54 protein-coding genes, 1 pseudogene and 1 riboswitch (2 of these 56 running past the window's edge) are annotated in these 55,584 nt (G+C 59.0%); of the genes and pseudogenes, 32 read left to right on the top strand and 23 right to left on the bottom strand.

The features are described 5' to 3' along the window. The 4 genes from ACTNA2_RS02570 to ACTNA2_RS02555 all read left to right on the top strand — a co-directional run. Positions 1–417 carry the final stretch of a tyrosine-type recombinase/integrase gene (locus ACTNA2_RS02570; protein WP_441048527.1) on the top strand. Its footprint begins 702 nt before the window's first position, so only the last 417 of its 1,119 coding nucleotides appear in the window; its start codon lies beyond the left edge, outside the window; its stop codon occupies positions 415–417. Between the two features lie 115 nt (positions 418–532). Next, the gene (locus tag ACTNA2_RS02565; protein WP_427719358.1) at positions 533–2,146 is read left to right on the top strand and encodes a peptide chain release factor 3; all 1,614 of its coding nucleotides are present in this window, start codon (positions 533–535) and stop codon (positions 2,144–2,146) included. A 156-nt stretch (positions 2,147–2,302) separates the two neighbouring features. Beyond that, positions 2,303–3,025, top strand: a complete 723-nt coding sequence (locus ACTNA2_RS02560; RefSeq protein WP_229770709.1) for a VUT family protein — start codon at positions 2,303–2,305, stop codon at positions 3,023–3,025. Positions 3,026–3,034: 9 nt separating this feature from the next. Next, positions 3,035–3,715, top strand: coding sequence for an SDR family NAD(P)-dependent oxidoreductase (locus tag ACTNA2_RS02555; RefSeq protein WP_441048526.1), 681 nt, complete (start codon positions 3,035–3,037; stop codon positions 3,713–3,715). Between the two features lie 50 nt (positions 3,716–3,765). Here ACTNA2_RS02555 and ACTNA2_RS02550 read toward each other — a convergent pair whose 3' ends face one another. Continuing rightward, a complete protein-coding gene (locus ACTNA2_RS02550) occupies positions 3,766–4,491 on the bottom strand; it encodes a uracil-DNA glycosylase (RefSeq protein ID WP_441048525.1) in 726 nt (241 codons plus the stop codon). An 11-nt stretch (positions 4,492–4,502) separates the two neighbouring features. Between ACTNA2_RS02550 and ACTNA2_RS02545 the strand changes: the two genes are divergently transcribed. Next, entirely contained in the window at positions 4,503–4,796 is a 294-nt protein-coding gene (locus ACTNA2_RS02545) for a LysR family transcriptional regulator substrate-binding protein (RefSeq protein ID WP_441048524.1), read from the top strand. Between the two features lie 27 nt (positions 4,797–4,823). Here the strand turns inward: ACTNA2_RS02545 and ACTNA2_RS02540 are convergent, their stop codons facing one another. Further along, a complete protein-coding gene (locus ACTNA2_RS02540; RefSeq protein WP_441048523.1) occupies positions 4,824–6,206 on the bottom strand; it encodes an MATE family efflux transporter in 1,383 nt (460 codons plus the stop codon). Between the two features lie 178 nt (positions 6,207–6,384). Between ACTNA2_RS02540 and ACTNA2_RS02535 the strand changes: the two genes are divergently transcribed. Beyond that, positions 6,385–7,200 (top strand): putative RNA methyltransferase, encoded by an 816-nt coding sequence (locus ACTNA2_RS02535; protein WP_441048522.1) that lies wholly within the window; start codon positions 6,385–6,387, stop codon positions 7,198–7,200. Between the two features lie 129 nt (positions 7,201–7,329). Here the strand turns inward: ACTNA2_RS02535 and ACTNA2_RS02530 are convergent, their stop codons facing one another. Beyond that, positions 7,330–7,731: a hypothetical protein gene (locus ACTNA2_RS02530; RefSeq protein ID WP_427719347.1), complete on the bottom strand. Its 402-nt coding sequence runs from the start codon at positions 7,729–7,731 to the stop codon at positions 7,330–7,332. Between the two features lie 440 nt (positions 7,732–8,171). Between ACTNA2_RS02530 and ACTNA2_RS02525 the strand changes: the two genes are divergently transcribed. Continuing rightward, on the top strand, positions 8,172–8,876 hold the full coding sequence (locus tag ACTNA2_RS02525) for a class I SAM-dependent methyltransferase (RefSeq protein WP_441048521.1): 705 nt from the start codon (positions 8,172–8,174) through the stop codon (positions 8,874–8,876). A 48-nt stretch (positions 8,877–8,924) separates the two neighbouring features. On the opposite strand, the gene ACTNA2_RS02520 is transcribed toward ACTNA2_RS02525, so the two are convergent. Further along, on the bottom strand, positions 8,925–9,221 hold the full coding sequence (locus tag ACTNA2_RS02520) for a hypothetical protein (protein ID WP_441048520.1): 297 nt from the start codon (positions 9,219–9,221) through the stop codon (positions 8,925–8,927). A gap of 77 nt (positions 9,222–9,298) precedes the next feature. Between ACTNA2_RS02520 and ACTNA2_RS02515 the strand changes: the two genes are divergently transcribed. Beyond that, positions 9,299–9,787: an N-acetyltransferase gene (locus tag ACTNA2_RS02515; protein ID WP_441048519.1), complete on the top strand. Its 489-nt coding sequence runs from the start codon at positions 9,299–9,301 to the stop codon at positions 9,785–9,787. A gap of 118 nt (positions 9,788–9,905) precedes the next feature. Here ACTNA2_RS02515 and mscL read toward each other — a convergent pair whose 3' ends face one another. After that, positions 9,906–10,331, bottom strand: a complete 426-nt coding sequence (gene mscL, locus ACTNA2_RS02510) for a large conductance mechanosensitive channel protein MscL (RefSeq protein WP_154517006.1) — start codon at positions 10,329–10,331, stop codon at positions 9,906–9,908. Positions 10,332–10,576: 245 nt separating this feature from the next. On the opposite strand from mscL, the gene ACTNA2_RS02505 reads away from it, so the two are divergent. The 3 genes from ACTNA2_RS02505 (at position 10,577) to ACTNA2_RS02495 (ending at position 16,298) form a co-directional block, all read left to right on the top strand. Continuing rightward, positions 10,577–12,580, top strand: a complete 2,004-nt coding sequence (locus ACTNA2_RS02505) for a GTP-binding protein (RefSeq protein ID WP_441048518.1) — start codon at positions 10,577–10,579, stop codon at positions 12,578–12,580. Positions 12,581–12,673: 93 nt separating this feature from the next. Next, positions 12,674–13,792, top strand: coding sequence for an AAA family ATPase (locus tag ACTNA2_RS02500; protein WP_441048517.1), 1,119 nt, complete (start codon positions 12,674–12,676; stop codon positions 13,790–13,792). A 25-nt stretch (positions 13,793–13,817) separates the two neighbouring features. After that, a complete protein-coding gene (locus ACTNA2_RS02495) occupies positions 13,818–16,298 on the top strand; it encodes an excinuclease ABC subunit UvrA (protein ID WP_441048560.1) in 2,481 nt (826 codons plus the stop codon). A 111-nt stretch (positions 16,299–16,409) separates the two neighbouring features. On the opposite strand, the gene ACTNA2_RS02490 is transcribed toward ACTNA2_RS02495, so the two are convergent. From ACTNA2_RS02490 to ACTNA2_RS02465, 6 genes are all read right to left on the bottom strand, one after another. Further along, positions 16,410–17,009: a tRNA (cytidine(34)-2'-O)-methyltransferase gene (locus ACTNA2_RS02490; RefSeq protein ID WP_441016550.1), complete on the bottom strand. Its 600-nt coding sequence runs from the start codon at positions 17,007–17,009 to the stop codon at positions 16,410–16,412. Between the two features lie 93 nt (positions 17,010–17,102). Next, on the bottom strand, positions 17,103–18,233 hold the full coding sequence (locus ACTNA2_RS02485) for a GTP-binding protein (RefSeq protein ID WP_427719863.1): 1,131 nt from the start codon (positions 18,231–18,233) through the stop codon (positions 17,103–17,105). 86 nt (positions 18,234–18,319) lie between these two features. After that, on the bottom strand, positions 18,320–18,661 hold the full coding sequence (locus ACTNA2_RS02480) for an arsenate reductase family protein (protein ID WP_055252194.1): 342 nt from the start codon (positions 18,659–18,661) through the stop codon (positions 18,320–18,322). 185 nt (positions 18,662–18,846) lie between these two features. Further along, entirely contained in the window at positions 18,847–19,470 is a 624-nt protein-coding gene (locus ACTNA2_RS02475; RefSeq protein WP_427728306.1) for a flavodoxin family protein, read from the bottom strand. A gap of 111 nt (positions 19,471–19,581) precedes the next feature. After that, positions 19,582–21,111, bottom strand: coding sequence for a diguanylate cyclase domain-containing protein (locus tag ACTNA2_RS02470; protein ID WP_441048516.1), 1,530 nt, complete (start codon positions 21,109–21,111; stop codon positions 19,582–19,584). A 126-nt stretch (positions 21,112–21,237) separates the two neighbouring features. After that, the gene (locus ACTNA2_RS02465) at positions 21,238–23,955 is read right to left on the bottom strand and encodes an EAL domain-containing protein (RefSeq protein WP_441048515.1); all 2,718 of its coding nucleotides are present in this window, start codon (positions 23,953–23,955) and stop codon (positions 21,238–21,240) included. Positions 23,956–24,277: 322 nt separating this feature from the next. On the opposite strand from ACTNA2_RS02465, the gene ACTNA2_RS02460 reads away from it, so the two are divergent. Then, entirely contained in the window at positions 24,278–25,147 is an 870-nt protein-coding gene (locus tag ACTNA2_RS02460; RefSeq protein ID WP_441048514.1) for a patatin-like phospholipase family protein, read from the top strand. A gap of 174 nt (positions 25,148–25,321) precedes the next feature. Here the strand turns inward: ACTNA2_RS02460 and ACTNA2_RS02455 are convergent, their stop codons facing one another. From ACTNA2_RS02455 to thiM, 3 genes are read right to left on the bottom strand one after another with little or no spacing between them, the layout of a single operon-like run. Next, a complete protein-coding gene (locus ACTNA2_RS02455; RefSeq protein WP_441048513.1) occupies positions 25,322–26,017 on the bottom strand; it encodes a thiamine phosphate synthase in 696 nt (231 codons plus the stop codon). Continuing rightward, complete coding sequence (locus ACTNA2_RS02450) at positions 26,014–26,355, bottom strand: thiamine-binding protein (RefSeq protein ID WP_427719764.1); 342 nt, start codon at positions 26,353–26,355, stop codon at positions 26,014–26,016. The genes ACTNA2_RS02455 and ACTNA2_RS02450 overlap by 4 nt, the downstream gene beginning before the upstream one ends. A gap of 3 nt (positions 26,356–26,358) precedes the next feature. Continuing rightward, complete coding sequence (gene thiM / locus ACTNA2_RS02445; RefSeq protein WP_370450622.1) at positions 26,359–27,198, bottom strand: hydroxyethylthiazole kinase; 840 nt, start codon at positions 27,196–27,198, stop codon at positions 26,359–26,361. 51 nt (positions 27,199–27,249) lie between these two features. Then, positions 27,250–27,360, bottom strand: a riboswitch (TPP riboswitch). A gap of 161 nt (positions 27,361–27,521) precedes the next feature. Between thiM and ACTNA2_RS02440 the strand changes: the two genes are divergently transcribed. The 4 genes from ACTNA2_RS02440 to ACTNA2_RS02425 all read left to right on the top strand — a co-directional run bounded on the left by ACTNA2_RS02440 (position 27,522) and on the right by ACTNA2_RS02425 (position 32,076). Beyond that, positions 27,522–28,430 (top strand): HAD-IIB family hydrolase, encoded by a 909-nt coding sequence (locus ACTNA2_RS02440; protein ID WP_441048512.1) that lies wholly within the window; start codon positions 27,522–27,524, stop codon positions 28,428–28,430. A gap of 10 nt (positions 28,431–28,440) precedes the next feature. Further along, a complete protein-coding gene (locus tag ACTNA2_RS02435) occupies positions 28,441–29,337 on the top strand; it encodes a LysR family transcriptional regulator (RefSeq protein WP_427796141.1) in 897 nt (298 codons plus the stop codon). 148 nt (positions 29,338–29,485) lie between these two features. Next, the gene (locus ACTNA2_RS02430) at positions 29,486–30,619 is read left to right on the top strand and encodes a 5-methyltetrahydropteroyltriglutamate--homocysteine S-methyltransferase (protein WP_441017185.1); all 1,134 of its coding nucleotides are present in this window, start codon (positions 29,486–29,488) and stop codon (positions 30,617–30,619) included. 122 nt (positions 30,620–30,741) lie between these two features. Further along, positions 30,742–32,076 carry a uracil-xanthine permease family protein gene (locus ACTNA2_RS02425; RefSeq protein ID WP_441048511.1) on the top strand — a complete coding sequence of 445 codons (1,335 nt, stop codon included), beginning with the start codon at positions 30,742–30,744 and terminating at the stop codon, positions 32,074–32,076. Between the two features lie 57 nt (positions 32,077–32,133). Here ACTNA2_RS02425 and ACTNA2_RS02420 read toward each other — a convergent pair whose 3' ends face one another. Further along, entirely contained in the window at positions 32,134–32,799 is a 666-nt protein-coding gene (locus tag ACTNA2_RS02420; protein ID WP_441048510.1) for an alpha/beta hydrolase, read from the bottom strand. Positions 32,800–32,935: 136 nt separating this feature from the next. Further along, complete coding sequence (locus tag ACTNA2_RS02415) at positions 32,936–34,246, bottom strand: NCS2 family permease (protein ID WP_441048509.1); 1,311 nt, start codon at positions 34,244–34,246, stop codon at positions 32,936–32,938. A 193-nt stretch (positions 34,247–34,439) separates the two neighbouring features. Between ACTNA2_RS02415 and ACTNA2_RS02410 the strand changes: the two genes are divergently transcribed. Then, on the top strand, positions 34,440–34,859 hold the full coding sequence (locus tag ACTNA2_RS02410; RefSeq protein ID WP_154517060.1) for a peptide deformylase: 420 nt from the start codon (positions 34,440–34,442) through the stop codon (positions 34,857–34,859). A 243-nt stretch (positions 34,860–35,102) separates the two neighbouring features. Next, positions 35,103–36,068 (top strand): choloylglycine hydrolase, encoded by a 966-nt coding sequence (gene bsh, locus ACTNA2_RS02405; RefSeq protein ID WP_441048508.1) that lies wholly within the window; start codon positions 35,103–35,105, stop codon positions 36,066–36,068. 79 nt (positions 36,069–36,147) lie between these two features. Here bsh and ACTNA2_RS02400 read toward each other — a convergent pair whose 3' ends face one another. The 3 genes and pseudogenes from ACTNA2_RS02400 to ACTNA2_RS02390 form a co-directional block, all read right to left on the bottom strand. Then, positions 36,148–36,309 carry a hypothetical protein gene (locus ACTNA2_RS02400; protein WP_441048562.1) on the bottom strand — a complete coding sequence of 54 codons (162 nt, stop codon included), beginning with the start codon at positions 36,307–36,309 and terminating at the stop codon, positions 36,148–36,150. A 38-nt stretch (positions 36,310–36,347) separates the two neighbouring features. Continuing rightward, a pseudogene (locus ACTNA2_RS02395) lies at positions 36,348–36,491 on the bottom strand (KUP/HAK/KT family potassium transporter); the annotation flags it as partial. Between the two features lie 267 nt (positions 36,492–36,758). Next, complete coding sequence (locus tag ACTNA2_RS02390; RefSeq protein ID WP_441048507.1) at positions 36,759–37,670, bottom strand: DMT family transporter; 912 nt, start codon at positions 37,668–37,670, stop codon at positions 36,759–36,761. Between the two features lie 118 nt (positions 37,671–37,788). Here ACTNA2_RS02390 and ACTNA2_RS02385 point away from each other — a divergent pair, with 118 nt between their 5' ends. Next, positions 37,789–38,646, top strand: coding sequence for a LysR family transcriptional regulator (locus ACTNA2_RS02385; RefSeq protein WP_441048506.1), 858 nt, complete (start codon positions 37,789–37,791; stop codon positions 38,644–38,646). A gap of 202 nt (positions 38,647–38,848) precedes the next feature. Next, on the top strand, positions 38,849–40,330 hold the full coding sequence (locus tag ACTNA2_RS02380; protein ID WP_441048559.1) for an aminotransferase class I/II-fold pyridoxal phosphate-dependent enzyme: 1,482 nt from the start codon (positions 38,849–38,851) through the stop codon (positions 40,328–40,330). Between the two features lie 226 nt (positions 40,331–40,556). Here ACTNA2_RS02380 and ACTNA2_RS02375 read toward each other — a convergent pair whose 3' ends face one another. Beyond that, positions 40,557–40,967, bottom strand: a complete 411-nt coding sequence (locus tag ACTNA2_RS02375) for a peptide deformylase (RefSeq protein ID WP_154517072.1) — start codon at positions 40,965–40,967, stop codon at positions 40,557–40,559. Between the two features lie 214 nt (positions 40,968–41,181). Here ACTNA2_RS02375 and ACTNA2_RS02370 point away from each other — a divergent pair, with 214 nt between their 5' ends. Next, positions 41,182–42,081 (top strand): hypothetical protein, encoded by a 900-nt coding sequence (locus ACTNA2_RS02370; protein ID WP_441048505.1) that lies wholly within the window; start codon positions 41,182–41,184, stop codon positions 42,079–42,081. Between the two features lie 389 nt (positions 42,082–42,470). On the opposite strand, the gene pdxT is transcribed toward ACTNA2_RS02370, so the two are convergent. Next, positions 42,471–43,058, bottom strand: a complete 588-nt coding sequence (gene pdxT / locus ACTNA2_RS02365; RefSeq protein WP_441048504.1) for a pyridoxal 5'-phosphate synthase glutaminase subunit PdxT — start codon at positions 43,056–43,058, stop codon at positions 42,471–42,473. Positions 43,059–43,078: 20 nt separating this feature from the next. After that, complete coding sequence (pdxS, locus tag ACTNA2_RS02360) at positions 43,079–43,969, bottom strand: pyridoxal 5'-phosphate synthase lyase subunit PdxS (RefSeq protein WP_441048503.1); 891 nt, start codon at positions 43,967–43,969, stop codon at positions 43,079–43,081. 145 nt (positions 43,970–44,114) lie between these two features. Here pdxS and pdxR point away from each other — a divergent pair, with 145 nt between their 5' ends. Together pdxR and ACTNA2_RS02350 are read left to right on the top strand one after the other, a co-directional pair. Continuing rightward, positions 44,115–45,545: a MocR-like pyridoxine biosynthesis transcription factor PdxR gene (gene pdxR, locus ACTNA2_RS02355; RefSeq protein ID WP_441048502.1), complete on the top strand. Its 1,431-nt coding sequence runs from the start codon at positions 44,115–44,117 to the stop codon at positions 45,543–45,545. Between the two features lie 547 nt (positions 45,546–46,092). Then, positions 46,093–46,965, top strand: coding sequence for a hypothetical protein (locus ACTNA2_RS02350; protein WP_441048501.1), 873 nt, complete (start codon positions 46,093–46,095; stop codon positions 46,963–46,965). Positions 46,966–47,214: 249 nt separating this feature from the next. Here the strand turns inward: ACTNA2_RS02350 and ACTNA2_RS02345 are convergent, their stop codons facing one another. Next, the gene (locus tag ACTNA2_RS02345; protein WP_154517090.1) at positions 47,215–47,775 is read right to left on the bottom strand and encodes a ferritin family protein; all 561 of its coding nucleotides are present in this window, start codon (positions 47,773–47,775) and stop codon (positions 47,215–47,217) included. A gap of 405 nt (positions 47,776–48,180) precedes the next feature. On the opposite strand from ACTNA2_RS02345, the gene ACTNA2_RS02340 reads away from it, so the two are divergent. The 9 genes from ACTNA2_RS02340 to ACTNA2_RS02300 all read left to right on the top strand — a co-directional run. Then, positions 48,181–48,717: an iron-containing alcohol dehydrogenase gene (locus ACTNA2_RS02340; RefSeq protein ID WP_441048500.1), complete on the top strand. Its 537-nt coding sequence runs from the start codon at positions 48,181–48,183 to the stop codon at positions 48,715–48,717. Between the two features lie 8 nt (positions 48,718–48,725). Further along, a complete protein-coding gene (locus ACTNA2_RS02335) occupies positions 48,726–50,105 on the top strand; it encodes an aldehyde dehydrogenase (protein WP_441048499.1) in 1,380 nt (459 codons plus the stop codon). Positions 50,106–50,228: 123 nt separating this feature from the next. Beyond that, entirely contained in the window at positions 50,229–50,555 is a 327-nt protein-coding gene (locus ACTNA2_RS02330; RefSeq protein ID WP_195233157.1) for an HIRAN domain-containing protein, read from the top strand. A gap of 18 nt (positions 50,556–50,573) precedes the next feature. Continuing rightward, on the top strand, positions 50,574–50,753 hold the full coding sequence (locus tag ACTNA2_RS02325) for a hypothetical protein (protein ID WP_154517096.1): 180 nt from the start codon (positions 50,574–50,576) through the stop codon (positions 50,751–50,753). A 66-nt stretch (positions 50,754–50,819) separates the two neighbouring features. Continuing rightward, positions 50,820–51,365 carry a metallophosphoesterase gene (locus ACTNA2_RS02320; protein ID WP_441048498.1) on the top strand — a complete coding sequence of 182 codons (546 nt, stop codon included), beginning with the start codon at positions 50,820–50,822 and terminating at the stop codon, positions 51,363–51,365. A 73-nt stretch (positions 51,366–51,438) separates the two neighbouring features. Further along, positions 51,439–52,275 carry a PRD domain-containing protein gene (locus ACTNA2_RS02315; protein ID WP_441048497.1) on the top strand — a complete coding sequence of 279 codons (837 nt, stop codon included), beginning with the start codon at positions 51,439–51,441 and terminating at the stop codon, positions 52,273–52,275. Positions 52,276–52,616: 341 nt separating this feature from the next. After that, complete coding sequence (locus ACTNA2_RS02310) at positions 52,617–54,065, top strand: PTS transporter subunit EIIC (RefSeq protein ID WP_441048496.1); 1,449 nt, start codon at positions 52,617–52,619, stop codon at positions 54,063–54,065. 77 nt (positions 54,066–54,142) lie between these two features. Next, positions 54,143–54,907, top strand: coding sequence for a ChbG/HpnK family deacetylase (locus ACTNA2_RS02305; RefSeq protein ID WP_441048495.1), 765 nt, complete (start codon positions 54,143–54,145; stop codon positions 54,905–54,907). A 138-nt stretch (positions 54,908–55,045) separates the two neighbouring features. Next, positions 55,046–55,584, top strand: partial view of a DUF2130 domain-containing protein gene (locus ACTNA2_RS02300; RefSeq protein WP_441048494.1) — the 5' portion only. Its footprint extends 1,219 nt past the window's final position; only the first 539 of its 1,758 coding nucleotides appear in the window; it begins with the start codon at positions 55,046–55,048; its stop codon lies beyond the right edge, outside the window.

Below are 55,584 nucleotides of genomic sequence, written 5' to 3'. Positions count from 1 at the left end.
CGCGTTATCGCGCTCGACTCCGTCACGGTCGGGTGGTTGGAGCGCTGGCACGATGTGCAGGCGGCGAACATATCGAGCGAGTTTGTTTTGAGCTGGTGCGGCAACCCGCTGAACAAGCATACTGTCAAGCATATTATCGAGCGCCACGCCTGCGCCGCTGGCGTTCACCGTATCCGCGTCCACGCGCTGCGCCACTCGCACGCGGCGTACCTGATTAGTCTAGGTGTCAACGCCTTGGCTATTCGCGATAGACTGGGTCATGAAAAGGTTGAGACTACTTTGGGAACCTATGGGCACCTGTACGCGACCGCGAACAGGGATGTTGCTGATGCCCTTGATGCTACCTGCGAGTGCGGCTCGGCTGTCGAGCACGGGCAACCTTTTTGCAACCCTTCCAAGGTTTCCGACCCGAATTGAACAAGCTGAAACGAGCCGAAAGGCGGTTAAACCCGCAGGTTGCGGGCTACCCGATTAGGCTTCATAATAGTGCGGTTACAACGACGTAATGCACTCAATGCAAGAAAGGATCCGCATGGCAAGCCTGTCGGATGAAATTTCGTCGCGCCGCACATTCGCGATCATCAGCCACCCGGATGCCGGTAAGACCACGCTTACCGAGAAGCTGCTGCTCTATACCGGCAGCATCCAGACCGCCGGCTCGGTCAAGGGCAAGAGCTCGGCCAAGCATGCCGTCTCGGACTGGATGGACATCGAGAAGGAGCGCGGCATTTCCGTCACCTCCTCGGTGCTGCAGTTCACTTACAACGGCGCCTGCGTCAACATCCTCGATACCCCCGGTCACCAGGACTTTTCGGAGGATACCTACCGTACCCTTATGGCCGCTGACGCCGCAGTCATGGTCATCGACGGCGCCAAGGGCGTCGAGGCCCAGACCAAGAAGCTCTTTAAGGTCTGTACGCTGCGCCACATTCCCATCTTCACCTTTGTGAACAAGCTCGACCACGAGGCTCGCGATCCGTTTGAGCTCATGGAAGAGATCGAGAATGTCCTGGGCATCAATACGTATCCCATGAACTGGCCGATCGGCAGCGGCCGCAATTTCCGCGGCGTGTTCGATCGTCAGACCCGTCGCGTCATTGCCTTTGAGGGCGACGGTCACGCCAACGCCACCAAGAAGGTCGCCGAGGTCGAGGCCGAGCTGGGCGATTCTTCCATGGATGAGCTCATCGGCGAGGAGAACCATAAGAACCTGATGGACGACATCGAGTTGCTCGATGGTGCCGGCGACGAGCTCGACTTGGATGCCGTGGCCTGCGGCAAGCTGAGCCCGGCGTTCTTTGGCTCGGCGCTTACCAACTTTGGCGTGGAACCCTTCCTTAAGGAGTTCCTGCGTCTGGCCCCGACACCGCGTGCCTATACCGATACGCTTACCAGTGAACCGGTCGATCCCTGCCGCGACGACTTTAGCGGCTTTGTGTTTAAGATCCAGGCCAACATGGACAAGAACCACCGCGACCGCATCGCCTTTGTGCGCATTTGCTCGGGTAAGTTCGAGCGCGGCATGGATGCCTTCCACGTGCAGGGCAACCGCAAGCTCAAGCTTGCCACGGGCACGTCGATGATGGCCGACGACCGCGCCATCGTGGACGAGGCGTACGCGGGCGATATCGTGGGCCTGTTCGACCCGGGTATCTTTAGCGTCGGCGACACCGTGTGCTCCGGCAAGCGCCATGTGCAGTATCCACAGATTCCGACGTTTGCCCCCGAGATGTTCGCTCGCATTACGCAGGTCGACACGCTCAAGCGCAAGCAGTTCGTCAAGGGCATGGAGGAGCTTGCCCAGGAGGGCGCCATCCAGATCTTCCGCGAGCTGGGTGCCGGCATGGAGAGCGTCATCGTGGGCGTGGTCGGCGTGCTACAGTTTGAGGTACTCGAGCGCCGCCTCAAGGCCGAATATCGTGTTGAGGTTCGTCGCCAGCCGTTGCCCTATACGGACATTCGCTGGATCCAGAACGACCCCGACACCATCGATATCCCAGGCCTTTCGCTCACGCGCGACACGCTGCGCGTCGAGGACATGCGCGGTGGCAAGCTGTTGCTGTTTACGAGCCCGTGGAACGTGGATTGGGCAACCGACCACAACCCCGACCTTATCCTGTCGGAGTTTGGCAACGTAGTCTTTTAACGCATCGGCGCGGTGGCCCTGCGGGGCTGCCGCGCTGCCTGCTTGCCTGATGCCGCATGAGCGGCTATCATGCCCACCGTCGCCTCAAGACCGGGGCGTCCGAGCAGTTCGGGTCCGATATCCTGCTCGTTAAACCTAAAACCAAAGGAGTACATAATGATCAAGAAGGTCATGGAGGACTACAAGGTCCTGTTGCGGAGCATTCCCGCGGCAACGGTTTCGCTGTTTTTCGTGAGCGTTATCATGATGAACCTGCTGGCCAACAAAGAGCTCATCAGCCTGCCGTATCTGGCACTCGATTGCGGTTTTGTGGTGAGCTGGGTCTCGTTTTTGTGCCAGGACATGATCTGCAAGCGCTTTGGCGCCAAGGCATCCATCAAAATCTCTATCCTCGCACTGGCGGTCAACCTTGCCGTGAGCCTGTGCTTTTGGGCGTGCTCGCTCACACCCGGTATGTGGGGCGCCTACTACGACACGGGCATGATCGAGGTCAACACCGCCCTTAACGCCACCATCGGCGGCACCTGGTACGTGGTGCTGGGCTCTTCGCTGGCAATGTTCGTTTCTGCCGTGGTTAACTCCACGCTCAACCAGTCGCTCGGCCGTATGCTCAAAAAGAATAACTTTGCGAGCTTCGCCTTCCGCTCCTATGTGTCCACGGGTGTTGGCCAGTTTATCGACAACCTGGTCTTTGCCATTGTGGTGAGCCACACGTTCTTTGGTTGGACCTGGGTGCAGGTCCTTATGTGCTCGCTGACCGGCGCTGTCGCCGAGCTGCTGTGCGAGGTCTTCCTGAGCCCCGTGGGCTACAAGGTCGTGCGCGGCTGGGAGCGTGAGAATGTGGGCGCCGAGTACCTCAAGCGCCACGCAACCGCCTAAGGAGCAAGTATGCGGGTTTTGATTACGGGCGCTTCGGGCGGTATCGGAGCCGCGTGCGTGCGGCGCTTTTTGGACGAGGGCCACGAGGTCGTGGGCTTTGATCTGCTGCCGGCGGTGATCGAACACGAGCGCTACCGCCATCTGATTGTTGATGTCCGCGAGCCGGGCTCGTTTCCAGGCGACCTTGAACCCCAAGTGATCGTGAACGTTGCGGGTACGCAGGATTCGGTCGACGATATCGCCGCCAACCTGTGTGGCACCATCAACGTGACCGAGCGCTACGCCTTTGTGGGGGAGGGGCTTGCTGCCAAGCCGGCGTCGGCTATCAAATCCGTGGTCAATGTGGGGTCGGCGAGCGGGCATACGGGATCGGAGTTTCCCGCCTATGCTGCCAGCAAGGGCGGCGTTATCGCCTACACCAAGAACCTTGCAAACCGCCTGGCACCGCAGGCCATCGCCAACAGTGTGGACCCGGGTGGCGTTATCACGCCGCTCAACCGTTGCGTGATGGAAGACGAACACCTGTGGAACCAGATTATGGAGCTTACGCCGCTTAAACGCTGGGCAACCGCCCAAGAGATCGCCGAGTGGATCTACTTTGTGGGCGTGACCAACCGGTTTATGACCGGGCAGAGCTTGCTCATTGATGGTGGCGAGGCCGGCCGCACACAATTTATTTGGCCCGAATAGGAAACGCGCCCGATGGAAAGCCGTCGGGCGCGTTTTTGATGTATCGATTTTTAGCCGAGACAAGTCCAGTTGACGGGGGTCGAGCCGTGCTGTTCGAGTAGCCGATTGGCTGCCGAGAAGGGTCGCGACCCCATAAAAGCGGGGAGTTCTGCCGTGGCACGGTTGGCCGAAAGCGGCGAGGGGTGCGTGGAGGCAAGGCAGAACTTGCCGGTTGTTTTGCCCGCGTCGATTGCGGCGAGCTTGCCCTCAACCATCTGCTGGGCAAAGCGGCCCCATGCCAAAAAGACTACCGGTTGGGGTAGCTGGCAGCAGCGTTCGATAACGTAGTCGGTGAGCGTACTCCAGCCCAGCTTGGCGTGTGAGTTCGCGGCATGCTCGCGCACGGTAAGCGTAGTGTTGAGGAGCAGGACGCCCTGTTGTGCCCATGGCGTCAGATCTCCCGTGGCGGGAATGGGACAACTCAGATCGGCTTTGAGTTCCTTATAGATGTTGCGCAGGCTTGGCGGCAACTTGGTTTGCATCGCGGGGACCGAGAACGATAACCCCATGGCCTGGTTGGGCCCGTGATAGGGATCTTGGCCCAAGATGACAACTTTGACCTGGTCGGCCGGCGTGTAGGCGAGGGCATTGAGGATGTCGTCTTGTGCCGGGTAGATGGTCTGCTCGGCACGCAAAAGGGCGATGCGCTCGAGCAGCTGGTTCGTAGTGTCACGTACCGGCTGCGGCGCATCGCCCAACCAAGTTGCTATGTTGCGGTCACGAGTTGCGGTGTCCATGGAGCTCCTTTATGGCAAATGCTATGTTGGCATCTATTGTAAAGGCGCACCGGTTGCCTTTATGCCGCGGCTGTATGAGGGGCGAGTCCACCGCCGACTACACCATCATGGCGATGGCGGAGGAGGGTCTAGGCGTGAGTATGCTCTACCGTCGTACTGTGGAGGGCATGCGGGCCGATATTCGCGTACGTCCCATCGTGCACGCCCCCTCACGCGACGTAGTGGCGGCCTGGCGCAGCTGGGACACCATGCCTATCGCCACGAGGCGCTTTATCGACTATATGAGCTCGCATATTGTCAATTAATGACTGGCGTGGCGTTGAGTGCGGTGTTTAGCAGGCTGTCGCTTTGGCTTGGGTAGCGCGATGGGTGCGTGCCGGGTGGCAGAGTAGTACCGCCACGACCATAAAGAACGCCGTGGTGCCCAGGCTGATGGGGTAGACCATCATGATGTTCGCAAAGGTGCGGAAGTGCGGGAACACGCAGAATACCCAATAGAAGCGGATGCCGCAGACGCAGATCATGGTGATAAGGGCGGGCATGAGCGAGATGCCAAAGCCGCGCAGGTAGCCGGACATGTTCTCGTAGAGCATGATAAAGGCGTATGCAGGGAAGATAGAGCACACGCGGATATAGCCGATTGAGACGATGTTGGGATCGCTGTTGAACAACGACAGGATCTCGCGCCCCAGGCCGACAATAACAATAATCGTGGTGAGCGCGACGACACCGCCTTCGACCAGGCAGACCTTAAGGGTCTTGGTGCAGCGGTCGATCTGACGGGCACCGTGGTTTTGTCCCACAAAGGTGGTGCAAGCCTGGCTAAAGCTGTTGAGCAGGTTGTAGCACACGCACTCCAGGCTCATGGCGGCGCTCGAGGCCGCCATGACCTCGGTGCCCAGGCTGTTGATGGCGGACTGGATGATGATGTTGGCGACGGCAAAGACGGCGCTTTGGATGCCGGCGGGCAGGCCGATCTTGACGATGCGCTTGAGGGCGACGGGGTCGATAGCAAGGTCGCGCGGGGTGACGCGGACGACGGAGTCGGTCTTGAGCAGGCGGATAAAGAGTGTAGCGGCGCTGACGGTGTAGGCGATGGCGGTGGCGATGGCGACACCCGCGACGCCCCAGTGGAGTACGGGGACAAAGATGAGGTCCAGGCCAATGTTGAGGACGGTGGACACGGCAAGCGCTTGCAGCGGCATGCGGGTGATGCCGACGGAGCGGAAGATCGCGGCCTCAAAGTTGTAGAGCAAGATTGAGGGCATGCTGAGCAAAAAGACGCGTAGATAGAGCGAAGCGAGCGGCATGGTCTCGGCGGGAACGTTGAGCGCGGCGAGCATGGGCTCGGCAAAGATCTCGCCCAGAGCGATGACGACAAAGCCCACGAGCGCCATTAAAATCGAGGTATGGACGGCGCGTTTGACCATATTCTGATCGTTGCGGCCGATAGCGTTGGCGATGACCACGTTGGAGCCAAGCGACATGCCAATAAACAGGTTGAGCATAAGGCTGGTAAGCGGAACATTGGAGCCGACTGCCGCCATGGCGAGGGTTCCCTGGTCGCCCGAGAAGTTACCGATAATGACCGTGGCGATGAGGTTTGACAGCTGCTCCAAGATGCTCGTGGCGGCCACGGGCAAGGCGAACAGGGGGATATTGCGCCACAGTGAGCCGGTGGTCATGTCGATGTGCTTAGATGCGGTATCAGCCATACGCTCTCAATCTCTAACGTGCTATTTCGTGCTTATTTGCGCAGACGATGATACTCCTAATCACCTAGTCATTGGGGGCGTTCTTAAACGACTAGTCATTCAAGAACGTCCCCAATGACTAGGTGGGGAAGGCGTGCGACAATGGTATACGTTGTGTTGTTCGCGCTAAGGAGTTGCCATGTTGTTGTGTCCCGTTTGCCATGAGCCGTTGGTGGACGACGAGCGCGGTGCTGCATGCGCGGGCGGACATCGGTTTGACCGTGCGCGCGAGGGTTATCTATATCTGCTACGTTCGTCCAAGAGCGGCGACTCCATGGGCGATCCCAAGTCGCAGGCACGCAGCCGTCGTGACTTTTTGAACCGTGGCTACTATGCGCCGCTGCGCGATGCAATGGTCGAGCTGGTGCGCAAACGGGTTTCTGGGCGTGCTGCGTCTACAGGCGGCCCCATGACGCTGCTCGATATTTGCTGCGGTGAGGGTTACTACACCAGCGCCATGGGCGCGGTGCCGGGCGTGGACGCTTATGGCTTTGACCTGGGCAAAGAAATGGTACGCCTGGCCGCCAAGCGCGGCGATGCGACCTATTTTGTGGCCAACATGAAAGACATCCCAGTGGCCGATGGCGCCTTCGATATGGTGACCGAGCTCTTTGCTCCCTTTAACGAGCGCGAGTTTGCCCGCGTGTTGGCGCCGGAGGGTTCGCTCTACACCGTGGTGCCGGGTGCCCGTCATCTCTTTGGGCTCAAGGAGGTGCTCTACGACACGCCGTACCTCAACGACGAAAAGCTTCCGAAGACGATGGAGCTTAAACTGGTCGGCACACAGCGGGTGTCCGCGAATATTACGCTCCAGACCCAGGCCGACATCGAGGCGGTGTTCCAGATGACGCCGTACTACTACCGCACACGCCCTACCGACAAAGAGCGCCTGGCAAACCTGGACACCCTTAAAACCGACATCGACTTCATCATTGCCGAGTACCACCACAGCTAACCAACCTGCCAAAAAGGGACAGGTTTATTTTGGCAGGTTTTATCTGGGCAAATGTAAAGGGCCGACCGCGTTACTGCGCGATCGGCCCATGTTAGTTGCTTGGCTGCGGGGGTTATGAGAAGCGAGTGCCTACAGGCGGTCCTTGTTCTCGGCCTTAACGGCGTGCGCCTGCTGAACAAAGAACAGGTCGTAGACCACGATGACAAAGGCACCGATATTGACGGCGCTGCCGCCGAGTGCGGGAAGCGTGAGCACGGCCTGCGCAATCGTGGCGATTGCGGCAACGATGCCGAGCTTAAACGCGCTATCCACCTGCGAGGGCTTGTTGGCGCCCTTGATGCCCGCAACACCTGCGGAAAGATCGACAATGCCCTTGACGACAAGCACGACCGCGGCGAGCATGGCGTTCGACCCGTACGTGGAATCGAGGCTGCCCCTGGCGATACCGATACCGGCGATGACGAGGTTGGCGATGCCCAAAACAAAGTAGATGAGGGCAAGGATTTTGAGAGTCTTGCGAGCGGAGCTCATGGCTGGTCCTTTCGATACGAGTACGCCGATCTGGCGTAGCCCATGTGTTGCACATATGGTGAAGCACATTGTAGTTCAACGCAGCGATGCGTGCGCCTGAAAGCGCTTTGAGCCCGCGCAGCCCAATTCGACCTTTCAAAAAGGAAAGCTGGACGTAAGCCAAATCGATGGCAGCTCATGTGCGGCACTGCGATGATGAGACCGTAACAAGGAGCTGTTCTTAAGGAGGAGCCATGATGTACGGAGCAGGGCGAGTGCATGAGCCGCGGTCGTTGGGAAGGCGCATGGGCGATTCTGTGATCGCTGCCGTGTGCACGGGATTGATGGCGGTGCTTTGCATTGGGATGCTGTGGGCCATGTCGCATGTGGGACAATAGCGGACGGTTGGGTGCTGGCATAAACGGCGCTCACGTATTCATTTTGCTTGTTAAGGAGTACCCATGGGCGTCGTCGATCCCTTTTCTGTTGCTCGGGCCGCGGGGCTTGAGCTGACCGGGAAGTCCGCGGGCCTCACGCTCATCGACGGCACGATGGAGTTGCGTGCCGATTTTGTCCGCATGCTGCCACGGCTCAAACAGGGTCGTCTGCAGCAAGAGCTGTTGGTAAAGGCTGCGCGCGCAAAAGGCGTCGAGTGCCCATGGGCGATTGATGCCACGGCAGGCTTTGGCGAGGATTCGCTGCTGCTGGCGGCTGCGGGCTTTACCGTCGATCTGTATGAGCAGGATTGCGTGATCGCGGCGCTCCTCAAGGATGCCTTGGATCGCGCGGCAGATAATCCGGCGCTTGCGACTGCCGTGGCACGCATGCGCTTACATGCGGGCGAGGACAGCATTGCCGGCCTTCACCATATAACTGAGTTGATCGGGCAGGGCGAGCTCACCGCTCCCGACGTGGTGTATCTGGACCCCATGTTTCCCGAGCGCACAAAGAGCGCGGCGGTTAAAAAGAAGTTCCAACTCTTGCATCATCTGGAACAGCCGTGTGCCGATGAGGAGACGCTGGTCGAAGCTGCGCTTGCGGTGCGCCCGCGCAAGGTCGTTATCAAGCGGCCGGTGAAGGGGCCGCTGCTTGCTGGCGTTAAGCCGAGCTATCAACTTGCGGGCAAGGCCGTTCGTTACGATGTTCTGGTGCCGCCGCGCCCGTAGCTTGCGGGCGATGGTTGGCGCTCCGTCAGTGCCGTGCCGATGCGGGGCCTATTTCCAAGGGTGCGACGTCAGGTGCCAGCCGCCGCAGTATTCGCATTTGTAGCAGGCCAAACCACGCCGCCCGCGGTTTTCGCAGTCGGCCATAACGGCCTCGGCCTCGGCGCGTGTGCCGTAACGGTTTTTGCGCTCGCACGACTTGTAGCGCCAGGCTTCATCGCGCTCGGCGTTCAGGGCGTCGCGGCGCTCGTCCTCGCGCGCAAACAGGTCGCTCATAGCGCCACCGGTGGCAGCGCCCAAAAACTCGCTTTTGGCCTTTGACCAGGCGGCTCGCTTTTTGCTTCCCATCTGCTTCTCGCCCCTCTTCAAACGCTGGTATCATTGCTCAATCAAAGTGATACCAATAAACGTGAGGTCGCCGCGTGATGATCAGAAAAACCCTCGATACCGACATTCCCGCCGTCATGGCTATCTATGACGCGGCCCGTGCCTTTATGCGCGCGCATGGCAACGCCACGCAGTGGCCCGAGGGCACGCCTTCTGCCGAGCAGCTGGCTGCCGATATCGCCGCCGGTGGTAGCTATGTGTTCGAAGTCGACGGCCGCGTGGTGGCGACGTTTGCCTTTTTACCGGGCCCGGACGAGTGCTATGACGTAATTGAGGACGGGCAATGGCGTAGCGACACTCCGTACGCCGTGCTGCACCGTGTGGCGTCCGACGGCACCGTGCACGGTATCGCGGCTGCGATGTTCGCCTTTGCCAAAGAGCGTGCCGACCATCTGCGTATCGATACGCATCGGGACAACCTGCCCATGCAGGGCGCGAGTATTAAAGCGGGGTTTGAGCGTGCCGGCGTCGTGTGTGTGTCGGACGGCACGCCGCGTGTTGCGTTTGACTGGCTGCGCGAGGCATAAGAGCGGGGGCGCGTATCTACGCTCCAAGTAAGCGAAAATGGCCCCGGGTGGGGCCATTTTTAATCGCTGCGCTGTTTTGTAAGGTGGTAGATGCCGCTCGCTGTCGGCTCTAAGGCACCTACGCTCGGGGCAGCTCGCTTCCGCAGTGGCAACACTTGGTCGCGCCTTCGTGCACCTCTTCCAGGCAATACGGACAGACGGGCGCCGGTGCGGCTTCCTCGGCGGTGGCACCGGCGAGCCTGTCGCCGATTTCCTGCGCCTTGTTGAATGCCTTGACGATGGCAAAGACGATTGCCGCCACAATCAAAAAATTGATGCACGAGCCGATAAAGGCGCCAAAGTCGATATTAGTGCCCGGCACCACCAGCCCCGAGATCTCGGTAGCGCTACCGCCGGCAATCACGGAGATAAGTGGGTTGATGATGTTATCGGTAAGTGAGGTCACGATGGCGGTGAATGCGCCGCCGATAATCACGCCGACGGCCATGTCCATCACGTTGCCGCGATTGATGAATTCCTTGAACTCGTTGAGCAATGTCTTCATGGTGACTCCTCGCTGTTGTGGGGTTCGCGTTGTTGCCGCCCCGGATGAGCCCGGGCAGGCAAAAAGGGGAGGTGCCGGCTTTCGCAAGGCGCGAACCTACGAAAATCGCCGCACGGCAACGCGGGGCGATGAGCTCTGTCGGGGGATAGGGCCCGCTTCGCCCGCCGGCCCGTAAATTGTATCATCCAGTGTGGAACGAGAGCGCCCGTTTCCGCGTGCGACGGGCTTGCAATAAGAGGAGAGCCATGTCGAAGCAAGCGGTCGTTGGAATCTTGGCGCATGTCGATGCTGGCAAGACCACGCTGGCCGAGGCCATGCTGTTCAATGCGGGTCGCATTCGTAAGCGCGGCCGCGTGGACGATGGCGATTCGCATCTGGACACTAACGCGATCGAGCGCGAGCGCGGCATTACGATTTTCTCGTCGCAGGCCGTGCTCGACCGCGGTGATACCCGCGTCATGCTCGTGGATGCACCGGGGCATGTCGATTTTTCTGCCGAGGCGGAGCGCACGCTGCGCGCACTCGACTACGCGATTTTAGTTGTGGGCGCCAACGACGGCGTGCAGGGGCACACCGAAACCCTGTGGCGCCTGCTTGCACGCTATGACATTCCGACGTTCATCTATATCAACAAAATCGATTTGGAGAATCCCGGCCGCGATGTTTTGCTGGCACAACTTGGGCGGCGTCTTTCCGAAGGCTGCCTGGATGCCAACGAACTGCTGGAGGGCGGCGCCGTTCAGGAGGACGCTGCTGCGTTGGACGAGGCGGCGCTCGAGGAGTTTCTTGAGGCAGGTGAGCTTTCCGTCGCAACGCTGTCGCGCATGGTTGCCGAGCGCAAGCTCTTTCCCTGCTTTGCCGGCTCGGCGCTCAAGGACCAGGGCGTGAGCGAGCTGCTGGATGGCATATGCGCGCTGATGCGCGAACAGATATGGATTCCGGAGTTTGCCGCGCGCGTCTATCGTGTCAGCCGCGGGGATCGCGGCGAGCGCTTGGCATGGGTTAAAGTGACCGGCGGCACGCTGTGTGCAAAACAGATGATCAGCGGGCGTTCCGGTGCCGAGGCATGGGAGCAGAAGGTAGATCAGGTGCGCATCTATAACGGCGAAAAGTATGAGCTTGCCCAAGAAGTTGCTGCTGGCGGTATTTGTGCCGTGACGGGTCTTGCGCACGTTCGCCCAGGGGACGCCTTGGGTGCGGAGCCCGTGTGTGATGCGCCCGTCATCGCTCCGGTCCTCACCTATACGGTGCTTCCGGGCGAACACGATGTCCATGCGGTGTTTAAAGCGCTGACTGAGTTGGCGGACGAAGACCCCATGCTCGGCGTAAGCTGGAATACTCATCTGGAGCAGATTCACCTGCAGCTGATGGGCGCCGTGCAACTCGAGGTCGTGCAGCGGGTGTTGGCCGATCGCTTTGGCCTTTCGATTTCGTTTGAGGCCGGCGGCATTCTCTATAAGGAGACCATTTCGCAGCCGGTCGAGGGCGTGGGCCACTTTGAGCCACTGCGCCACTATGCCGAGGTGCATCTGAGCCTGGAGCCGTTGCCAGCGGGTTCGGGCGTGCAGTTTGGCACCGTGACCTCGACCGACGAGCTCGATCTTAACTGGCAACGCCTGGCGCTCACAAACGCCATGGAGCGAGATCACCTGGGCGTGCTGACCGGCTCGCCCATCACCGATGTGCGCATTACGCTCACGGGCGGCCGCGCGCATGCCAAACACACCGAGGGCGGCGACTTTCGCCAGGCCACGTACCGCGCGATTCGCCAGGGGCTCATGCAGGCGCGTGAGGCCGGCGCGGCGGTGCTGTTGGAGCCGTGGTATCGCTTTGAGCTCGAGGTGCCGGGGGAGTGTGTGGGCAGGGCGTTGTCAGACGCCACGCGTATGGGAGCCGACTACGAGCCGCCGACGATGGCGGGCGAACGGGCAAAGCTTGTGGGTCGCGTGCCGGCATCCGAGGTGCAGGATTATGCGCTGGAGGTGGCCGCCTACACGAGCGGTCGCGGGCATCTGTACCTGGAGTTTGCCGGTTATGCGGCATGCCATGATGCCGAGCGCGTCATCGAGACTGTCGCCTATGAGCCCGAGGCCGATCTACCCAACACGCCCGACTCGGTCTTTTGCTCTCACGGCGCCGGCTACACGGTCAAGTGGTACGACGTCCCCGAGGCAGCCCACGTAAAGGTCGATCCCGCCACCTTCCGCCCCTGGCGAGCGGCGGACGTCGAGTTTTTCGGCCATAGGTGATAGAGGGTGAGTCTCTTTGTCGCATCCTGTTGGTATAACTCGGTATAAGTTGGTATAACTGTTACCGGGGTTTGCCAATCCGAGGAGGCCGACATGAATCCAAATCCCTTTAAGCCCACGGCTGGCAAGCGGCCTCCGATACTCATCGGCCGCGAGTCGGTCATCGAAGATTTCGAGGAAGGGCTCGATAACGGCGCCGGAGCGCCGGGCAGGCTCATGCTCATTACGGGAAACCGCGGCTGTGGCAAAACAGTTCTCTTGCGGGAGCTGCAGCGTTTAGCTAGCGAGCGCGGATGGGCGGTTGTCTCCGATTCCGCCTCGCTTGGCCTATGCGACCGCTTGGCCGACGCGCTTCGCTCGAATAAACCCGTTGTGACGTCAATGGAGTTTGGTCCGTCGTTTGGCCGAATGTCGGTCGAGGCGGCGCGGGCAAAAGGCGAGACGTTGCGCGGGTTAGTCAACGAACGCCTCAAGAAACTCGGGCCGGGAAAGGGCTTACTGTTTGCGATTGACGAGGCCCAATCGGCATCTATCGAGGAGCTGGCGGCGCTGGCCGTTCTCTATCAGCAGGTGCTCGGAGACCAGGATGCTACGGGCTTGCCCGATAGCGACCAGCGCGGTCTTGCGCTGGTTTTTGCCGGCTTGCCCAGCATGGTCGATGACTTGCTCGAAGAGCCGAGCGTAACGTTTTTGCGCCGCGCCCAGCAGCGTACGCTGGGGGCGATTTCTTTGCCCAAAGTGCGCGATTCATATATCCAGACGGTCAAAGGCACTGGTCTTTGCGTTGATGCGGAGACGGCGGACCTTGCGGCGCGCAAGAGCATGGGGTATCCCTATATGGTTCAGCTGGTGGGATATTACATGTGGAGGTCTGCTGTCCGGCGTGACTCGCGGGTCATTGAAGTGTGCGATGTCGAGGCTGGCTACGCCGATGCCATCTCCGAGTTCTATGAAGCAGTCGACGCCCCTTTGTATTACGGGTTGCGCAGTCCGCAGCGCCTCTTTATCGAGGCCATGGCGGCTGATGGGGGCAAGCCGACGCGCATGGCTGACATCATTGAGCGCTGCGACCGCACCCAAAGCTGGGCGAGTAAATATCGCGCAAGCCTGATTCGCGAGCGCGTCATCGAGGCTGCCGGATACGGCCTCGTCCGGTTTACCGTGCCCATGCTGGGCGAATACATTCGCGACCGCGTTTTATGGCATAAGTAGGGTGATAAAGGTGACGGAACAGAAGATGAGCCCGCAGGCTATAGAGGTACGTGGCGCGCGTGTGCACAACCTCAAGGACATCGATATCGATATTCCGCTGGGAAAGCTCGTGGGTATTGCTGGCGTATCGGGTTCGGGCAAGAGTTCGCTGGCACTGGGCGTTCTTTACGCCGAGGGCTCGCGTCGCTACCTGGAGGCGCTTAGCACCTATACCCGCCGCCGTCTGACACAGGCCGAACATGCCCAAGTGGACGAGGTACTGCACGTACCGGCGGCGCTCGCATTGCATCAGCGCCCCAGCGTGCCGGGTGTGCGCTCGACCTTTGGTACCATGACCGAGCTCAACAATAGCCTGCGTCTGCTCTTTAGCCGTTGCGCCCATCACGTGTGTCCGCACTGCGGGGCGCGCGTGGAGCCGAGCCTTAACGTGGCCGCGGGCCTGTCGCTCACGTGCCCCGAGTGCGGCCGTGAGTTCTACGCGCCGGGTGCCGAGGATCTTGCCTTTAACAGCGGCGGCGCGTGTCCCACCTGCGGCGGCACCGGTGTCATGCGCGAGGTGGACGAGGCGAGCCTGGTGCCCGACGAGTCCAAGACTATCAACGAAGGCGCGGTGCTTCCTTGGGGCACGCTCATGTGGGATCTGATGAAGCAAGTGGCAGGCGAGATGGGTGTGCGTACCGACGTGCCGTTTAACCAGCTCACGCCTCAAGAGCGTGACATTGTGTTCCACGGCCCGGCGGTTAAGAAGCACATTCTCTACGTTCCCAAAAACGGCGAGGGCGCCACGCCGCTCGACTTTACCTATTACAACGCCGTCTATACCGTCGAGAATGCGCTCGCCAAGGTTAAGGACGACAAGGGCTTAAAACGCATGGCGCGCTTTTTGCGCGAGGGGCCATGTCGTGACTGTGGCGGCACGCGCCTCTCCGAGACCGCCCGCCAGCCCCAGGTGCGTGGTATCAATCTGGCGCAGGCCGCGGCCATGACGCTGGGCGAGGCGATTGAGTGGGTGCGCGGGGTGCCCGCATCCTTGCCGGCCGAGATGCGGCCCATGGCGGCGGATATCTGCGATTCGTTTTTGAGCGCGGCCCGTCGCCTGGTCGATCTGGGTCTCGACTACCTTTCGCTCGATCGCGCCGGTGCCACGCTCTCCACGGGCGAGCGTCAGCGCGTGCAGCTCGCCCGCGTGGTGCGCAACCGATCGACGGGCGTGCTCTATGTGTTGGACGAGCCTTCGATTGGCTTGCATCCTGCCAATGTCGACGGCTTGGTGGGCGTGATGCGCGATCTGGTGGATGACGGCAACACCGTGGTTGTTGTCGACCACGATACGCGCGTACTGGCGGCAGCCGACTATCTGGTCGAGATGGGCCCCGTTGCCGGAGCAGGCGGCGGTAATGTGATTGCCGCTGGCACGATGGACGAGGTCGAACAATCGCAGGGCAGCCGCATCGCCCCGTTTTTGCGCGCAGACCCCAAGCGTATGCGTCCGCAGGTGACTGACGAGGAAATGTTCGATCAGGGCCACATCCGCATGGCAACCGATGCCATCCATACCGTCAAACCGCTCGAAGTCGATATACCGCGCGGTCGCCTTGTCGCGGTGACGGGCGTTTCGGGTTCGGGTAAGACGACGTTGGTGCTCGAGACACTCATCCCGGCGCTTAAGGCCCAGGCAGCTGGCGAGCGCCTGCCAAGCCATGTGCGCTGGGTCGACGCCGAGGGTATCGCACGCGCAAACCTGATTGACGCTACACCTATCGGCGCCAACGTGCGCTCGACGGTTGCGACCTATGCCGACATCCATGATGAGCTGCGTCGCGCTTTCGCCCGTACGCCCGAGGCCAAGGCAGCCGGCTACAAGGCGGGTGCCTTTAGCTACAACACTGGCGCCTTGCGCTGCCCTACATGCGATGGCACGGGCTCGATATCGCTCGACGTGCAATTTTTGCCCGACGTCGAGATCATCTGCCCAGCATGTCGAGGCTCGCGTTACGCAGACACGGCTTCGCATATCCATCGCGAGGGCAAGGACGGGAGCAAGCTTACGTTGCCGCAGCTCATGGACATGAGCGTGGACGAGGCTCTCGACGCCACGGTGGGGCTCAAGAAGGTTCAGGCGCGCTTGCTGACCTTGCACGACCTGGGCTTGGGCTATCTTACACTCGGTGAGCCCACGCCGGCGCTTTCGGGCGGCGAGGCGCAGCGTTTAAAGCTTGCGAGCGAGATGGGCCGCGTGCAGGACGATGCCGTATTCGTATTCGACGAGCCCACGATCGGCCTGCATCCGCTCGATGTTCAGGTGCTGCTGAACGTGTTTGACGGCCTCGTCGCCAAGGGCGCCACGGTTATCGTGATCGAGCACGATCTCGACCTTATCCGCAATGCCGATTATGTGATCGACATGGGGCCGGGCGGTGGCGATGCGGGCGGGCAAGTCGTCTGCGCCGGCACTCCGGCGGATATCGCTGCTTGCTCCAAGAGCATTACTGGCCGCTATCTATAGGCAAAGCGACAAAGTGGCAGCCCTTTGTCGCTTTGATGCCAAAACCAATTTCTCAAGGGTTAGAGGGTTTGAAAGTCTACCATTTCTGCCCCGTCCCCTAATGGCAGGTTTTTACATGCCGGCAAAGCCTGTCTGGCGCAGGGCTTCGTAGAGGACGATGGCGGCGCTGTTGGAGAGGTTGAGTGCGCTGATGCGGTAGTCGTCCGGATTGACGAAGTTGCCGCAGATATCCTGCCGAAGGATGGCCTCATGGCCGTCCTCGGTATGTCCGAGCGATTCCTCGTGGGCTTCCCAGGCCTCGGCGTTGTCGAGTGAGTCACAATCGCGCAGCATGGGGATGCGCTCGCAGCGCTCGGGCGCTGCGGCGAGCAGCTCCTCGGGAATGCCCGAGCTCTCGCTGCCAAAGACCAAATAGTCGCCGTCACGGTAAGTGCTTTGCGCATAGGTTCGGCGTGCCTTTTTGGTCAGCAGATGCAAGCGGTCGTCGGCGGGGGAGAGGTCATTGCGCGCAAGGAAATCCTCCCAGCTGGCATAGGTCGTCACGTCCAAGTTTTGCCAGTAGCCCAGGCCGGCGCGACGCACCGTTTTGTCGTCGAGCGAAAAGCCCAGTGGCTCCACCAGATGCAGGCGGGCGCCGGTGACCACGCAGGTACGGCCGATATTACCCGTATTGGCCGGAATCTCGGGCGCATACAGCACGATATTGAACATGAATCTCCTTGGCATAGAACGAAAAACCACCACGAAGGGTACCTTCGTGGTGGTTTGGCGGTTACGTGGGCGGAAAACGCCCACTTGGATAACCTAAGCGCGGTGCCAGTCGGTCAGGCAGGCATCGAGGGCGGCGATGAGCGCATCCTTGTCCATGTGACGGCCAATGATGCACAGGCTCGTCATGCGGTCGCCCGTCTCGTCGTCCCAAATCTGCATGATCTCGGGGTTCTCGTCGATGATCTTCTGCTTTTCGCCCTCGGGCGCCGAGTCGACAAACAGGCCGTTCTCCATCAGGCGCATCTGGCGTCCGGCCTGCTCGAACATGTAGCACATGTCCGGATCGCCGGTCTGCCACAGCGGACCCTTGACGCGAATGACCTCGTCGGGCCACTCCTGCTCAACAAAATCGGTGAACTTCTGCAGGTCAAACGGCTTACGGCGCGAGTACACAAAGGTCTCGATGTCGTACTCGAGCACCTCGGGGTCGTCGTGCTCCTCGGGATGCTCCATGGCCTCGATCCAGGCGGCGGAGTTGTAGGCGCGCATAAAGTCGAAGCGATCGGTATCGAGCAGCTCCTCCATGGGGACCTCGCCGTTTTGAGCCTCGACAATCACGGCGTCCTTCTGCAGACTGCGCACGATGGCCTTGAGCTCGGCGATCTGCTCAGGGCTCACGGTATCGGTCTTGTTGAGGATCAGCGTGGAGCAAAACTCGATCTGCTGGATGAGCAGGCTCTCGATGTCGTCCTCGTCGATATCCTCGGCCAGCAGGTCGCGACCGCCGTTGAACTCGTCGTACATGCGGGCGCAGTCGACCACGGCAACGATGTTGTCGAGCGCGAGCTTGGGTTCGCCGCCCACTTTGGCCTCGTCGCAGAAGCTCGAGATGGTGTAGGCGATGGGGATAGGCTCGCAAATACCGGAGGCCTCGATGATGATGTAGTCGAACTTGCCCGAATCGGCAATGCCCTGCAGCTGGTTGGCCAGGTCGTCCGAAAGCGTGCAGCAGATGCAGCCGTTGGTGAGCGGGATGAGGTCGTCGGTCTCGGAAAGGCCACCGTCGGCGATAAGGCTGGCGTCGACGTTGATCTCGCCGATATCGTTGACGATCACGGCGGCGCGGATACCGCCGTCGTTGGCGAGGATATGGTTGAGCAGCGTGGTCTTGCCGGCACCGAGGTATCCGGTAAGCATGATGATCTTCACGGGCTTGTTGGGCATGTGCCCTCCTTTGTTAGATATGGCTTACAGCTGAATCTTATGCCAAACGCCTGCTCTTATACCCACGCGCCGGCAAATAACACAGGCTACTCCCAGGCTCCCCATACATCGGGGCAATAACCGACGGTGGCCTTTTTGCCGTTGCGCACGATGGGCTCGGCCAGTACCTGCTGATTCTCGAGCAGCTTATCAAAGCGCTGGCTGGGAGTGAGGTGCTGGATAAGTGCGAGTGTCTCCTCGTCCTTGGCTTTGGGGTTGAGCAGCTTGTCGATGCCGCCGACCGCCTGCATCACGCTCGTGAGCTCGCCTTTGCTCATCTCCTTTTCCTTAAGGTCAATAAACTGCACCTTAATGCGGCGCTCCTTAAAATAGCGCTGGGCCTTCTTGGTATCGAAGGACTTTTTGGTGCCGAAGATTTGCACGTTCATGTATCTGTTCCGCCGTTCTAACGAACGGCGGTCACCTCGACGCTGCAAAGCCATCTGATGGGCAATCTGCCTTTCAATCGTCGGGCGCGGGCAACAGCCCAGCGCCCTCCTCTTTCAAGGCACCTTGCCTCATCAGCTGGCTTTTCGCTGACATTGATAGAACATCGAGGTGACCACCGCTGGACTTATCGAATGAAGTTGGTGCGCTCGCGATCGGCTTCGGGCGCGCTGATGCCGGCGGCCTGTCCTGCTTCGATACATTGCAGGAGCCAGGCCATGTTCTTGCCGATGTTGCGCATGGTGGCAAGGCCCTCGGCATCCCCATCGGCGTCGCCGGGCACGCGACCAAAGACGTTGTTCCAGTACGTGGAGGCGACTACGGGCATCTGGTTGATGGTGAAGTACTTGTTGAGCACATCGAAGGTGGTCGACGTGCCACCGCGACGGGCGACAGCGACCGCGGCGCCGGGCTTGTGCGCAAAGGCGTGCCCGCCCGCATAGAAGGCGCGATCGAGGGCCGAAAGGATGCGTCCGCTGGGGTGCGCATAGTAGACGGGTGAGCCAAAGACAAAGCCGTCTGCCTGCTCAGCGGCAGCGATGAGCTCGTTCACCACGTCGTCGTCAAAGGTGCAGCGACCGCCAAGCTTGCCGCACTGGCCGCAACCGATACAATCGCGAATGGGCTTGGCGCCCAGCTGAAACACCTCGGTATCAATGCCTTCGGCATTGAGCTGCTCGGCGACTTCGGCGAGTGCGCGGGCGGTGTTGCCGTTTGCCTTGGGACTGCCATTGACCAAAAGAACCTTCATCACAAACTCCCTCTGCTGTCGGTGACTTCTGCGGAGGATTATCGCACGAGAGGGCAGATGGCGTGGGGAGCGATGTGAAACGGCTTGTGTTTCACATCGCTCCCCACGACGCTAGTCCAGCTTGGTGCCCGGTACTTGCGGCGCCTCTTCAAGCAGCGCTTTGAGCTCGTTCAAAATGGAAACGGGCTGTCGGTCGACAGCGTCTAGATGAAGTGTCGCCACACGAATGGGCGGCTGATATTCAAATGAGCCAAAGAGCACGGGCGACCCCAAGAATCGCTCGATTTCGTCTGCGATCGCGTCGGTCTCTTCGGGATCAAAGTCGTCGAAAAGCGCCACGAACATTGGTCCCGTCGAGCGGAACAGACGACCCTTGCCGCGCGAGCATTCCATAAGGCAGGCGGCACTTTCTGCCAAAACACGGTCGCCCGCATCAAAGCCAAAGCGGGCATTGACCTGAGCGATATCGTTGATTTTAATGGCAATAAAGCCTGCCTCGCGCGCCACGCGACGCATTTCACCAATGGCGTTGACCAGGGCGTGAATATCGCCTAGGCCAGTCACGGAATCTGTCGTATCTGCCAAGCTTCGGTTGATGATAATGCCCACATACATGCTGGGCTCGGTATCGGTGCCGTCCAAGCGGTAGCCCGTGCAGTCGCAAAGCGCGTATTTTCCGGTGGCATCCATTACGCGATACTGCATGTAATGGAAGTGCCACGTGCCGTTTATCACCATGTCGAGCTCGGCGCGCACGTTGTCGCGGTCCTCGGGATGAACGCGGGCGAGCCACATGTCGAGTGAGTTAAAAGGGTGCTGGGAGGGCAGGTCAAAATCGCGCACGGCGTTAACCGACCATTGCGATTCTCCCGTATCGAGGTTAAGGATGAACGGATAGCGCGTCTCGGAGCTCATGGAGATCGCTTGGAACACCCGGTCGTTGCAGGGAAGCTGATCGACGATTGGGCGTTGCGGCGCGTCATTGTCTTTCGGTTGCTGCACACGATGCATAAGCTTATAGCGATACATCTTGCGATCGGCATCCATCGTCATCTGGCGACGCGTGTCGCCGGCAAGTGGATCGACGCGCGAGCAGCCAAAGCTAAAGCTGGCGATCATGGGCGCCTTGCCACCTGAGCTCGCCTCGATCAGCCCGGCACGTACCTGCTCCAAGCGCTGCTCGAGTTCAGTCTCGTTTGCGGAGAGCGAGATAAGCACAAACTCGTCTCCACCGATACGGAACAGCATCTCATCGTGCTCCATGGTTTCGGAGAGTGTGCGGCAAATACTCAGAATATAGCGATTGCCTTCGGCGTGGCCAAACATATCGTTGCAATGCTTGAGATGGTCGATGTCAATATAGGCGCAGGTGAAGGGGTCGCCTTTGCGCCAGAGCTGCTCGACGTGACGGTCGAGTCCGCCGCGGTTGCCCAAGTTGGTGAGCGGATCGATATAGGCGTTGCGCTCAAGCAGCTGGCGCTCTTGTTGCAGGATGGCATACGTCTTTTGTAGTTGCTCACCAACGGCGCGTAGCCCAGCGGGCAGCGCGGCAACATCGAGTTCGGCGGTCGAGATGCCATTCGCAAGTCGCTGAAGATAGGCAATAATCGATTGCTCGCCCATGCGGTACGACTCGTTCATGATGGATAACCTCCTTGGGCAGGACAACGGTTTGTATCATATCCCCAATTCGGCTTGGATTGGGGATATGAGTTAGCCATGGGGACAAATGCTTCCTTCGACGGTGGCGTTTTGCGCGCGAGCGTATCAGTTGTTATTGCCGCCATCGAGCAATGCCTCAAAATCCTTTGCCTGCATGGGTCGGTAGTAGAGGAAACCCTGAGCGTAGCGGGCGCCCATGTGGCGTAGCATGTTTGCCTGCTCATTTGTCTCGATGCCTTCGATTACAACGGGCAGATGGAGCGACTGCGCCATCTCGAGCATCGATGACACGATCCGCGCGCTGCGGCCTTGATCGCGGTCGGTGGGCACAAAGGTGCGGTCGAGCTTGATGACGTCAACATTCACGTTCCTGAGCATCGCGAGCGTGGACTGGCCGGTACCAAAATCGTCCATATAGGTCGAGAAGCCGCGGGTGTGCAGATCCGCGGTCAGCTTATCCACGGCCTCGGACTCTCCGGTATAGGCGGTCTCGGTGATCTCGATACGCATGAGCTCGGGCGGCAGGTTGTATTGAGCGGCGAGCGCCCCCATATGTTCGGCAACGTCGCAGGCAAGAATGTCCACGCGCGACACGTTGAGGGAGATCGGAACAACGCGAAGACCGCGATCGAGACGCTCACGAAGCCATGTGGCAACGCCCTGCCAAACATATTTGTCGAGCGTTACCACAAAGCCGCTTTCCTCGAGAGCGGGGATAAAGGTGACAGGTGAAATGAGGGATCCATCCTTGTCAATCCAGCGTGTGAGCGCCTCGGCGCCAATGATCTCGCCGGTTTCCATATCGACCTGGGGCTGCAGGTAGTAAGTGATGCGGCCGTTTGAGAGCGCATACTGGAACTCGGTTAGCGTGTGGTGGAACGCAACCTCATGCTCGTATTCCTCGGGGCGGAAAACGGCAATGCGCTCCTTAAAGTCGTTTTTGGCGCGTCGATTGGTAAACATGGCCTTGGCCTGGGCATCAATGGTGATTTCCTCGCTCGCGTCGATGGGGCATACGCCCATGGACGGCCAAAAGCCTACGCCGTCGTCGTGCTTGGCTACAGCCTCGCGCACGCGCGCATAGACTCGGTGAACGAAATCGCGCTCAAAGGGTATGAGCAGACAAAAGTCGTCTTGCCCCCAGTATCCCGCGACACCCATGTCGGCGTTCTCGATATCCTTGAGCACCGTGCCCACATCGGCAAGCATACGGTCGCCTTCGGCCTGTCCATACCATTCGTTAAATAGGCGCATGTGGCCCATGTCGACGGTGGCGATACACCAAGCGCCGTCGCGCTTTGCCTTGATGAAGGCATTGGCACGGCGCATAAACTCGCTGGGTCGGCAGAGGCCGGTGAGCATATCGATGCGTTCGGCGATTGCGCTTTTGCGCTCGATCTCGGGTATAGGGAGGCTGTCGTTGGGGACAAGCCCGCCAGCCGTGCGAAGGCGACGGTCGAGTTCGCGCAAAACAGCAGATGTTTGGTAGTCCAGGCGCTCGTAAAAGACCGGGGCGACAATGCAAACGGGAGTGATGGTGTCGCCCGCGATTTGAACGGGGGCAAAAATGGTCTCTTTTAGACGATGGGTCAGGAGTTCAAATGCCCCGTGGTCCAAAGCGTTGCTGAGCACGACGAACTGGACACTTCGTGAACGGAAGACGCGACTCCTACCGCGGGTGATCGACAGCATACGGCTTGCGTATTCGGCAAGCATGCTGTCGACCGCCTCGGCTCCATAGAGCTCGTTGAGCTTCGTCGTGCCGCGAACGCGCACGGCGATGAGTCCTGTTTTGCAGCGGTCACGGCGACAGGCATCGATAGCGTTGACCAGCATACGCTGCGTTCCAAGCCCCGTGGCGGCGTCGACGGTCTCGGCAAGGGAATGATTGACGAGCTCGCCGACATAGAGCGAGGGCTCGTTTTCGCTCCCATCGATGCGAAAACCGCGAGCACGGCAGAGCACGTAGTCGCCTGTGGCGTTGCGTACACGATACTGCATGACTCGATGGTGCTTGGAGCCGTTATAGACTTGGTCGAAGTCGTCGGTAAAAGCCTCAAGGTCATCGGGATGGACGCGCTTTTTCCAGTAATCGCGACAGTTGTCTATGTGCTCTGAAGGAAGTCCGAGATCGCGCAAGGCACCTTGTGACCAAAGGGTGCGATGTTTGTCCAAGTTCTCGATAAAGAAATAACGACCTTCGTTGAGCATCGAAAAGGCGTCGAAAACACGGTCGCTTATTTCGAAGTCGTCGGTATGGACTTGCGTGATATTGCGTCGATCGAGGTGCAAGGCATGGCGTAGTTTGTAGTCGTACATGCGATGGTCGGCATCGAGCGTCATGCGATTGGGGGCTTCGCCCAGGGCGGGGTCGGCGTGGGACACTCCGTAACTAAACGAGTGGGGCATCCCGGAATCGTTGTTGTTGAGCAAGATTGTTCGGCAGTGTTCCAGACGATCGGCGAGGTCGTCCTCGGTTGCAATCGTAGAGAGGATGGCGAACTCGTCGCCTCCCAGTCGAAACGCCGCCTCGTCCACCTTCATATACAGCTTGAGATAGAGGCTTACCTGCAAGATGTAGCGGTTGCCCTCGTCATGCCCAAAGACGTCGTTGCAGTGCTTAAGGTTATCGATGTCGATAAAAGCCATGGTGACGGGCAGTTCCTGCTCCCAGAGCTCCTCGAGGGAACGGACAAAGCCGCCGCGGTTGCCAAGTCCGGTAAGCTGGTCGGTAAAGGCGGTCCTGATCAGATCGTCCTGACGTTCAAGAAGGTCGCGGACGGTCTTTTCGAGCGTCTCGGTGTAATTGCTGACAGTATCCATGTCGTAAGCGGCTTTCTGAGGTCGGGCGAATTGCGTCGGGCGAGCTCGTTGTGCACACGCGTTGTTGTTCGGCGCTTTGCGTGTATCCAGGCCCCGCCTCGCTGCGTTGTTGGGTTAATTTACCGGCTAATGTTTGCAGTTGATAACTGCTGAGTAGTATAAACAACAGCGCAGAATTATATATGGGTGCCCATGCTGTGCGCGGCCATTATTCGCTAAACGGTACCGCAATGATGAGATGTCCGATAAAAATGCGACTGAGACGCTATATGTTGACGGGTATACTTGTCCCGGTTTTAAACGCAGGAACGGAGATGGTCGCATGACACAGCCGGATACGACGCGCACGGTGGGGCTTGCACTCGAGGGAGGCGGCTACCGCGGTATGTATACGGCGGGCGTACTCGATGTCTGGATGGAGCACGGCTTAACTTGTGACCATATGGTGGGTGTCTCGGCGGGTGCGGCGTTTGGGTACAATTTTAAGTCACGCCAGATCGGTCGCGCCATTCGGTATAACAAGGCCTATTGCGCCGACAAGCGCTATGCGAGCGTGACAAGCTGGTTGCGAACCGGTGACATGTTCAATGCCGATTTTGCCTATCATGAGGTGCCGCTTGAGCGCGATCCTATCGACTTAGAGGCGTATCGTGCCTGTCCTATGCGGTTTACGTGTGTGTGCACCGATATCGAGACGGGTGAGGCCGTCTATCACGACCTGCCGTATGGCGATGAGCGCGATATCGAGTGGATTCGGGCATCGTCGGCGATTCCCGTGGCGACCAAACCCGTTCGGATTGACGGACATCGATATCTGGATGGCGGCGTGGCCGATTCCATTCCCAGTGCGTGGTTATTCGAACAGGGGTATGACCGCAACATCGTGGTGCTGACGCAGCCGGCAGGCTTTGTAAAGCAGCCGAACAGTTTGATGCCCATGCTGCGACGTGTGTTCCGCCACTATCCGAAGTTTGTCGAGGCGCTTGAACGCCGGCACGAGGTATATAACGCTGCACTCGACGACCTGGCGCGTCGCGAGGCCAGCGGCGAGGTTTTCGTGGTGCGTCCGAGCGAATCGGTGAAGGTGCCATCGCTGTGTCGCGAGCCAGAGGAGCTCGAGCGCATCTACCAGGTCGGTCGTCGTGATGCGGCCGCGACCTTGTCGGCGTTGGAAGCATATCTGGCAGAGTAGGGCAAACTGCAGAGCCCTCGGCGGAAAGTGCGTCCCAGAATTTGCGTCTGGAATGGGATGCAGTTTCCCAATGGAGTCGCATGCGGAAAACGCATCCCAGAATGGAGGTCCAAACTGGGATGCGCTTTCCGCTATTGAAGATATGAGGCTGCGAATCAGCTGCTCGGCCTATGCCTATGCCTGCTGCCAGGTGTCGACAAGCTCCTTGGCTGCGGCATGGGGGTCGTCAGCGCTGCAGACGGCGCTCACCACAAAGAAGCCCTCGACGCCGGTGGCCTTGAGCTGCGGCAGATCGGCTTTTTTGACGCCGCCGCCGACCACGATGGGAACGGGGCTTGCCTCATGGAGCGCGGCCAGGTCCTCAAAGCTCTTGGTGATGATGGAGCCATCTGCCGCGCGTCCACAGTCGCGCTTGGTCTCGGTCTCGTGGAGCGGGCCGATGCCCAGGTAGTCGACTAGGCTCATGTCGGCGGTCTTGACGTACTCGAGCATTTCCTCGCAACGGGCCGAAAGGCCCACGATGGCATCGGGGCCCAGAAGCTTGCGGCAGACCTCGACGGGAATATCGCTCTGGCCCACATGCACGCCGTCGACGGCGATACCCTGTTCGCGTGCGGCGAGTACGCAGTCCAGACGGTCGTCGATAAGCAGGGCGACCTTGCCGGTCTTGCCGGCGCGAGCGATAGCCTGCGCGGCGTCGCCCGTCAGCGCGATGATCTCGCGGGCACTTGCCACCTTGGAGCGCACCTGGATGCAGGTAAAGCCGGCATCGAGCGCCTGCGCTACCACATCGCCCACGGGACGTCCCAGCGTGTTTTCGGGGCCGAGTACCAGATAGGCCGAGATATCAAGGTTATCGCGGATGCTCATCGTGCTTCCTCCTGCTTTTTGATCTGAGCTTCCATGCGCTCGAGTTTGCCGGTCATGGTGTCGGTAAAACCGGGTCGAATATCGGCTTTGAGCACGACTTCGGTGCGGATGCCCTTGCTTGCCAACACAAAGGTTGCGTCGCGTACGACCTGCATGACCTCGTCCCAGTCGCCCTCGATCTCGGTGAACATCGAGGTGGTGCGGTTGGGAAGGCCGCTCTCGCGAATGACGCGCACGACCTCGGCGACCTCGGCGGACAGCTCGTCGCCTGTGCCGCACGGGGCGATGGCTACGGCGACGAGCGTGTTCATGTCGGCAGCGGTTGCGGGTTCGGACATGGCTTATGCCTCCTCGAGCTCGAGGTGGTTATTCGCAATATCCTGAGCGGTCGCGCGGTAGAGTTCGTCGATAAAGGCGACCTTAAAGCTTGCCGGGGCATCAGCGACAGCGGCGGCACGCGTGCCGGCAACGTTGTAGACAGCGGTACCGCAGATGGCTGCCGTAAACGGATCGGCGGCGCAAGCGTACACGGCCAGGACTCCGCCCTGCGAGCAGCCACAGCCGGTAATCTTGGACATGAGCGGGCTGCCGCCGTGGGACTTGGCCACGGTCGTGCCGTCGGTAATCAGGTCGACTTCGCCCGAGACCACTACGGCGCCGCCGGTGTAGCGGGCGAGTGCCACGGCAGCGCCGCGGGCGGCGTCGACCGTATCGGTGGTATCGACACCGCGCACGCGGCTCAGGTCAGCCGCCTCGCCTTCAAGACCCCACAGGCCGGCGAGCGCGATGATCTCGGAGGCGTTGCCGCGCACGATGGCGGGCTTGTACTGCTTGAGCTCGTTTACCAGCTGGGTGCGCAGGCTACCGATGCCCAGGCCCACCGGATCGAGCACCCAGGGTTTGCCGGCGTCGTGTGCCGCTTTGGCCGCACGGGGAATCGTCTGCTCGTAGATGGGGAAGAGCGTGCCCATGTTGAGATAGATGGCACCGCCGCCGGCAACGAGCGCCTCGCCCTCGTCGGGCAGATAGACCATGGCGGCCGAACCGCCTACGGCGAGCTGCGCGTTGGCGACAAAGTCGATCGTCACCGTGTTGGTGATGGAGCCGGCCATCGGGTTGGTGGCGCGAATCTCCTCCACGGCCTTGACCACATTTTGTTTAAGCTGTTTCGAATCAATCACTGCACATGCCTCCTTGGCATAGAAAAGGGGCGCTGTGCATAGACAGCGCCCCTGTAAAGGCGGCATGCTCCCTACGCCAGCATTAACTGACAGGTTCAAAGGATTGGGCCCCATGCCCTCTCAGCCTTGTGGTTTGCACCGCCGGCACTCCCGCATCGAATCTGTTGTTCCCTATACTAGCGCACCTGCCAAAAAGGGACAGGTTTATTTTGGCAGGTGGCAACTGGGGCGTTGCATTTTCCCAGATAAAACCTGCCAAAATAAACCTGTCCCTTATTGGCAGGTCGCTACAATGGATACGGTGAAAATGACTGGGGGACTCTATGATCAAACTTGTGCTGACCGATATGGACGATACGTTGATTCCAGCCGGGCATGACGGCGCCAGCGACTACGCCATCGAGGGTATTCATGCCATGCAGGCGGCGGGCCTGCACTTTGGCCCGGTTTCGGGCCGTCAGCCTTCCGCGATGGGCTGGATGTTTCGTAATCGTTCCGAGTGCTTCTCGACCGGTGCGTTCTGCAACGGCCAGGTCATGTTTGTCGACGGCGAGGTGATAGCCTCGCATGCGACCGATAACGCCGCCCTTATTCGCTTGGCTGACTACTTGGAGCAAGAGACCGATGATACCTATCTGAAGGTCTACAGCTTGGGTGATGACTTTTGGGACAATGACGCCTATTGCGTGACGAGCGATCCCGAGCGCGTGCGTCGCGCTATGGAGTCGGGCGGCAATGCGTGGCTCAAAGGCGAAGAGGCCCCGTGCCGTCCCGTTGTCGGTGACGCGCCGGTGTTCAAGGCGAATATCTGGAGTGCCCGTTCGCGTGAGGGGCTCGCGGAGCTACGCGAGCGCGTTGCCGCCGAGGTGCCGGAACTCTCGCTCGTGTTTCCCAACAGCCGCGTGCGCCTTTTCGATATCTTGCCGGCTGGTTGGGACAAGGGCTGTGCCACGCTGGAGCTGGCGCGTGCTTTGGGCCTGACGCCCGACGAGGTGGCGGTGTTCGGCGATTCCGATAACGATCTGCCCATGATTAATGCCGTTCCCAACTCCGTTGCAGTCGCCAATGCCAATGAGGCCGTCACGGCTGCCGCGCGTTGGCATATCGGCGCCGCGGCAGACGATGCGGTTGCCGGGGCTCTGCATCAGATTGCCGCCTGCGCCGCGGCGGGGGAGATGCCGTCGTTTATGCGCCAGATGGACGCGACGGGTCTTGGCGTCACGAACGTCTAGGGAGAAAGTCATGAAGCTTCAGCAGCTCAGGTATGTTGTTAAGGTTGCCGAATGCGGCAGCATCACCGAGGCCTCGCGCCGGCTCTTTGTGTCGCAGCCTTCGATTACCGCCTCGATTCGCGATCTCGAAAACGAGATGGGTGTGCACATCTTTGAGCGCACCAACAAGGGCGTCATTGTGTCCGAGGAAGGCGAGACATTCTTGGGCTACGCGCGCCAGGTACTCGATCAGGCCGACCTGCTCGAGGGTAAGTACAAGGGTGCATCCGAGCAAGTGCCGCACTTTAGTGTGAGCTGTCAGCATTATTCCTTTGCCGTTAATGCGTTTGTCGACGTGATCCGTGAGTTCGATGCAGCGCGCTACGACTTTACCCTGCGCGAGGAACAGACTCACGAGATCATCGAAGATGTCGCGCACATGAAGAGTGAACTGGGCATTCTGTACTTATCCGAACATAACCGCGAGGTTATCGAGCGCATGCTGGCGGCCAACGAGCTCGTATTCGAAGGACTCTTCTGCGCCACGCCGCACGTCTTTGTATGCGCCGACCATCCACTGGCGGACCACGCCAGCGTGACGCTCGAGGACTTGGAAGACTATCCGTTCCTATCCTACGAGCAAGGCAGCTACAACTCGTTTTACTATTCCGAGGAACTGACCTCGACGTTTGAGCGCCGCAAGAATATCCGCGTGCGCGACCGTGCGACCTTGTTCAACCTAGCCATGGGTCTCAACGGCTACACGGTGTGTTCGGGCGTGATTAGCCACGAGCTTAATGGTCCCGGTATTATCTCGATTCCGCTCGATGTGGATGAATACATGGAGATCGGCATTATCACGCGCAAGAATACGACGCTCACGCGCTATGGACAGGCTTATGTCGAGGCCATCCGGAGGCATATCTAACCGGTAGCGTTTGATGTTGCTGTCTTGAGCTGTCGAAATGGATATAGGAAAACTATATGGCAAACATATATAAACGCATATTTTACGATAACCAGGAGTGCGCTCATACTCTTTCTCGCTAAAGCAGTCCATGCAAAAGGAGATTCCTATGAGCAATTCCACCCAGCTCAAAGCGCCGTTTCGCGCCGATATCGTCGGCAGTTTTCTTCGTCCGCAGGCCGTAAAGGACGCCCGCGCTGCCTATGCGGCAGGCGCGCTTGATGCCGAGGGACTTAAGGCAGTCGAGGACGAGGCCATTCGCGATTTGGTGGCAAAGCAAAAGGCCGCCGGCCTGCAGGTCATCACCGACGGCGAGTTCCGCCGCAGCTACTGGCACCTCGATTTTATGTGGGGTCTCAACGGCATCGAGCGCCGCACCTCGCGTACGGGCTATATGTTCCACGATGAGGAGACTACCGCCGACACCGCCGTGGTGACCGGGCCTATTAGCGGCGAGAACCATCCGTTCGTCGAGCACTTCAAGTTTGTCAAGGCGCTCGAGGGGGAGGGCCAGGTTGCGCGGCAAACCATTCCGGCGCCGATCCAGACGTTCTCCGAAGTCACGCTCGACCGCTGCGATGGCCAGCAGGAGAGCCTGCGCGCCGTCTACAAGACCGACGAAGAGCTCGCCGATGCCATCGCCGCAGCATACCGCACCGTGATTGCCGATCTGTATGCCGCGGGTTGCCGCAACATCCAATTTGATGACTGCACCTGGGGCATCTATTGCGATACTGACTTTGTGTCCAAGACCGGCATGAGCCCGGTTGACCTGCAAAAGGTGAGCGAGCTGGGCGTGGCGCTCAACAATGCCGCCATCGCGGGTAAGCCTGACGACTTGGTGATCAATACGCATGTATGCCGTGGCAACTACCACTCTACTTATGCCTTTGAGGGCGGCTATGATCCCATCGCCCCGTACCTGTTTGCGCATGAGGACGTTGACGCGTTCTATCTGGAGTTCGACACTCCGCGCGCCGGTGGTTTTGAGCCGCTCAAGTACGTTGCGCCCGGTAAGAAGGTCGTGTTGGGTCTGGTGACCACCAAGGCAGCCGAGCTCGAGGACGAGGACGCGACCGTCGAGCGTATTCATGAGGCAGCAAAGTACGTGCCGCTTGAGAATCTGTATCTGTCTCCGCAGTGTGGCTTTGCCAGCTGCGAGATTGGCAACAAGCTGACCGAAGGCGAGCAGTGGGCAAAGATCGCGCTGGTCAAGCGTATTGCCGAGCGTGTTTGGAAATAGCGGTACCGTTTGCAAGTGACGGCGCGTGCGAGACATGGCGTATCGCGTACAATGGTTCGGACCGTATCGTTCGGGCAGGTTATCCGCTATGCCCGAGCGCCCTTCCATTCGAAAGGACATCCATGTCCCAGTCCTCGACGCCCGCCGTCACCGATGCCATCTACGACGCTTCGTCGCTCGGCCGCCCGCGCATGTTCCTGCTCGGTCTGCAGCACCTGTTTGCCATGTTTGGTGCCACGGTGCTGGTGCCCGTGCTCACCGGCCTTTCGGTATCGGCAACGCTTTTGTTTGCCGGCTTGGGCACGCTGCTATTCCACTTCCTGTCACGCGGTAAGGTCCCCGCATTTTTGGGCTCATCGTTTGCCTTTATTGCCGGCTATGCCGCAATCGCGCCCAACGGCGAGGCCGAGCTATTGCCCTACGCTTGCCTGGGCGTTGCCTGCGCCGGTTTGCTCTACCCGGTGCTTGCGGCGCTCTTCCGCGCGTTTGGCGCCAAGCGCGTCATGCGCTTCTTCCCGCCGGTGGTGACTGGCCCCATTGTCATTTCGGTCGGTCTGATCCTGGCGAGTTCCGCTATTGCCAACTGCCAGACTAACTGGCTCGTTGCCGTGGTTGCCGTCGCCGTAATCGTCATCTGCAATATTTGGGGTCGCGGCATGGTCAAGATCGTGCCGATTTTACTGGGCGTCGTGGTGAGCTATGCCGTTGCGGCTGCGCTGGGCGAGGTCGATTTCTCCGGCGTCGCAGCCGCTCCCTGGCTTGGCTTTCCCGTCGTGTGGGACAACACGGTGTTTGCACTCTTTGGGCCGCAGTTCGATAGCGGCCTTGCCACGACGGCCATCATCACCATCATGCCGCTGGCCTTTGCAACCATGATTGAGCATATCGGCGATATATCCGCTATTGGCTCCACCTGCGAGCGCAACTACATCGCCGATCCCGGCCTGCATCGCACGCTGCTCGGTGATGGTCTCGCCACGATTCTGGCTTCGCTCTTTGGCGCTCCGGCCAACACCACGTATGGCGAGAACACCGGCGTGCTCGCCCTGACGCGCGTGTTTGACCCGCGCGTGATTCGCATTGCCGCGTGCTGCGCCATCGTGCTTTCGTTCTGCCCCAAGTTCGCTGCCGTGATCGCCGCCATGCCGGCATGCGTTATCGGCGGCGTGTCGCTCGTGCTCTATGGCATGATCAGCGCCGTGGGCGTCCGTAACCTCATCGAGAACCAGGTCGATTTCCAGAACAACCGCAACGTGCTGGTGGCCGCTCTGGTGCTCGTGCTTTCACTCGGCATTGCCTACAGCGCCGCCGGTGCCATCGTGCTGAAGCTGTTCGGCGTGACGATTTCGCTTTCGGGCCTTGCCGTGGGCTCGCTGGTGGGCATCGTGCTCAACGCGATTCTGCCTGGCAACGACTTTGAGTTCGCCGTTTCTGAACTCGAGGAGACTGTCGAGTAGTAGTTGTGTTCGGCTAAATCAAAAAATGGCGCCCGTGCGTACGCGTGGGCGCCATTTTTAATGCGTCAGTATCCAGTGTATGCCGCGGGCCATGCGCAGACCGGTTTGGGCAAAGTGGTTACCGGGGTTGAGCTCGAAGGTCGCGGGGATGCCTCGGTCGCCGAGTAGTTTTTTCATTGCGCGCGTGTCGTCGAGTACGTGCCGCATCATGCGGTTGGGCGTCTTGGTCTCCTTTTTGCCGAGTGATAGATAGACGGCGTTGGGCGCGGCTGGCATCGTGTGCCCGTGTGCGTAATCGAGAAATCCGGGAAACCATAGGGACCCCGATGCGCTTGCGGCACGGTTAAAGGCATCGGTCTGCCAGAGCGACCAAAGCGAAAAGAGGCCCGCCAATGAGTAACCGGCAATGCCGCGCCAGGTAGGCGGGCAGGGAAGTGATGGCTCGACCTCTGGGATTATCTGATTCAGCAGTTCATCGAGAAACTCGGAAGCCTGTCCACCAAAGGGCTCGGCATCGCGCACGGTTCCGTCGCATTCCCAAGGACTCAGCTCGCGATTCCAATCGAGCCCGCCAATGGCGACCAGGGTGAATGGCGGGCAATCAAGCTCAAGACAACGGCTATAGACCTCGGTGCCGTCACCCATGACCGCGGGAAGGTAAATGACGGGCGCGCTTTCGACATGCTTTGAATGAATGGTTATCTGCTTTTGACGCGCTTCCATGACAAGCTTCTCTCTGCATTTCGACATCTATAAATACGATTGTCGCACGTCGGCGTAGGGACCGTCGCTAAAAGAAAGGCGCAGAGCCGCTTGATGCGACTCTGCGCCTTGAGGTTTTGCTTTGGCAGCTTTGCCCTTACGCTACGAAGAAGTAGACGAGGAAAGCAAGGGCTGCGATCCACATGAGCGGCTTGATCTTGGAGGCCTCGCCCTTAAAGAGCGCGACGATCACGTAGGCGATAAAGCCCAGACCGATGCCGGCAGAGATGGAGTAGGTGAAGGGCACGCCGGCGACAATCATGAACGCCGGGAAACCCTGCGACACGTCGGACCAGTCGATCTCGGAGGCCTCGCTCATCATGAGATAGCCGACGTAGACCAGGGCACCGCAGGTGGCGGCGCTGGAAACGATGGTGACGATGGGGGAGAAGAACGCGGCGAGAATGAACAGCACGCCGGTGGTGACGGAGGTGAGGCCCGTGCGGCCACCGTCGGCAGCGCCAGAGGTGGACTCGACGAAGGTGGTGATGGAGGAGACGCCCATAAAACCGCCCACAGCAGCGGCGGCGGAGTCGACGAGCAGGATCTCCTTGATATTCTCGACGTTGCCGTCGTCGGTGAGGAACTCGCCCTGCTTGGCCACGGCCATCGCGGTGCCCATGGTGTCGAAGAAGTCACTCATGAGCAGCGAGAACGAGATGACGAGGAGCGTGGGGTCGGTAAGGACCTTGACGATGGCGGGCACGCCGCCGGCGTCGGCGATGGGGCCACCGATGCTCGAGAAGTCGAGCGGGGCGATAATACCGGTCGGAGCATGGGTCACACCTAGGGGGATACCGGCGATAACGGCGACGATGATGCCGATGAGCAGCGAGCCGGGGACGTTGCGGCAGGCGAGGGCGACTGTCACCAGGATGGAGATAATGCCGACGATGAAGGTGGGGGAGGTGATGTCGCCCAGACCGACGAGTGTACCGGCGCCAGCGGTGATAATGCCGGCATCACACAGGCCAATCATGGCGATGAACAGGCCCAGGCCCACCGAGATGGCGTGACGCAGGACAACCGGGATGGCATCCATGATGGCCTCGCGCAGGCCACAAAGCACGAGCAGCAAGATGACGACGCCCTCAAGGAAGATGACGCTCATGGCCACGTGCCAGTCACCGCCGCAGACGGTGGTGGTGATTCCAGCGATCATCGCGTTGACGCCTAAGCCCGACGCGCAGGCGAGCGGGCGGTTGGCGAAGATGCCCATGCAGATGGTCATGATGCCGGCGCCCAGGCAGGTGGCGCAGGCGAGCGCTCCCGCATCGATGCCAGCGCCCGAGAGCACCGCGGGGTTGACGGCGATGATGTAGGCCATCGCCAGGAATGTTGTCAGTCCAGCGCGGAGTTCGGTCCCGATCGTGGACTTGCGCTCGCTGACGTGAAATAGTTCGTCCATGCATACCCTTTCCTTGTTCGGCCCCGAGTTTAGGCCGATTGACACGAACTTACCTACTATATCGCCTTTGGAAGGTCGATGCTTCTCGCATGTTGAAGTTCGGCGCTTTGTAACAGGCGGACGGTATTTTTCGCATGAAAATGTGTAGGTACCGTATACTTAAGCAGTTACATTGAACTCTTTGGAGGAACGTATGATTAAAGAGCTCTGCCGCGACGAGGCCATCCTGTCCCAGCGTTGCGAGGTTGCGACTGTCGAGGACGAGTCGGTCGCACAGGACCTGATCGACACCATCAAGTCGCTCGAGGACGCCGGCTGCCTTGCCGCCAACCAGATTGGCGTCACCAAGAAGGTCTGCGTCTATCTGGACGACGCCGGCGAGCCCCACGTGCTCTACAACCCCCGTCTGGTGTTTGGCCTGGGCGCCAGCAAGATGGAGGAGAGCTGCCTGACGCACGACGAAATCACCAAGTCCACGCGCTATATCAAGTGCAAGGTTGCCTTTGACCAGATCGTCGACGGCAAGATGAAGGAGTGCCGCCGCGACTACACGGGCTTTGAGGCACAAATGATCCAGCATATGATCGATCACTGTCTTGGAAAGTTGGTCTAAGGGGACCAAAGCCCGCACCTTGCCGCTCAATCGTCGCTCGCGTACCTTAAGTACGCTTCGCTCCTCTTTCGTGGCAATCTGCGGTACTTTGACCCCTTAGACGACCTGCGAGGTTGACTTGGTTGAGTTTATCTTGCTTGTGTGGTCCGGGCGTGACGTTATTGTCATGTCCGGGCTTTTGTGTTTAGCGCCTATTTGTTTGGTAACAATGAGCTTAACAAGGACGTATGGCTAGGAGGCGCCATGTGCACGAGCATTCGATTTACCGATAATTCCGGCAACATGTATCTGGGTCGCAACCTCGACTGGAGCTTTAGCTACGGTCAACAGGTTCGCGTGATGCCCCGCGGGTTCCATATCCCGTATTCGTTTATCGACGATGCGTCGGCGGCACACGCGGTAATCGGCATGTGCATCGATTACAAGAACTATCCTATGTTTTTCGACTGTGGTAACGATGCGGGTCTGGCTGTGGCAGGGCTCAACTTTCCCGGTTATGCCGAGTATGCCGAGGACCCGGTTGATGGCAAGACCAATATCGCGGCCTATGAGTTTCCCCTGTGGGTGGCAGCGACGTTCTCGACGGTCGACGAGGTCGAGGCTGCGCTGCGCGACACGGTGATTGTTGCCAAATCTGCCGGAGAGGGGCTGGGTGTGTCGCTGCTCCATTGGATTATCGGCGACAGCCGGCGCAGCATCGTGGTCGAGATGATGGCTGACGGTCTGCATGTATACGACGATCCGGTCGACACCCTTGCCAATCAGCCGACCTTCCCGTGGCACATGGAAAACCTGCGCACCTATATCACCGCCACAAGCGATTTTCCTCAGACGGCGACATGGCGTGGCGCCGAGCTCAAGCCCTATGGCGCGGGTGCCGGCATGCGCGGTATTCCGGGTGACTGCTATTCGCCGAGCCGTTTTGTAAAGGCGGCATACCTCAATGCCAATTACCCGCAAAAAGACAGCGAGGCCGAGAACGTCATTCGCATGTTCCGCTCGCTCGAGGGGGTGGAGATGATCGAGGGTGCGTCCAAGATGGGTGACGGCAAGTTCGAGAAGACTATCTACACCGGATGCTTTAGCGCGCGCACGGGCAATTACTATTACTCAACGTATGAGGATCCGTCGATTCGCTACGTGAGCCTGATGGATGCCGAGGGCGCGAGCCCCGATAGGCTCGTGGTTCCCGAGCCGCGTCGTTCGTAGCCGGCGGTTTTACTGCAATGCAAAGCGGCCCTGCGCCTCCCGTGAGGCGCAGTGCCGCTGTCGTCGACGCGCGACGTCGTTAGAAGTTGGCGTCGTTGAGTTGTTCGCTCTCGAGGCCGTCGAGCTGTTGCTGTTCGGGCGTATCGCCGACGCTCCCGAGCAGCTCGGTGGGGTCGAAGTTCATGTCCCTACCGGCTTCGTTGCCGTTGCCAAGCTCGTCCGAGAAGATATCGACATCCATTTCCTCGGCTTCCTCGATCTGAACTTCGAGCTGGAGTTATTGGCGAGCAGCGCCGCGCCGCCGATCATGGCAGGTAGGATCAGCCACGGCGCCACTTTGCGCACCAGGCTAAACAGGGCGAAGATGCCGCCCTCGTTGTGGTTGTCGGCCTTCATGGCGATTACCACGTACTTGACCGTGCTGGTCTTGGAGGTTTGCCTCCAGTTTGGCGTGCGCCACGTGGACTCCCTTGGACATCCGGTTATCTGTCTTGGACAGATAACTTTTATGCCGTCTTTATACATACAAGAGCTGTTTGGCGCATCGGGTAATTTTTGACAATAATCTCCATCTGGGGATTATTTATGTACGCAGGTAGCATTTCAAAACAGGGGCGCATCCGCTGTATGGCTTTGCTGCAATGTAATAACTGCGGACGCGCTCCTGCTTTGAAACTGAAGAGGGAACTTTTAGACGCGTGCTGCCTGAGCGATACCGGTCTTGGCGCCTGAGCGTTTACCGGCGAGTTCGCAAAAGATCGCGCCGCCGATGATAAGCACGGCGCCCATCAGGCGGACCGGTGTTATGACTTCGCCCAAAAGGGCGGACGAGAACACGACGGCCGAAAGCGGCTCGAGGTAGCCGACGACAGCGACGGTCTGCACGGGCAGTTTGGCGACGGCGCTAAAGTAGAGCAGACAACCGATGCCGGTGTTGACGATGCCGAGCATAGCGACGGCGCGCCAATCGATGGTTGCGGCGATACTGGCGGACAGGAATGAGGGGGTGCCTTGGGTGACGAGCGTAAGGACCAGCGCGGTCACAAAGGCGGCGCTCACCTGGAGCGCGGAGTTCTTGAGGCCTTCGATGTGCGGCGCGCCCTTGCTGGCGATGACCATCAATGCATAACAGAAGGCCGAGGCGATTCCGCAGACGATGCCCGCAATGGGCATATTGCCGCCTAGACCTTGCGCTGCAATGAGAAAAGCGCCGCAGGCGACTGCGATAAACCCGGCGATTTTGCCACCGGTTAGTTTTTCGCCAAAGATAAACGGCGAGAGGGCCATGACGATGATGGGGCCGCAGTAGTACAGCAGCGAAGAAACGCCGACGCCGATCGTCTGATAAGCGCGGAACAGAAAAATCCAGCTGGCGCCCAGCGCGGCTCCCGAGAGGAGGAGGGCTGCGGCTTCGCGGGGGCGAGAAGGCGCCTGCAGCTTATGGCGCTGGGTAATGGCGAGGATGGCGACAAGCGAAAGGGCTCCCAGAAAAGTGCGCAGCAGCACGATATCGGAGCTCGGGAGTGCGATGGCCGCAGCGATGATGCCGTTGGAGCCAAACAACAACAATGCTGCTAAATACGTAATCAATCCGTTGTTCATGCGCTGCCGTCCCCTCTATATCTGTGCATGCTCACTATGGGTGAACTGGCTTTAGAAGAAAAGCGAATTTAATGCATGGAAAACATGACAAAAACTCATGCAAGGGTGGAGGCATGTCGTGGAAACGAATATTCAAAAGATGCAGGTGCTGCTGGAGACCGTGCGCGCTGGAAGCTTTACGCGTGCTGCCGAGCGCCTGAGCTACTCGCAATCGGGCGTGAGCCGCATGGTGGCCGATCTTGAGGCCGATTGGGGCTTTAAGGTACTCGACCGCAGTCGTGAAGGTGTTGCTCTTTCTGCCGACGGGCGGCAGCTCATGCCGGCTGTCGAGGCGCTCTGCGAGGAATTCGTTCGCTTGCAGCGACGGGTGGATGAGATGCGCGGGCTCATGCGCGGCAAAATCTGCATCGGTACGTTTTCGAGCGTGGCGACCCACGTGCTGCCGCCGGTGATTGCGCGTTTTCGTGCTGATCATCCAGACGTCGATTACGAGTTGCTGATGGGCGACTATTCAGAGATTGAACAATGGGTGGCAGAGGGTCGCTGCGATCTGGGCTTTATCCCTCGTGAGCCCCGAGAAAACGGCATGACATCGCTGCCTTTGGTGCGTGACGAGTTAATGGCGGTAGTGCCGTCAGGCTCGTTGTTTGCCACGGCGGAGGTCGTCTCTCTTGCCGACTTGGCCAACGAGCAGTTTATTCTGCTGGAACGCGGCACCGATGACGAGATTACGCCGCTGTTTCGTCGGGCGGGACTGGCAGTGCACTCAAAACTGTCGACCTGGGATGACTATGCGATTATGGCTATGGTCGAGGACGGCCTGGGTGTGAGCATTCTTCCCGCGCTCATCATGCGCCGCTGTCAGTTCGATGTTGCCGTGCGTCCGCTCGAAGGGCATCCCCATCGGCAGATCAACGCCATATATCGAACGGCCGATGTTTCGCTTGCCGCCGCCCGTTTTCTCGAATACCTCTAAATGGGCGCACGTCGTTATCGCCTTGGGATAAATCTTGAGGTTTAGGTCATGTTATTTTTGAAATTGAACTTTTAGAAATAGCACGGCGCTATACTGCTTGCTAAATTGAACCTTGGTTCAATTCGTGTTCTATAAATTGAACTTTGCCAGCAAGGAGGTTCCTGTGACCCAAGAGACGTTTAGCGATCGTCTGCGACAGGCTATGTCCGATCGCGACGTTCGCCAGTCGGACGTAATCCGCGCATCGGAGATGCTCGGCAAAAAACTCGGCAAGAGTCAGATGAGCCAATATGTGAGCGGCAAGACGATTCCGCGGCGCGATGTGGCAGAGCTGCTCGCCCGCATTTTGGAGGTCGATGTTACCTGGCTGCTCGCCGGTGACGCCGATCAAGGCGAGACATCATCGACCCACAACGTTTCCAAGCCCGAACCCTATCCCTCAGCTCAAATTGCAAGGAGCACCACCATGCGTACTTTTTCTAAATCCACCAAACTCGAGAACGTTCTGTATGACGTGCGCGGCCCCGTTGTCGACGAGGCAGCCCGTATGGAGGACGAAGGCGAGTGCATCCTCAAGCTCAACATCGGTAATCCGGCGCCCTTTGGTTTCCGCACGCCCGATGAGGTCATCAAGGACATGCGCCAGCAGCTGCCCGACTGCGAAGGCTATTCCAACTCGCGCGGTCTGTTCTCTGCGCGTAAGGCGATCATGCAGTATTCGCAGATCAAGGGCCTGCCCAATGTTCAGATGGAACATATCTACACGGGCAACGGCGTGTCCGAGCTCATTCAGCTTTCGATGAACGCGCTGCTCGACAATGGCGACGAGATTCTGATTCCCAGCCCCGATTATCCGCTGTGGACGGCGTGCGCAACTCTTGCCGGTGGACATCCAGTGCACTATCTGTGTGATGAGCAGGCCGATTGGTATCCCGATCTGCAGGATATGGAGTCCAAGATCACGAGCGCGACCAAGGCCCTCGTCATCATCAACCCCAACAACCCCACGGGCTCTGTCTATCCGCGCGAGGTGCTCGAGGGCATCGTTGAGATCGCGCGCAGGCACCAGCTCATGATTTTTGCCGACGAGATCTATGACCGCCTGTGCATGGACGGCTACGAGCACGTCTCCATTGCATCGCTCGCCCCCGACCTGCCCTGCATTACGTTTAGCGGCCTGTCCAAGTCGCATATGATCGCGGGCTATCGCATTGGCTGGATGGTGCTTTCGGGCAACCAGCGCTGCATGAGCGACTTCATCATGGGCATCAACATGCTCTCCAACATGCGCCTGTGCTCCAACGTGCCGGCCCAGTCGATCGTCCAGACGGCGCTTGGCGGCCATCAGTCGGTCAACGACTACATCCGCCCCGGCGGTCGTGTCTACGAGCAGCGCAACTTTGTGTATGAGGCGCTCAGCAAGATCGACGGCATCTCGGTGGTCAAGCCGCGTGCGGCGTTTTATATCTTCCCCAAGATGGATGTTAAAAAGTTCAACATCACCGATGACGAGCAGTTTGCCCTCGACCTGCTGCACGAGAAGAAGATTCTCATCACGCGTGGCGGCGGCTTCAACTGGGCTGAGCCCGATCACTTCCGCATCGTGTACCTGCCGCGCATGGAAGTGCTCAAAGAGTCGCTCGAAGACCTCGCCGATTTCTTTGATCACTACCGCCAGTCCTAATTGGTTCCGCCGTTCTACCGAACGGCGGACCGCTTGACGCTACGCGAGCCGCATTCACGCCAATCTGACGTTCAATTTCGAGGGCGCGACCAGAAGGTCAGCGCCCTCTCATTTCACGTCACCTTGGCGCAAATGCGGCTCGCTCGCTGTCGTGTGCTCAGCCTGCGTCGTTACCATGATCCAAAGGGGACGGAGGAAAACAGATCATTTTCCTTGACTCGCGGAACTATATAACGACGCCGTTGCAGTGGTCGATTTCGTGCTGGATGATCTCGGCGGTGTAGCCCGAGAAGTTTTTGATGCGGTGGACGAAGTTCTCGTCCAAATACTCCACCTTAATGCGACGATAGCGGGTACAGGGACGCTCGCCGATCAGCGAGAGGCATCCTTCGCTGGTCTGATAGGCATTGACCTGCTCAAGAATTTGAGGGTTGTACATCAGGAGCGTCCTGTTGCCGTCCTTTACGCAGATGATGCGTTTGCGCACGCCGATCATGTTGGCGGCGAGCCCCACGCACTCGTGCTCATGCTCGTGGAGCGTATCCAGGAGGTCCTGCCCGATCACGGCATCGTCGGGCCCTGCGTCTTCGGAAGGCAGGCGCAAAAAGAACTCGGATTTCATGATGGGCTTAATCATGGCGGGCTCCTTAAGGTGGACACGTTTGGTTCAGGCCATGATACCGCGACATGTCGCATTAATGTGTGCACATAGATTCTGCAGCTAGATTGGATGGCGACACCATAAACTAAGGAACGTTTTGCCGAGAGGCATGAATGTTTAAAGCGCAAAGAGTGCGCGACGGGCCCCGCGAATGGGGCGATGATGCCCGAGAGGGCCAAGAAGGAGTCTCATGTCCGAGAACGAAGAGATCATGAACGAGACCGAGAACGAGACCATGGCTGCCGAGGTCGATGCAGTCGAGACCGTGGAGACCGAAGCTACCGAGGTTGAGGCTGCTGACGAGGTTTCCGCCGAGGAGGAGGCCGAGGTTGTCGAGGCCGCCGTTGATTACGATGACGAAGAGCTGATGGACAAGATGCAGAAGGCCGCCCGCCTGCTGCGTAGCCGTCGCTTTGCTATTTCCAAGGAGGAGGAGGCCAAGGCCGAGCGTATGGCGAACATCGAGCGCGCCATCAAGCTCCTTGACCTCAAGCCCAAGATGGAGCAGAAGGAAATGTCCGATCTGCTGGGCATGCGCCTTCGTGAGCTCGATGGCCTGATGGCCGAGGCCGAGGCTGCCGATCTGGTCGGCCGCATCGACAACGCCGAGGGCGATATGCGCAAGATCGTCGTCTTCGCTGCCGAGGATGCCGCTGAGGGCCTGGTCGAGCTTGCCAACAAGAAGGAGAAGCTCCTGCCCGAGCTTTCTTACGAGGAGGCCACCGAGCTGATGGCCGCGCTCGATAAGGTTATCGCTCCGCTCGTCGCCATGGGTCTGGACGAGGATCGCGGTCCTCGCGGCGGCCGTGACGACCGTGGTGGCCGTGGCGGCGACCGTGGCGGTCGCGGCGGCTTTGGCGACCGCGGTGGCCGTGGCGGCGACCGTGGTGGTCGCGGTGGCCGTGGCGGCTTTGGTGACCGTGGCGGCGATCGTGGCGGTCGCGGCGGCTTTGGCGGCAACCGTGGTGGCTATGGCGACCGCGGTGGCAACCGTGGCGGCTTCGGCGGCAACCGTGGCGGCGACCGCGGCGGTCGAGGCGGCGACCGTGGCGGCCGCAACGGCGGTGGCTTCCGCGGCAACCGTTTTTAGTTACGGCATTTTACCAAACGCCGTAACGGGCCGACGCTGCAAGCCCGCCAGAGCGGCAATCTGCCTTTCAACTTCGGCGGCATGACCAAAAGGTCAATGCCGCCTCGTTTCAAGGCGCCCTGCTCGCGTGTACGGGTTTTCGCTGTCGTTGCCAAAACATCGGCGTTGCCTTGATCCAAACCTGCCAAAAAGGGACAGGTTTATTTTGGTCGGTATTATCTGGGCAAACGTGGCCGTCTATCGCAATGTAGTCGTTGAGAACGTCCCCAACGACTACATAGCATGAGAGTGGATAATCTCCCGGTTTGAGCCTGCATCCAAGCTCAAAGTGGGGGATTTCCACTCTCATTTGCTATGCGTCCGAAAATCCACGTTCGTTTGTTTTCTGCCTACATTTGGAGGAAGAGCTCGTGGAGGCGGGTGTCGTCGTCGAGCTCGGGGTGGAAGGTAACGCCGAGCTGATTGTCTTGACGGGCGGCGACGATGCGGCCATCGACTTCGGCTAGGGCCTTGGCATTGCCGTGCACCTCGACGATGCGGGGTGCACGGATAAACGTTAACGGCACTTCACCGTCGATACCGCCTACCTGCCCCTTGGTGCGAAAACTGCCGAGCTGCCTGCCATAGGCATTGCGCTCAACGAGTATATCCATGGTTGCCAAGCGCGGTGTCCCCTTGTCATCGTGGGCGGCAAGGTCGCGCGCCAACAGAATCAGACCGGCACAAGTTCCCAGTACAGGCATGCCTTCAACAATGCGGGTACGAAGATCCTCGAGCATATCGAGTTCGGCAAGTAGCTTGCCCTGAACGGTGGACTCGCCGCCGGGAAGTACCAGACGGTCAAAGTTCTGCTGCAAATCGGCCGCCTGCCTCAGCTCAATACAGTGTGCGCCCAGCTCGGATAGTCTTGCTTCGTGCTCGGCAAAAGCGCCTTGGACCGCCAGCACGGCGACCGTTTGGTCTGCATAATCGCTCATGGGCGATCCTTTCTGCCGGACTAGCGCCCGCGCTCCTCCATGATAATCTCGATCTCGTCGGCGTTGATGCCCACCATGGCCTCGCCCAGGTCCTCCGAAAGCTCGGCGATGAGTTTGGCATCGGTGAAGTTTGCCACGGCCTTGACGATGGCGGCGGCGCGCTTGGCCGGGTCGCCGCTCTTAAAGATGCCCGATCCCACAAAGACGCCCTCGGCGCCCAGCTGCATCATCAGCGCGGCGTCGGCGGGGGTCGCTACGCCGCCGGCGGCAAAGTTCACGACGGGAAGCTTGCCCGTGGCGTGGACCTCGCGCACCAGCTCGACCGAAACCTGCAGTTGCTTGGCTGCCTCAAAGAGCTCGTCATCGCGCAGGGCAACAACGTCGCGGATCTGCTTTTGGATCTTGCGCATGTGACGCACGGCCTGGACGACATCGCCCGTACCCGGCTCACCCTTGGTGCGAATCATTGTGGCGCCCTCGGCAACACGGCGCAGCGCCTCGCCCAGATCGCGGGCGCCGCAGACAAACGGCACGTCAAACTGGGTCTTGTCGATGTGATAGACGTCGTCGGCAGGGGAGAGAACCTCGGACTCGTCGATGTAATCGATCTCGATGGCCTGCAGGACCTGCGCCTCGACAATATGGCCGATGCGGCACTTGGCCATAACGGGGATGGAGACGGCCTCTTGGATGCCCTTGATCATCTTGGGGTCGCTCATGCGTGAGACGCCGCCTGCGGCACGGATGTCGGCCGGGATGCGCTCGAGTGCCATGACGGCGCAGGCGCCCGCCTCTTCGGCGATGCGTGCCTGCTCGGGCGTGGTGACGTCCATGATGACGCCGCCCTTGAGCATCTGCGCGAGCTCGCGATTGAGTTTGACGCGATCGGCCTTGCTGGTCTGTTCTGCCATGGTTGCTCCCTTGGTTGGCATGTGCATTGCTTGACGGAACATCCTATCGGGGAGCTGGGTATGGCGAAATACTCAGTGTTAGAGATAATAATAAGGCCAGACTAATACCAGATTGAATGACTCAATAAGGTCAGGTGATAAACTCATGCTTGACTACAATTTGGAAAAACGCGGCGAAGCATCGCTCTATGAGTATATTTACCAGCAAATTCGAGATGATATCGTTGCTGGACGCATTGCGGCGGGGGAGCATCTTCCGTCTAAGCGCGCCTTTGCCAATCATCTGGGAATCAGTGTCATTACCATCGAGAATGCATATAGCCAGTTACTTGCCGAGGGCTATATTTGCTCAATGCCGCGTCGTGGCTACTACGCTTGCGAGCTTCCGGATGCACCGGTTTTGGCTTCGGCTGCAGAGGGCATCGACCGGGATGCCGTCTCTGCGGGTTCCGGCGCGCATGATGTCAACGGACAGGTCGAGCGATTCGATACACTTTCTCCTTCTGCTTTGGAGGCGGCGCGGCTTTGGCAAAGCGCGCTGCGGGCGACGCTGGCATCCGAAGACGAGCGCGAAATCTTTTCGACCGCGCCGGCACAGGGCACCACTCGGCTACGACGCGCAATTGCCCACCATCTGCGCGGGACAAGGGGCATGAATGTCGACCCCAACAACGTTGTTATCGGTGCGGGCGCCCAGCTGCTCGATACCATGTTGGTTCAGTTGCTTGGCGCCGACAAGGTGTATGCCGTTGAGGACCCGGGCTATTTGCGCCTAACGCGCATCTATCAGGCTATGGGTTGCAAAGTTCGACATATCCCGTTGGATGATGAGGGCGTAGACTTGAGCGCTCTGCAGAAAACGGGGACCGATGTCCTTCACCTGATGCCGTCCCATCAGTATCCGACCGGCCTGGTGACGAGCATTGCGCGTCGCTATGCGCTGCTGAGCTGGGCCGCCGAGCGACCAGGTCGATATCTCATCGAAGATGACTTTGATTGCGAGTTTCGTCTGGCCGGCAAGCCGATTCCCGCGCTTGCTTCGATCGATGCCGCTCAATCGGTCATCTACACCAACACGTTTTCAAAGAGCCTTTCATCGGCGTTGCGTCTAGCGTACATGGTGTTGCCCGATAAGCTGATGAAGCGGTTTAGGTGCAACCTTGGTTTCTACGCCTCGTCGGTGAGCTCTGTCGACCAGGTCGCTTTAGCTCGTTTGCTGGAATCGGGTGATTACGAGCGACATGTGAACCGCGTGCGCGTTCGTGCTCGTGAGGCGCGTGATGGCCTGGTGGCGCTTGTACGGAATGCGTTTACAGCAGGAGAGGTTTCGATCGAGCATGCAGATGCAGGCCTTTACTGCACCGTGGTTGCGGAGCGGGGAACGGGCGGAAGCTCTTTTGCGCAGGCCCTCACGCGCTCGAGCATCCCTTTTATCGATATCAGTAACTGTTATTGGTGTGCCGATGGCGCATCTGTCCCTGAAAACTCAACTCAAATTCTTGTCCAGTATGACGACCTGAGTCCGGAGGTGCTTAATACCCTGGAATCGCAGCTAATGGGGCACTCTGTAACCTAAGTGAGTAGACTTTTGGCACTTTGGTGACCAGACAGTTTTGTAACAAGCTATCTACCTGTGGTTTTGAGAAGTGGGATCATCGGTCTGCTCGGGATGTTCCAAAAAGTCTACTCACTTGCCGCGCAAAGCTTCCGCATGAGAAAAAAAGTGGGGTTTCCAACAGGGCTTCGTCCAGTTCTCGGTAAGCTTTTGGCCAGTTGGGGAGGGCTGTTGAAAACTTTGCAGTTCGTTCGGCGTCATTTTTGGTGCGTTCGCGCCAATGAGAGACCGACTGGGTTGAAATTCGTGCTTTCCTGTGCCTATGAAGGATCTACTTTGTGACATATCGGCTTTTAGGTACTGGCGTTTGCCCCCTCAAGTCCGCGCTTTGTGTCCTCCGCTTCCGCGGCCGGATGAAGACCGGCAGCGATATGACCTCGTCCGCAACCCGACGGCTGCGGTCGCGCTCGGTTTTCCGTTGTATACATTGGTTCGGACGAGAAACAAACGGACTTGCCCTGCCAACATTAGGCAGCGGCTGTTTCTTGGTGAACTCCCCAGGGAATCCGTGCTGGAAACGGAGCATGGATTTTTGGTCACGTCTCCTCTACTGACGGCATTTATCATGTCTCGACATCTGACGGATCTCCAACTTCTTCTGGTATTGGCGGAGATGTGCGGCTTGTTTGCGGTATGCGCCCTGCCGGCGGCACTTGAGGTGGAGCTTTCGCGTGCAATTGATTCGGGTACGATTTCGACAACGTTGGGTTGGGTGCGCTGCCCGTCCGAGGGCGGCGCCGCCTCAAATTTGTGGCGTCGCGACGCTTTGGTTTTGGATGGGGACCTTGACCGTTTTTGTTCAGATGTTTGCGGGATGCGTTACGGCAATCGATTTATGGCGGTGTCGCAACTCGTTCCATTGGGTGCCGCTTCGCCTTTTGAGGTCGAGGCGTATTTGTTGCTTGGACTGCCGCGAGCCCTGGGAGGTGAAGGGTTTTGCGGCATAGAGCTCAATGTCAAAGTGATGCTAAGCACAAGTGCACGAGCGATTGTAGGAAAGACCCGCGTATATATCGATCTACTTCTTTCCTCGCCGGACGGGAGGCGACAGGTGGCCATTGAATGTCAGGGAAAGGCCTCGCACGGGCGTGCGGGGGATGGCTTGCGTGACGCTGATCGCATGACGGCGCTTCAAGCCATGGGCTACGACGTGCTTCTCCTGACACACGGACAGATATCCGATGAGGATAGATTCCGTGCGATCGTTAAGGCCGTATGCAGGATGCTCGATGTTGAATATCGCGATAAAAGCTCGGATGAGCAAAGGGCTGAGGCATTACTCCGGTCTGAACTATTCGTTGACTGGACAAAATTGGGAGTAATCGACGGAAAGATGTCCATTGGACACAAAACAGCTCGATCGTGGACAGCACGGATCTAAGTGAGTAGACTTTTGGCGTGATGGCGACCAGGCCGTTTTGCAACAAGTCATTTACCTGCGGCTTTATAGAGCAATATGGATGGTCTGCTCGGCAAGTCCCAAAAAGTCTACTCACTTAGTTTTTGACGAGAAGTCGATGCCGAAGGTGGCCCTATTTCAGGGCGTTAACGAGTTCATGAGACACGAAAAAAGCCCGAACCATGCGGTTCGGGCCCTTTAAAGTTAGAGATTATCTCTCAGGCGGTTGGCTTAGCCAAAGTAGCGCTTGAGCAGGCCGGCGAAAGCCTTGCCGTGGCGGGCCTCGTCGCGAGCCATCTCGTGCACGGTGTCGTGGATGGCATCGAGGCCAGCGGCCTTGGCACGCTTGGCAAGATCGGTCTTGCCGGCGGTGGCGCCGTTCTCGGCCTCAACGCGCATCTCGAGGTTCTTCTTGGTGGAGTCGGTCACGACTTCGCCCAGGAGCTCGGCGAACTTGGCGGCGTGCTCGGCCTCCTCGTGGGCAGCCTTCTCCCAGTATAGGCCGATCTCGGGATAGCCCTCGCGATGGGCGACGCGAGCCATGGCCAGGTACATACCGACCTCAGAGCACTCGCCCTCAAAGTTGGCGCGCAGGTCGGCAACGATGTCCTCGGAGACGCCCTCCATCTTGGCGACGCCCACGACGTGCTCGGCAGCCCACTCGAGCTTGCCCTCCTCCTGCTTCAGGAAACGAGAACCGGGAACGCCGCACTGGGGGCACTTAAAATCCTCGGGCAGCTGGTCGCCGTCGAACTCTTCCACATAACCGCAAACGGGGCAAACAAATTTCATGATTCGATCCTTTCGATGGATGGCGATGGGGCGCTTGTCCGATCCCGTAAGGGCCCTCTCCGGACGTGCGTCTTGACGAGTTCTATTATCCATAAATGCAACAAAATGTGAAGCCTATTAGGAATGATTTTTGATAAAACAATTTTGAGATATGAAGATGTTGATTGATTAACGATTGGCAGGCCGCCTGCGACCTCTGATGAGTACAATCGGTCGAACAAATGTTGACCAATCAACAAATGAGGGAGTTTCCTTTATGCATCTAGCCCGCTGCGCCTGGTGCCGAACGTATCAAACGGTTTTTCGCATCGCATTGCCGGTGCTGCCCTATACCGAGCCACGCATTCTGGAGCATGCTGAGAGAGCGCCTGCCAGGCCATTATCGGCTTTGGCGGTGGCTCGGCCATGGACTGTGCCAAGGGCGTGGGAGCACGCATCGCGCAGCCAAACAAGCCCATCAACAAGATGCGCGGCCTGCTGCGCGTCCACCGTCTCCTGCCGCTGCTTATTGCGGTTCCCACTACCGCCGGTACGGGAAGCGAAGTCACGCTCGCGGCGGTTATCACCGATGACGAGACGCACTACAACTACCCCATTAACGACTTTGTGCATATCCCGCGCTTTGCGGTGCATGACCCCGAGTTCGCGCGGTCTGCCCGCCTCCATTACGGGGCAGACGGGCATGGGCGCCCTGACGCATGCCGTCGAGGCCTTTATCGATTGGGCCGATCGAATGAACGCCGCCTTGTCGTTCGAATGAACGCCGCCTTGGACATTCCCAAATATGTGACGGGCATTCGCCGCTCCGACATTCCCGAGATGGCGGCGCATGCCGATGCCGAGGCCAATCCGCTGTACCTCGTTCCACTTTTGATGGACCGTTTGGAGCTGATGCGCATGTACGAGGTCGTCGCGGGTGGTATGTTTGAGGGCGAGAACTAGGAGGGTCCATGAACACCGAAGAAATTGCGCGCATCGTCGGAGACCAGCGCGTCTACTTTAAGACGCATGCCACGTTTGATGTCGATGCTCGACGTCGTGCGCTCGTGAGTTTACGCGATGCGGTGCGGGCCCACGAGGCAGATATTGCCCATGCGCTCAAGACCGATTTGGGAAAGTCGCATGACGAGGCGTATATGTGCGAGATCGGCACGTCGCTTTCCGAGATTCGTCATCAGATCGCACATGTGGCTCGATGGAGCCGTCCGCGCCTGCGTCCGTGTGACCTTGCCAACGCCGTGAGTGTGTGCAAAACGCAAGCCGTGCCCTATGGCGTCACGCTCATCATGGCCCCGTGGAACTACCCGTTTTTGCTAACGCTCGAGCCGCTCGCCGGCGCCCTTGCCGCGGGCAATACTGTGGTCATCAAGCCGAGCGCCTATGCTCCGGCATCGAGTGCGGTGCTCAAGCAGATCTGCGAAGAGGCATTTGATTCGTGCCTGGTGACAGTTGTCGAGGGCGGGCGCGCCGAGAACGAAGCGCTGCTCGATGAGTGCTGGGACAAGATCTTCTTTACCGGTAGCGTTCCGGTCGGCAAGCTCGTCATGGAGCGCGCAAGTAAAAACCTTACGCCCGTGACGCTTGAGCTGGGTGGAAAGAGTCCCTGCATCGTGGATGCGACGGCAAACTTGAAGGTTGCGGCACGGCGTATCGCCTTTGGTAAATGGCTCAACGTGGGGCAGACCTGTGTGGCGCCCGACTACCTGCTGGTCGATACGCGCGTGCACGACGAGTTGCTAGGCCTCATCAAGGAAGAGGCGCGCCGTATGTTTGGCGAGCATCCGCTCGACAACGAGGATTACGGGCATATCGTCAATGCCAAGCATTTTGCGCGCGTGCACGGGCTGATCGATCCCGATAAGGTCGTGCTTGGAGGTGCTGCGCGCGAGGCTTCGCTCAAGATTGAGCCGACAATTTTGGACGGCGTGGCGCCTGAGGACGCCGTGATGCAGGAGGAGATTTTCGGCCCCATCTTGCCGGTGCTGACGTTTGAGAGCCTAGACGAGGTCGAAGCGTTTATTACGGATCGTCCGACGCCGCTGGCCCTGTATATCTTTAGTCAGGATCGCGCGGTTCAGCAGCGCTTTGTGCGCTACGTGCCCTTTGGCGGCGGCTGCGTCAACGACACGATCATGCATCTGGCTACGAGCCATATGGGCTTTGGCGGCATGGGCGCGAGCGGCATGGGGCAGTACCATGGCCGCGAGAGCTTCGATACGTTTAGCCACAAGAAAAGCATCGTGAACAAGGCAACGTGGCTGGACGTGCCATTCCGCTATGCCCCTTACGCAAACTGGAAGCACAAATTCGTGCGCATGTTTGTGCATTAAAATCAGATGGCGTAGGGACAAACGGTCGAAAAGACGCAGACAGGATGAATTTGTGTCCGCACGGACCCGTAGACTTCTCAATAAGGTTAAACGCCGGTTTATCCGGCCGTTAGGGGAGTTGCCATGTACGAGCCTTCACGTGTTCTTCTGTCGTTTCACATTGCGGGATTTCAATATGCCGACGGCGCTTTGGTCCTAGGCGATCTTAAAGTGGGCGATAAACTGACGCTGTGCGCCGAGCGCGATAATCCCCATGATCCCGAGGCGGTCGCGATCTACTATGGCAAGACCAAACTTGGCTATGTTCCGGGAAACGAGGTCGGCCCGCTGTCCTTGATGATGTATTACGGCCACGAGGACGTATTTGAGGCCCGCGTGCAACAGGTTGCCCCCGAGCGCAGCCCTTGGCACCAGGTGCGCGTTGGCCTCTATGTGGTGGATGCCCGCTAATCGGTAAGGGAGGCTGCCATGTTTGATGACGACGACCTGTTCGATTTGACGGACGATTCGTTTGAGTGGGATATGCTACTCGACGACGATGAGCTGGAGCAGGACCGTAAGATGCGACAGGACAAGAAAACTCAGGGTGATGCGTCGAAAAAGAAAGACAAGCGCCGTCGCGGACTGTTTGGCGGGCTCTTTGGGTAACTGCCGCATCGCTGCGTCTGTATACTTAGCACGAGTTGAACACGTTGCGAAATGAGGACAGAGACGATGATGTGGTTTACCGCCGATCTGCACCTGGGCGATACGAATATCTTGCACGACATGGACCGGCCGTTTGGCTCGGTCGAGGAGATGAATCGCAAGGTCATCGATGCCATCAATGAGTGCGTGGCTGTGGATGACCGTCTCTACATTCTGGGTGACTTTACCTATCGTTTGCCCCTGGCGGAGGCGGTGCGCCTGCGCGAGCGTATTGCCTGCCAAAACGTGACGCTCATCCGTGGTAACCATGACGGCGATTGGGAAGATCCCGACGTGCCGCAAATTTGGGAAGACGTGCGTGATTATCTGGAGATTGCCCCCGGCTATGCCAAGGGCCATCGTCTGGTTATGAGCCACTACCCCATGCTTAGCTGGAATGGCAAGGCGCGTGGCGCCATCATGCTGCACGGGCATATCCACAGCAGGGGAGACCGCACCAACGCGCGCAACCGCGATCGCGAGCGCCCCATTTACCGCTACGATGTGGGCCTCGACGCCAATGACTACAAGCCCGTAAGCCGCGATCAAATCCTTGGCTTTTTTGGACTGTAATTAGAAGTGCAGGTAGAATGAACGCGCCGTGTGGATGGTCTACACGGCGTGTGTTTGCAGGAACGGTGATTCCATGAGGGCTATCCAGCGCATTAACCACAACGCTGCCATCTGCGAAGATGGTGCGGGGCGCCAGCTTATCGCTTTGGGTCGTGGTATCGGTTTTGGCGACATGCCGCACGAGGTCGATCTTGACGTTATTACGCGTACCTTTTACGGCATCGATCCAAAGTATCTGGCGTTCATCGACGAGGTCGACCCCGAGGTGCTTGAGTTTTCTGCTCAGCTGGCAGATATTGCGACCGGACAGCTTTCGTACGAATTGAGTCCTAATCTGCCCATTACGCTGGCAGATCATATCCAGTTTGCTATTAAGCGCGCCCGCGAACATATGGTGGTGTCGTTGCCGCTCAAGCGCGATCTGGAGCAGCTGCATCCCATTGAATACCGCTTGGGCGAGCTGGCTGTTCGTGGCATTAAGAAAACTTTTGCCGTTCGCATGCCCCAGAGTGAGGCCGCGGGTATCGCCATGTCGATTATCAATGCGGCGATTAAGCCGAGCGAGCGGCGCGTGCTTGCCGAGCAGCACGAGGAGCATCTCCTCGATATGACGGTTGCGATTATTCAAGAAGAGTTGGGCGTGACAGTCGATCGCTCGTCGTTTGCCTTTACTCGCTTTGCCACCCATGTGCGCTATCTGCTCGATCGCGTGGCAAAGAAAGAGCCGATTGACACCGAGAATTCCGGTCTTTACGACGTGCTCGTGGAGCAATATCCTGCGGCATCGCGCTGCGCTCATCGTATCGACGCTCTGATTCAAGAGGCCTTTGGCGAGCCATTGGCCCAAGAAGAGCTCGTCTATCTGATCATGCATGTGAATCGCGTGGCTCCTGCAAGCTTGAATAAATAGGGTCTCTGGCGTTTTATTTCCGTCGTAGTGACCGTTCGCGGACTGTTTGCTACCGTTCGTCGGCAATCTGAGTCACGGAGAACGCATCTGCCGCATATACTTGCCGTGTGTTGGGTGTTACTCACGGCGCAGCTCCGAGAGGCACTACCGATTCTGCCGAGGCCATTATTGGGTCTCTGTCGGTTGTGCGCGGGGCTTTTTTCATGTAGATCCACCCGGGAATCACATGCAATGAAATCTCTTGCCAACGGGCATCGCGCGCTGCGCAGGCGCGAGCGGAATCGTGCGTCTTGATGCTGTGAAGCCCCACAGACCTTTAGTTGGAAGAGAAGGGATTCGACATGGCTGTCGATAACAAGAAGATTGCCGAGGATGTGCTTGCTGCCGTCGGCGGCGCCTCCAATGTGACGAACGCGACGCACTGCATGACCCGCTTACGTCTGAACCTCAAGGATCAGTCCATTCCCAATGACGATGAAGTTAAGAAGATCAAGGGCGTGCTGGGTGCACAGTGGTCTGGCGGCCAGTATCAGGTCATCATTGGCCAGAACGTGCCGAAGGTCTATGACGCCGCCATTGCGTTGGGCGTCAAGGGCGAAGGCTCCATTGACGAGAGCCTCGATGGCGGCGCCAAGGAGCCGCTGACGCTCAAGACCGCGGGCAACAAGATCCTCAACTATCTCTCTAAGACCATGGTTATGACGATCCCCATCATCATGGGTGCTGCCATGTTCCGTACCATCGCCGTGGTTTGCGGTGACGGCATGCTCGGCATTTGGTCTGCCGATTCCGACATCTACAACTTCTTCTACAACTGGATTTACAACGCCGGTTATTACTTCCTTCCCGTTTATTTGGGTTGGGCTGCTGCGAAGCAGCTTGGCTGCAGCCAGCCGCTCGGCATGATGCTCGGCGGTGTGCTCATTGCTCCTGAGTTCATGACGATGGTCAACGCTGCAGCGGATTCGGGCGTAACGACCACGATGGTTTATGGTGTGTTGCCTGCTCAGCTGAACAACTACTCTGCGACTGTGCTTCCCATGGTGCTATCCATGCCGGTGCTCATGGTTGTCGAGAAGTTCATGAAGAAGATCATTCCCGACATGCTCTCTACGGTGTTTGTACCCGTGGGCACCATGGCCGTCATGATTCCCGTTTCGCTATGCGTGCTGGCTCCGATCGGCTCCGTCCTGGGCAGCACGGTCGGCAACTTTATGTTCGGTCTCGGTAACGCCGGCGGCATCGTCACCATCCTCTCCCTCGTCGTCATTGCCGCACTTTGGGAGTTCCTGGTTATGACCGGTATGCACCAGGTTCTGCTTACCCTTGGCATCGTGCAGCTGCTCACCCTGGGCTCCGACTCCTGCGTTATGGTCGCGGCCGGTATCTCTCAGTTCGCTACGTGGGGCATGGCCTTCGGTGCCTTCCTGCGCCTTAAGGAGACCGACGAGAAGGGCGCCATGCTCGGCTTCTCGCTCTCCGGTATCGTGGGCGGCGTGACGGAGCCCGCACTGTATGGCTGTGGCTTTAAGTACACTCGCTGCCTGGGCGCCATGGTTGCCGGCGGTGCTATCGGCGGTTTGATCGCAGCCCTCACCAATGTGACAACGTATGTTCTGGGCGCGACCAATATTCTGGGCGTCACCGGCTTTGTTGCCGGCGGAACGGCTAATCTCGTCTGGGGTTGCGTTGCATCGGGCGCTGCATTTGTTGCCGCCGCTGTCATCGCCTACCTCTTTGGCTTTAGCAAGGATCAGCTCGAGGAAGATGTTGCTGCCGCTAAGGCTTAAAGTGACTGTTTGGCTAGGAAAAATATCGGGGCACTTGGTTACGCTCCAAGTGCCCTTTCCCATAGATTGGAGTCGTTATGAAGCAACTGCTTATTCGTGCCGATGATCTTGGTTATTCGTACGCCGTTGACTTGGGGATCGCCCGTAGCGTCAACGAGGGCTTGGTGCGCTCAGCGGGCCTTATGCCAAATATGCCCGAGGCCGAGCGTGGGTGGTCACTCGTGGTGGATGCCGATATTGCGGTGGGCCAGCATACCAACGTGTGCCTGGGTAAGCCGTGTGCCGACCCGGCGCTCATCCCGAGCATGCTCAACGAGAGCGGCGAGTTCCATAGCAGCCGTACCTTCCGTGAGCATTTTAAGCGCGGCGAGGAGCTGATAGACTTCGACGAGGCCTGCATCGAGATCCGCGCGCAGCACGATCGCTTTGTCGAGATAGTGGGCCGCGAGCCCGACTACTTTGAGGCCCATGCCGTTATGAGCAAGAATCTTAACCGAGCGATCTCGGCGGTTGCCCAGGAGTTGGGCCTTAAGGAGCAAAAGGCAAGCTTCGACCCGACGGCGGTGGTGCGTTGCGGAGATACCGACCTGCGCATGGTGATGCGCTCGATGGAACCGGGCTACGAGCCCAAAGAGGCAATCATGCAGACAGTTCGCGAGATGTCCGACGGCGAGACGGTCGTCTTTGTGTGTCACCCGGGCTATCTCGATCGTTTTATCCTTGAGAACAGCTCGCTTACGGTCGATCGTGCCAAGGAAGTCGATGCGTTGATCGATCCTGAGCTGCGCGCTTGGCTCGAGTCTCAACCCGATCTTCGCCTGATCGACTACCGCGACCTGTAAAGACCCAAACCACTACAAGGGAACAGGCACTTTTGTGGTGGTTCTGGCGCCGTTGCCATTATGGCGGCGGCGCCTTTTTTGTCCGTGCGGCGCGGTAGAGTGTAGGCGGTTGAAATTTGCGTCCATCGAGGAGCTGCTATGAACGAGATCAAGTGCCCGCATTGTGGCGAAGTTTTTAAGGTCGACGCGTCCGGCTATGCGGATATCGTCAAGCAAGTGCGCAATGCCGAGTTTTCGCGCGACCTGGATGAGCGTGTGAAGGCAGTCCAGCGCGAGGGCGAGCAGGCACTGGAACTTGAGCGCTCGCGTTCGACGGCTGCCTTGCAAAAGGCAGAGTCTCAGCGCAACGCTCAGCTTGTCGAGCAGAAGAACGCCGCGGAGCAGAAGCTGGCACAAGAGGTTGCCAAGCGCGATGCCGAGCTTTCCGAGCTGCGCGCCAAGCTCGAGGGCGCTGCCGCAGAGCGCGAGAGCGCAAGCCAGCGCGCGGCGGTTGAGGCCCGTGCCGACGCTCAAAAGGAGAATGCCGAGCTTCAGCGAAAAATCGACAATTTGCGTGCGCAGCTGGAGCGTAAAGATGACGAAGCCAAGCTCGTCGAGTCGGCGGCGCGCAATGCTGCTCAAAACGATTTGGCTGCACGCGATGCGCAGATTGCCGAATTGCAGGCAAAGCTCTCCGC

Source organism: Collinsella sp. HCP28S3_E9, assembly GCF_052065455.1.
Lineage (GTDB): Bacteria > Actinomycetota > Coriobacteriia > Coriobacteriales > Coriobacteriaceae > Collinsella.
The sequence above is the reverse complement of the archived record's forward strand: the minus strand, read 5'-3'. Positions and strand labels throughout refer to the sequence as shown.

Excerpts from the sequence above, each read along its gene's own strand:
- pdxS (WP_441048503.1), bottom strand. The coding sequence starts at position 43,969 with ATGGCAGAACAGACCAGCAAGGCCGATCGCGTCAAACTCAATCGCGAG.
- pdxR (WP_441048502.1), top strand. The coding sequence starts at position 44,115 with ATGCTTGACTACAATTTGGAAAAACGCGGCGAAGCATCGCTCTATGAG.
- ACTNA2_RS02545 (WP_441048524.1), top strand. The coding sequence starts at position 4,503 with ATGGCAAATGCTATGTTGGCATCTATTGTAAAGGCGCACCGGTTGCCT.
- ACTNA2_RS02390 (WP_441048507.1), bottom strand. The coding sequence starts at position 37,670 with ATGAACAACGGATTGATTACGTATTTAGCAGCATTGTTGTTGTTTGGC.
- ACTNA2_RS02315 (WP_441048497.1), top strand. The coding sequence starts at position 51,439 with ATGAGGGCTATCCAGCGCATTAACCACAACGCTGCCATCTGCGAAGAT.
- ACTNA2_RS02410 (WP_154517060.1), top strand. The coding sequence starts at position 34,440 with ATGATTAAAGAGCTCTGCCGCGACGAGGCCATCCTGTCCCAGCGTTGC.
- ACTNA2_RS02430 (WP_441017185.1), top strand. The coding sequence starts at position 29,486 with ATGAGCAATTCCACCCAGCTCAAAGCGCCGTTTCGCGCCGATATCGTC.
- ACTNA2_RS02415 (WP_441048509.1), bottom strand. The coding sequence starts at position 34,246 with ATGGACGAACTATTTCACGTCAGCGAGCGCAAGTCCACGATCGGGACC.
- pdxT (WP_441048504.1), bottom strand. The coding sequence starts at position 43,058 with ATGAGCGATTATGCAGACCAAACGGTCGCCGTGCTGGCGGTCCAAGGC.
- ACTNA2_RS02375 (WP_154517072.1), bottom strand. The coding sequence starts at position 40,967 with ATGATTAAGCCCATCATGAAATCCGAGTTCTTTTTGCGCCTGCCTTCC.
- bsh (WP_441048508.1), top strand. The coding sequence starts at position 35,103 with ATGTGCACGAGCATTCGATTTACCGATAATTCCGGCAACATGTATCTG.
- ACTNA2_RS02380 (WP_441048559.1), top strand. The coding sequence starts at position 38,849 with ATGTCCGATCGCGACGTTCGCCAGTCGGACGTAATCCGCGCATCGGAG.
- ACTNA2_RS02515 (WP_441048519.1), top strand. The coding sequence starts at position 9,299 with ATGATCAGAAAAACCCTCGATACCGACATTCCCGCCGTCATGGCTATC.
- ACTNA2_RS02495 (WP_441048560.1), top strand. The coding sequence starts at position 13,818 with ATGAGCCCGCAGGCTATAGAGGTACGTGGCGCGCGTGTGCACAACCTC.
- mscL (WP_154517006.1), bottom strand. The coding sequence starts at position 10,331 with ATGAAGACATTGCTCAACGAGTTCAAGGAATTCATCAATCGCGGCAAC.
- ACTNA2_RS02480 (WP_055252194.1), bottom strand. The coding sequence starts at position 18,661 with ATGAACGTGCAAATCTTCGGCACCAAAAAGTCCTTCGATACCAAGAAG.
- ACTNA2_RS02440 (WP_441048512.1), top strand. The coding sequence starts at position 27,522 with ATGATCAAACTTGTGCTGACCGATATGGACGATACGTTGATTCCAGCC.
- ACTNA2_RS02470 (WP_441048516.1), bottom strand. The coding sequence starts at position 21,111 with ATGAACGAGTCGTACCGCATGGGCGAGCAATCGATTATTGCCTATCTT.
- ACTNA2_RS02305 (WP_441048495.1), top strand. The coding sequence starts at position 54,143 with ATGAAGCAACTGCTTATTCGTGCCGATGATCTTGGTTATTCGTACGCC.
- ACTNA2_RS02560 (WP_229770709.1), top strand. The coding sequence starts at position 2,303 with ATGATCAAGAAGGTCATGGAGGACTACAAGGTCCTGTTGCGGAGCATT.
- ACTNA2_RS02550 (WP_441048525.1), bottom strand. The coding sequence starts at position 4,491 with ATGGACACCGCAACTCGTGACCGCAACATAGCAACTTGGTTGGGCGAT.
- ACTNA2_RS02490 (WP_441016550.1), bottom strand. The coding sequence starts at position 17,009 with ATGTTCAATATCGTGCTGTATGCGCCCGAGATTCCGGCCAATACGGGT.
- ACTNA2_RS02530 (WP_427719347.1), bottom strand. The coding sequence starts at position 7,731 with ATGAGCTCCGCTCGCAAGACTCTCAAAATCCTTGCCCTCATCTACTTT.
- ACTNA2_RS02310 (WP_441048496.1), top strand. The coding sequence starts at position 52,617 with ATGGCTGTCGATAACAAGAAGATTGCCGAGGATGTGCTTGCTGCCGTC.
- ACTNA2_RS02435 (WP_427796141.1), top strand. The coding sequence starts at position 28,441 with ATGAAGCTTCAGCAGCTCAGGTATGTTGTTAAGGTTGCCGAATGCGGC.
- ACTNA2_RS02425 (WP_441048511.1), top strand. The coding sequence starts at position 30,742 with ATGTCCCAGTCCTCGACGCCCGCCGTCACCGATGCCATCTACGACGCT.
- ACTNA2_RS02455 (WP_441048513.1), bottom strand. The coding sequence starts at position 26,017 with ATGAGCATCCGCGATAACCTTGATATCTCGGCCTATCTGGTACTCGGC.
- ACTNA2_RS02565 (WP_427719358.1), top strand. The coding sequence starts at position 533 with ATGGCAAGCCTGTCGGATGAAATTTCGTCGCGCCGCACATTCGCGATC.
- ACTNA2_RS02325 (WP_154517096.1), top strand. The coding sequence starts at position 50,574 with ATGTTTGATGACGACGACCTGTTCGATTTGACGGACGATTCGTTTGAG.
- ACTNA2_RS02540 (WP_441048523.1), bottom strand. The coding sequence starts at position 6,206 with ATGGCTGATACCGCATCTAAGCACATCGACATGACCACCGGCTCACTG.
- ACTNA2_RS02320 (WP_441048498.1), top strand. The coding sequence starts at position 50,820 with ATGATGTGGTTTACCGCCGATCTGCACCTGGGCGATACGAATATCTTG.
- ACTNA2_RS02475 (WP_427728306.1), bottom strand. The coding sequence starts at position 19,470 with ATGAAGGTTCTTTTGGTCAATGGCAGTCCCAAGGCAAACGGCAACACC.
- ACTNA2_RS02535 (WP_441048522.1), top strand. The coding sequence starts at position 6,385 with ATGTTGTTGTGTCCCGTTTGCCATGAGCCGTTGGTGGACGACGAGCGC.
- ACTNA2_RS02335 (WP_441048499.1), top strand. The coding sequence starts at position 48,726 with ATGAACACCGAAGAAATTGCGCGCATCGTCGGAGACCAGCGCGTCTAC.
- ACTNA2_RS02505 (WP_441048518.1), top strand. The coding sequence starts at position 10,577 with ATGTCGAAGCAAGCGGTCGTTGGAATCTTGGCGCATGTCGATGCTGGC.
- ACTNA2_RS02340 (WP_441048500.1), top strand. The coding sequence starts at position 48,181 with ATGGACTGTGCCAAGGGCGTGGGAGCACGCATCGCGCAGCCAAACAAG.
- ACTNA2_RS02525 (WP_441048521.1), top strand. The coding sequence starts at position 8,172 with ATGGGCGTCGTCGATCCCTTTTCTGTTGCTCGGGCCGCGGGGCTTGAG.
- ACTNA2_RS02485 (WP_427719863.1), bottom strand. The coding sequence starts at position 18,233 with ATGCCCAACAAGCCCGTGAAGATCATCATGCTTACCGGATACCTCGGT.
- ACTNA2_RS02420 (WP_441048510.1), bottom strand. The coding sequence starts at position 32,799 with ATGGAAGCGCGTCAAAAGCAGATAACCATTCATTCAAAGCATGTCGAA.
- ACTNA2_RS02520 (WP_441048520.1), bottom strand. The coding sequence starts at position 9,221 with ATGGGAAGCAAAAAGCGAGCCGCCTGGTCAAAGGCCAAAAGCGAGTTT.
- ACTNA2_RS02400 (WP_441048562.1), bottom strand. The coding sequence starts at position 36,309 with ATGGATGTCGATATCTTCTCGGACGAGCTTGGCAACGGCAACGAAGCC.
- ACTNA2_RS02370 (WP_441048505.1), top strand. The coding sequence starts at position 41,182 with ATGTCCGAGAACGAAGAGATCATGAACGAGACCGAGAACGAGACCATG.
- ACTNA2_RS02465 (WP_441048515.1), bottom strand. The coding sequence starts at position 23,955 with ATGGATACTGTCAGCAATTACACCGAGACGCTCGAAAAGACCGTCCGC.
- ACTNA2_RS02345 (WP_154517090.1), bottom strand. The coding sequence starts at position 47,775 with ATGAAATTTGTTTGCCCCGTTTGCGGTTATGTGGAAGAGTTCGACGGC.
- ACTNA2_RS02500 (WP_441048517.1), top strand. The coding sequence starts at position 12,674 with ATGAATCCAAATCCCTTTAAGCCCACGGCTGGCAAGCGGCCTCCGATA.
- ACTNA2_RS02330 (WP_195233157.1), top strand. The coding sequence starts at position 50,229 with ATGTACGAGCCTTCACGTGTTCTTCTGTCGTTTCACATTGCGGGATTT.
- ACTNA2_RS02460 (WP_441048514.1), top strand. The coding sequence starts at position 24,278 with ATGACACAGCCGGATACGACGCGCACGGTGGGGCTTGCACTCGAGGGA.
- ACTNA2_RS02555 (WP_441048526.1), top strand. The coding sequence starts at position 3,035 with ATGCGGGTTTTGATTACGGGCGCTTCGGGCGGTATCGGAGCCGCGTGC.
- ACTNA2_RS02450 (WP_427719764.1), bottom strand. The coding sequence starts at position 26,355 with ATGTCCGAACCCGCAACCGCTGCCGACATGAACACGCTCGTCGCCGTA.